This is a genomic window from Nonomuraea sp. NPDC049625, from assembly GCF_040675285.1.
GTDB lineage: Bacteria > Actinomycetota > Actinomycetes > Streptosporangiales > Streptosporangiaceae > Nonomuraea > Nonomuraea angiospora_A.
Genome location: NZ_JBFAOQ010000022.1, coordinates 56,872 through 112,628, shown reverse-complemented (window position 1 = coordinate 112,628; position 55,757 = coordinate 56,872). Strand labels below are relative to the sequence as shown.

Here is a 55,757-nt window from a genome sequence, read left to right as displayed (position 1 = left end):
CTGCAGGGCTGGGCCTACTGGCAGGCGCTGCGCGGGCGCGCCGCCGGAGCGCCGACCGGCAGGGGCAGGCGGGTCGCGCTGCTCCGAGCGGCCCTGTACGCCGGCCTCGCCGTGACGCTGGTCGTCCGGCTCCCGATCCCGTACGCATGGTGGACGGGCGTGCTCGGCGGCCTGCTCCAGCTGCTTGTCGTCTGGCTGTTTCCGCTGGTCATCGCCCCGGTGCTGTCCCGGGCGTGGCGGCTCCTCGCGCTCGTGGCGGGCACGCTCAGCGCCGTCTCGCTGATCGCCACCAGCATCGCCTACTGGTTCGACCTGGCTGCCCTCGTGAGCATCGGCTCGTTCGGCGGGCTGGACGAATTCATCTGGGTCCTGTGGATGGTGCCGATCCTGGTGGGCCAGGCCAGGGATCCGCGCTGGAGCCGGACCACGGTGTGGACGGGCGCGATCTCGGGGGTTATGTCGTTCGTGTCGCCGTCGTCGTACTCGTACATGCTGCTGTACGACGAGATCAACTATTCCCTGCTCTACCACAGCCTCCTGGGCGCGGCGAGCGTCTTCGGCATGGTGTGGGACGCCCGCTCCGCCCACGAGCTGGCCAACCCGATCCCGCAGTCGCCCCTGGTCCGGCCCGCGCCCGAGCGGGTGGCGGCGCGGCCCTGGCCGTTCGCGGCCGTGGCCGTCGTGCTCCCGCTCGTCCCCGCGGCCGTCAATCTCGCGCAGGGCTCGGTGCTGTGGATCGGCCCCAGGGGCGTGATCGAGAGGTTCCTGCGCGAGGAGACGGGCGCCGGCGCGATCATGACGTGGTTCGCCTTCGACGTGCTCGTCGGCGTGGGCGCGCCCGCCGCGCTGATCCTGATCGCGGTCGTCCGCAGGACCCGGCCGCTGCTGCGCGCCACGGTCAACACCCTGGCGCTCGCCGCTGTGATCGGCGCCGTCTCCTTCCTCACGTACGAACCCGACCCGAGCGAGGAGTCCCTCTCCCACGGGATGCTGATCTACCCGGAAGCGCTGCTGGGCAGGGGCGAGGACGGCGGGTTCCGGTTCGGGGTCTCGCCGCTGTGGTACGGCGCCGCGCTCGCCGCGTCCGCCCTCATCCTGACCGTTTTGTACGGCGCCGCCCCGAAGCGCCGCCCCCTGCACCACCTGCTGGCCGTGGCCGTGGCGTTGTGCGTCGTCCCGGCCGCCGACCTGGCGCGCGGTCCCGTCACCACGGCCGAGGACTGCTCGCCGCGCGACTCCTGGGAGTACGACGAGGAGCCCCCGCCGCCGACGGGCGAGCGGGCGTTCGTGTGCGCGGTACGCGCCGGCCGTACGTTCGCCGCCACCACCCCCGACCAGGTGCTGCTCGCCCACGGCCGCCGCCTGTGCGACGCCTACACCCGCGACGACCGGCGGGAGCTGGCCCGCCTAAGGGTGAACGCCGAGAGCCTGGCCTCGACGCTCGCCGGGATCTGCCCGCGCGCCGACGCGACGATCAAGGCCGAACGCGCCGCCGCAGACCGGGAGTTCGAGGAATGGGAAGCGGAGGAACAGCGCAAATGCGACGCGGCCCCGCGCCACCGCCCCCTCGTCCCGCCCGCCCGATCCTCCGTCCTCAAGAAGCCCGAGTGGCCGGAGGGAGGTCTGGAGATGTACGACGAGACGGACCACGGCGAGGACCCGGCCGAGGTCTACGCCAAAGCCGTGGACAACGGACTGGTCGGGAGCGGCCCCGGCCACCTGGTGGTGACGACCCACTCCGACTCCCACGTCTGCGTCACCCTGGAGACCTACACCCGCCGCCCGCCCGTGGAGACCAAGGGCTGGGACCAGGTGGTGGAGGTCGGCTACCTGAGCTCGTCCGGACAGATGGTGCTCTCGGACGGCCTCAGCGGCACCGAACTGCCCGACCTGTCCCTCTACGGCCGCAAGGGCCACTACCGCATCCGGGTGCACTTCGCCTGGGTCCCCTGGAAGGGCGACAAGTACGGCACCCAGCGGCTGCTGATCATGGCCTACCCGGCGAACGGCGACAAGGTCGTCTCCTATCGCAAGCCAGGCGGAAGCTGAACGGACACCCGACATCCGCGTGGCCGGCCTCCAGGCACAGCGTCCGAAGAGGGAGGAACTGGAGCAGCACGGGCTGGTGGCGGTAGACCCCGCCACCAGCCCGGCATCGAGGGTCACATCGTCGTGGTGAACGTGTGGGTCCCGGCGCCCACCTCCTGCGGGATGGCCCCTGGCAGGTCCACCTCGGCGACCGTCCCCGGGGGCACGGTCGCCGTGACCGTGAGCGTCTCGCCGTCCCGCTCCCACGAGACGGCCGCCAGGCCGTACGGGGTGTCGAGGCGGGCCGAGGCGTGCGTGAGGTCGCCGCCCGGCCGGGGTGCGACGCGCAGGCGGCGGTAGCCGGGGGCGGCCGGGGCGAGCCCGGCCACGGTGCGGTGCATCCAGTCGGCCACCGCGCCGAGCGCGTAGTGGTTGAACGACGTCATCTCACCGGGGTTGACCGAGCCGTCGGGCAGCAGGCTGTCCCAGCGCTCCCAGATCGTCGTGGCGCCCATCGTCACCGGGTACAGCCAGGACGGGCAGTTGCGCTGGAGCAGCAGCCGGTACGCCGTGTCGTACGCCCCGACCGAGCAGAGCGCGTCGCAGATGAGCGGCGTGCCGACGAACCCGGTGCCGATGCGGTGGTCGTCCTGGCCGACCAGCTCGACCAGGCGCCGCCCGGCCCGCTCCCGCTGCTCGGCCCCGTCCAGCAGGTCGAAGGTCAGGGCCAGCGCGTAGGCGGTCTGGGTGTCGCACGCCAGCCGCCCCGACGGGGTGACGAACTCCCGGCGGAACGCCTCGCACACCTCCCGCGCCAGGGCCGCGTAGTGCCCGGCGTCGGAGTCGTGACCCAGCAGGGCCGCCGTCTCGGCCAGGACCGCGGCGGTGTGGGCGTGGTAGGCGGTGGCGACGAGCGCGTGGTCGGTACGGGCCCTGCCGGGGTCGTCCGGCGGCGCGGCCGGGTCCAGCCAGTCGCCGAACTGGAAGCCCTCGTTCCACAGGTGGTCGCCGCCGGCCAGCCCGTCCACCTGGTCCACCCACGCCTTCATGCTGGCGTACTGCCGGCGCAGCAGCCCGAGATCGCCGAAGCGCTGGTAGAGCGTCCACGGCACGAGCACCGCGGCATCGCCCCACGCGGCGGTCGGCGAGTTGCCGAACAGCAGCGGCACCCACGGCACGTAATGCGGCACGGTGCCCTCCTGGACCTGCTCGACGGCCAGGTCGGCGAGCCAGGACGCCAGCGGGCCCGAGCAGTCGTAGAGGAACGCGGCGGCCGGTGCGAAGACCTGGATGTCGCCGGTCCAGCCGAGCCGCTCGTCGCGCTGGGGGCAGTCGGTGGGCAGGTCGACGTAGTTGCCGCGCATGCTCCACACGACGTTGTCGTGCAGCCGGGACAGCAGCGGGTCCGAGCAGGTGAAGTCGCCGGTCCTGCGCATGTCGGTGTGGCAGACCACGGCCACGACGTCGGAGGCCGGGTCCAGCTCGCCGGGCCAGCCGTCGATCCGCGCGTAGCGGAAGCCGTGCGTGGTGAAGCGCGGCTCCCACTCCTCCGGTCCGTCGTCGCCGCGCAGCGTGTACTGGTCGAGCGCGGCGGCGTCGCGCAGCGGGCGGATGGCCAGCCCGCCGTTCTCCAGGACCTCGGCGTGCCGGAGCGTCACCGTGTGCCCGGCCGGGCCCTGGACGCGGATGCGCAGGCGGCCGGCGATGTTCTGGCCGAAGTCGAGGATCGTCTCCCCGTCCGGCCCGGTCAGCGTCTCCACCGGCGCCAGCGTCTCGATGCGCCGGACCGGCGGGCCCGTCGGCGCGACGAGCAGGGCCGGGTCGTGCGGGAGGGAGTCGGCGGGCAGCCAGGCCGCGTCGTCGAAGCCGGGGCCCGACCAGCCGGACGGCAGCAGGCGGGCGTCGTACTTCTCGCCGTCGTACAGGCTGGCGGCGGTGACGGGCCCGGTCGCGCAGCGCCAGCTCCCGTCGGTGGCCAGCACGTCGGTGGTGCCGTCGGCGTAGGCGATCTCGAGCTGGGCGATGAGCGCGGTACGGTCGCCGTACAGGTCGCTCTTGCCGCCCCGGAAGCCGATCCGGCCTCGATACCAGCCGTCGGCGAGGGTGGCGCCGATGGCGTTGGCACCCTCGGTCAGCAGGCCGGTGACGTCGTGCGTGCGGTAGCGCAGGCGGTGGCCGTAGCTGGTCCAGCCGGGCGCCAGGACGTCGTCGCCCACGACGTGGCCGTTGATCTCGGTCTCGTGGACGCCGTGGGCGGTGACGTACAGGCGGGCCCGCTCGATCGGGCCGCGGACGGTGAAGTCGCGGCGCAGCAGCAGCGCGGGGCCGTCGGGGAGGCCCAGCAGCTCCAGCGGAGGCGCCGCCGCGCCTGCCGTCCAGTCGGCCGGCTCCAGCAGCCCGGCCTCCGCCCATGACCAGGGGCTCCAGTCGCTGACCGAGCCGTCGCGGCCGTGTACGCGCACCCGGGCGCCGCGCCGTTCGCGCGAGCCGAGTTCGCCGCCCGGCCAGGGCACGAGCACCGACTCCGCCGACTCGACCCGGCCGGGGGCCGTGCCGTCGCTGAGCTCGATCTCGTACGCCTGCTGCCGCCAGCCGGGGAGTTCGGTGGCGACGGTCCACGACAGACGCGGAGCGCTTTCGCCGATGCCGATGGGGTCGTGGTGGTGTTCGAAGACGGGCGCTTCGACATGCACGAGGGTCACGGGTCTCCTAGCCCTTGATGGCGCCGGCGGTCATGCCGGCGACGATCTTGCGGTTGAAGAAGATGAAGAGCAGCAGCGGTGGGATCGTGATCAGGACGATGTCCATGAACAGCAGGTTCCACTGGGTGTTGTACTGGCTCTGGAAGTTGTAGAGGGTCACCTGCACGGTGGCGTTGTCGTCGCCGGGGGTGAAGTAGAGCGGGTTGACGAAGTCGTTGAAGATGGCCACCGAGGTGGTCAGGACCACGGTGATGGTGACCGGCTTGAGCAGGGGGAAGATCACCCGGAAGAAGAGCGCGAGCCCGGTGCAGCCGTCGATCTGGGCGGCCTCGTCCAGCTCGCGCGGGATGGCCGCGATGAACGCCCGGAACAGCAGCACCGAGTACGCCATGTGGAAGGCCACCTCGATGAGGATCAGCCCCGGCAGGGTCTTGAACAGGCCGAGCGCCTGCAGCAGCCAGATGGTGGGCACGATCGCGGGCGGGATGATCAGCCCGGTCAGCACCAGGAAGTTGGCCACCGAGCCGAGCTTGCCCGTGCGGCGCTGCAGCACGAACGCGGCCATGGAGGCGAACACGACGATCAGCACGACCGACGCGACGGTCAGGACGGTGCTGTTGACGTAGGCGCGCAGCAGCACGTAGTCGCGGGCCTCGATCACGTCCACGAAGTTCTGCACGATCGGCCAGTTGGCCGGCCAGGCGAAGTCCAGGTCGGTGGCCTGCGTCTGGTCCTTGACCGCGGTCAGCAGCATGAGCGCGAACGGGATCAGGAAGATCACCCCGGCCAGCACCAGCGCGATCGCCTCGGCACCGAGCCTTCTCAGCGCGGTCATGCGGGCACCTGCCTTTTGCCGAGGAAGTAGTTGAGCGGGACGACGATGGCGGTGACCACGACGAACAGCAGCACGTTGCCGGCGGTGGACAGGCCGAAGAAGCCGGCCTGGTACTGCTTGTAGATGATCGAGGCGATGGTGTCGCTGGTGAAGCCGGGCCCGCCACGGGTCATCGTCCAGATCAGGTCGAACGAGCGCAGGCCGCCGATGAACGACAGGATGATCACCGAGTAGGTGGCCGGCCAGGACAGCGGGAGGGTGACGTGGCGGAAGCGGTGCCAGGCCCCGCCGCCGTCCACGGCCACGGCCTGGTAGTAGTCGCGGGGGATGGACAGGATGCCGGCGATGTAGATGACGGTGGCGATGCCGACGCCCTTCCACACATCCACCAGAGCGACCGACAGCAGGGCCGTGCCGGCGTCGCCGAGCCAGTCGGGGCCGTCGATGCCGACCACGGCCAGGGCCTTGTTGACCAGGCCGGTGTCGGGTCTGAGCAGGGCGCTGAAGGTGATGCCGACCGCGACCGTGGAGACCAGGACGGGGAAGAACACCACCGAGCGCAGGAATCCGCGCAGCCGCAACTTGCTGGTGAGCAGCACGCCGAGCAGCAGGCCGAGGACCACCTTGAGGCCGCTGGTGACGACGGCGTAGAACAGTGTGTTGGTGAAGCCGATGCGCAGGTTCTGCTCGGACAGGAAGTCGCGGAAGTTGTCCAGGCCCACGAAGGTGCTGTCGAACAGGGTCCAGCGGGTCAGCGCGAAGTAGAAGGCCATCACCGTCGGCACCAGGAAGATCACCAGGTAGACGACGGCCGCCGGCAGGTAGAGCGCGTACGGGTAGGCCGACTTGCGCCTGGCCGGGCCGGCGGGCGGCCGCGCGAGTGCCGGGCCGGGCCCCGAGCGGGGCCCGGCGTCCTGCCTGGTCACCACCCCGCGAGCCCCAACTGCTTGGCCTGCTTCTCGACATCCTTGTCGTACTGGGCCGCCCCCTCGGCGGCCGGCGTCAGCCCCGAGCCGACCGCGACGGTGATCTGCTCCAGAGACGGGCCCTTCACCGGGGACAGGAACTCCAGCGCGGGCGCGGTGGCGCTCTTGTCGATGTACGCCTGAAGGTCCTTGGCCACCTGCACGGCGTCGTCCGGCAGCTTGGCGCCCGTGATCCGGTACGGCCCCGAGGGCTGCACGACCTTGCTGACCGCTTCGGTCGCGGCCGGCGAGGCGACGAAGGCCAGGAACTTCTTGGCCGCGTCCAGGTTCTTGGTGGTCTTGGGGATGTAGACGCCGCCCGGCTCCCAGAGGGTGGCGCCGTTCTTGGCGGCGTCGGTGCCGGGGACGCCGAAGAAGCCGATGTCGGTGGCCGCCTGCGGCATCGTGTCCACCAGCGGCGGCACCTGGGCGCTGAGCATCGGGTAGTGCGCGCCCTTGCCCTCGACCAGCATCTTCATGCCCTGGTCGGCGGTCGCCGAGCCGAAGCCCTCGTTGAGGTAGCCCTTGGCCTTGACGTCGGCCAGGTGCTGGAACCCGGCCAGCGCCGCCGGCGTGGTGGCGAACTTGGCCTTGCCCGCGGTGTAGTCGGCGGCGAAGCTCGGGACCGCGGCCTGCACGTTGTAGAAGTCGCCGAGCACGAACAGCTGCGAGGTCCAGGTGTCCTTGAACGTCGAGATCACCGGCGCGATCCCGGCCGCCTTGATCTTCTCGTTGTTGGCCATGAACTCGTCCCAGGTCTTCGGGACCTGCAGGCCGAGCTTCTCGTAGACCTTGCGGTTGTAGAGGATGCCGCCGCCCAGGGCGGTGCCGGAGGGCACGCCGAACACGTGGTCGCCCTGGCTCACCACCGGCAGGAAGTCCTTCTGGACGTTCTGGATCGCCGGGTCGCCGGCCAGGTCGACCAGGGTCTGCGACGGGTTGAGCGCTTGCAGCAGCGACCCGGAGTTGTACGCGAACACATCCGTCATGTCGCCCGTCGAGAGCCTGGTCTTGACGATGTTGTCACCCTCGCTGCCGGGCGGTCGCGTCTCCATCTCGATCTTGATCTTGGGATTGGCCTTCATGAAGGCTTCCGTCATGGCCTTGGCCGTGTCGACCGAGCCCTGGCCGTTGTCCACGAGGTATTTCAGGGTGACTGTGCCGTCGGCTGCCGGCTCGGCGCCCGAGCTTGAGCCGCAGGAGGTCAGGGCCGTCATCGTGAGAACGGCCAGAGCCGCTCCCAGCGCGCGGTGAGAGGTCTTCACAACGCCCCTCCGGGTCCGTTGAATCGTTTTAACGCCCCCCGATGCGAGTTAACGTAAGCGTTACAGGGCCTGGCGGTCAAGGCTCGATTTGAGGAACGGTCCCCAATCGTGATCCACGTGGAGCGGGTGGACTCTTGGATATCCGATCTCTTGAATGGGTAACGTTATTCATCGCGGCACCGGTCTGGAGCTCGTACAATCGGGTCGCGTCGAGTCGAACGGGGTGCGTCACATGGTCACGCGCGACGGGCGGCGACGGGTGACGATCACCGATGTGGCGAGCCACGCCCGGGTCTCCACCACCGCCGTGTCGAAGGTGCTGCGCAATGCGTACGGGGTCAGCGAGGCGATGCGCGTCAAAGTGCAGGCCGCCATCGACGAGCTCGGCTACCGGCCGCAGGCCGCGGCCCGGGCGATGCGGGGGCGCACGTTCACGTTCGGCGTGGTGCTGCCGCACATCAGGAACCCGTTCTTCGCCGACATCCTCGACGGCTTCGACGAGCAGATAGCGGGCGCCGGCTACCAGGCCATCATCGTCCAGGGCAGCGGCAGGGACGCCGAGGCCGAGGTCCGCGCCATCGACGCCCTGGTGGACCGGCAGGTGGACGGGATCCTCGTCGTCGCCGCCGTCATCGCCAGGGCCCGCCTCGAAGAGATGGCCAGGAACACGCCCACCGTCGTGCTCGGCCGCCACGACCGTTCGGCGGTCTACGACTCCGTGCTCGACGACGACGAGGCGGGGGCCGAGCTCGCCGTCGAGCATCTCATCGCGCTCGGCCACCGCCGCATCGCGCACATCACGCAGAAGGACGTCGGGGCCGTCCGCTCCGTGACGCTGCTGCACACCATCAGGGCCAGGACGTACGAGCGGGTGATGGCCGAGCACGGCCTGGCCGAGCACATCGCTCTCGCCGCCACCGCCTACACCGAGGAGGGCGGCCACCAGGGGACGTGCGAGCTGCTGGCCCGCACGCCCCGGCCCACGGCCATCTTCGCCGGCGCCGACCAGGCGGCCTTCGGCGCGCTCGCGGCCATCCACGAGGCCGGGCTGGCCGTCCCCGGCGACGTCTCCGTGGTCGGCTACGACAACGCCCGCGCGGCGGCCCTTTCGCACATCTCGCTGACCAGCGTGGACCAGGACGGGGTCATCATGGGCAAGACGGCGGGGCGGCTGCTGCTGGAGCGGATCGAGGGCCGCACGACGGCGGTGCGCTTCTCCGTCACGCCCACCTTGGTGACCCGCCGCTCCACCGCCCCGCCCGCCTGACGCGCGGGCGTCAGGTCAGAAGGAGTACGGGCCGAAGCGGCCCCAGGCCACGACGGCGGCCAGCAGGAGGAGCACCGCGTTGATGACGATCCCCTGGTATTCCTTTCGGCGGACGTGTACGACCGCGGCCCCGATCATGACGATGACCAGGCCGGCGGCGGCCAGCGGCGTCAGCACCGGGACGATGCCCAGCGCCGCGGGCAGGATGAGCCCGATGCCGGCCAGCACCTCCAGGGCGCCGATGCCCTTGACGGCTCCGGCGGAGAAGTCCTCCGTCCAGGCCAGGCCGGAGGTGGCCAGCTTCTCCTTCGGCTGGGACAGCTTCATCAGCCCGGCCCCGAGGAAGGCCAGGGCGAGGAGGCCGGCGATGATCCACAAAACGACGTTCATCGGAAGTCCGATCGATGGCGAGATGACTTAAAGCTTCAACCGGAAGATACGCACGTCGTACTTGAAGCGTCAAGCGTGAGTCGACGCGTGATCACTTGATTCATCAAGTTAGAGTGGAGAACATGGAGCACCCTCAGGAGCCGCGCTGGCTGACCGCCGAGGAGATGGAGAGCTGGCTGGCTCTGGTCACCGTGCTGATCAAGCTGCCGGCCGCGCTGGACGGGCAGCTGCTGCGCGACGCCGGGATCAGCCACTTCGAGTATCAGGTGCTGGCCGGGCTGTCGATGACCCCCGAACGCACCATGCGCATGAGCGACCTGGCGGTGATCTCGGAGGGGTCGCTGTCCCGTCTGTCCCACGTCGTCAACCGGCTGGAGAAGCGCGGCTGGGTGCGCCGCACCCCGGACCCGGACGACGGCCGCTACACCCTGGCCATCCTCACCGGGGAGGGCTGGGAGAAGGTCGTCGAGACCGCCCCCGGGCACGTCGAGGCCGTACGCGGCTTCGTCTTCGACCCCCTCACCAAGGCGCAGATCCGGCAGCTGCGCGAGATCGGCCGCCGCATCACCCACGCCATCGACCCCGGCGACGGCTGCCTCGACCGGCACCCGGCCACCGCGCGCCCGGAGCCCGACCCCGACACCATCCCCAACCGGGAGCCCTCATGACGTCCATCCTCAACCCGGACATCCCCGCCGGGGCCTACGACGCTTTCCTGCCCGGCGCGCTGCCCCGGGCGCGGGCCCAGCGCTCCTGGACGCCCGCCGACGGCCCGCTCCCCGCTCTCTACCTCAGCCACGGAGCGCCCCCGCTCTTCGACGACGGGCCCTGGATCGGCGAGCTGTTCGCCTGGGCGCAGTCGCTGCCCAAGCCCAGGAGCATCCTCATCGTCTCCGCCCACTGGGAGGCCGCGCCGCTGGCCCTGTCCGCGCCCGCCGCCGGCACCCCGCTGGTCTACGACTTCGGCGGCTTCCACCCGCGCTACTACGCCATGACGTACGACACCCCCGACGCCGGCGCGCTCGCCCGGCGGGTGGCCGCGATGATGCCCGACAGCGAGCCGGTCCACCAGCACCCCAGCCGCGGCCTCGACCACGGGGCGTGGGTGCCGCTGATGGCCATGTACCCGCTCGGCGACATCCCGGTGCTGCAGCTCAGCATGCCGACCCACGACCCCGACCGGCTGCTGGAGCTCGGGGCGCGGCTGGCCCCGCTGCGGGAGGAGGGCGTGCTGGTGATCGGCTCGGGGTTCATGACGCACGGGCTCCCCTTCGTCACCCCGGAGATGCTCCACCGGGGCGTCGTCCCCGCCTGGTCCTCCGACTTCGACGCCTGGGCGGCCGATGCCCTGGCCAGGGGCGACGTGGGGGAGCTGGCGGCGTTCCGGACCCGCGCGCCCGGCATGCCGTACGCGCATCCGACCGTCGACCACTACATCCCGCTGTTCGTCACGCTGGGGGCGAGCGGCCGGGTGGACCGGCCGGTGACGACGATCATCGACGGCTACATGATCGGATTCTCCAAGCGGTCCTTCCAGACGGTCGCGTAGCGCCGATACGTACGGCAAGAATCCAGAAAGTTTCGGTCAGCGTGACGGCGGCGCGGTGCTGGCCCGGACGATCAGCTCGGTGCCCAGCTCGACCCGGGTCTGCGCCAGCGGCTCGCCCTGCGCGAGCTTCATGAGCATGGTGGTGGCCGTGGCGGCCATCTCGGTGAGCGGCTGGCGGACCGTGGTCAGTGGCGGGACCGCCCACTGCACCGAGGGCAGGTCGTCGAAGCCGACGACGCTCAGGTCACCGGGGATGCGCAGGCCCAGCTCGTAGGCGGCGCGATAGACGCCGACGGCCTCCCCGTCGTTGCAGGCGAAGATCGCGGTCGGCGGGTCGGGCAGGCGCAGCAGCCGGTGGGCCTGGGCCAGGCCGCCCTCGATGATGAAGTCGCCCGAGCCGATCAGCTCGGGGTCGACGGGCACTCCGGCCAGGTCGAGCGCGGTGCGGTAGCCGTCGAGCCGGGCCCGGCTGGACAGGGCCCAGTCGGGCCCGGTGATGACGGCGATGCGGCGATGGCCGAGGTCGAGCAGGTGGCGGGTGGCCGACAGGCCGCCGCTCCAGTTGCCCGCGCCGACCGAGGGGACGCCGGGCCCGGGATCGCCCGACGGGTCGAGCAGGACGATGGGGATGTCGCGGGTGACGAGCTGGTCGCGCTGCTCCTTGGTCAGTCCGGAGAACACCGCGATCACGCCCGCCGGGCGGCGGCTCAGCACGCCTTCGATCCAGCCGTGCCCGGGGCCGGAGCGCTGCTGCATGTCGGAGATCACCACGGCCAGGTGGTGCTCGCGGGCGACCTGGTCGACCCCCTTGATCATCTCGATCGGATAGTCGCCGCCCAGAGCGTGGAACACCACCTCCACCAGGGCGGACGCGTTGACGCGCCGGCGCTGCCGGCGGTAGCCGTGGCGGCGGATGAGGCCCTCGACGAGGGCGCGGGTCTCGGGGGCGACCTCGGAGCGGCCGTTGACCACCTTGGAGACGGTCGCGGTGGACACGCCGGCCAGCTCGGCGAGCTGCGTGATGGTCAGCGGCTGTGGCGTGGCGGACGGCTCCTCGGTGGCGGTCATGGCCGCAGTCTAACGGGAGGGTTTCGGATTGTGGGACCGATTGTTTCGGCGGTCTTACGAGGAGGTTCTTGACGGGTTTCGGGAATTCGACCTAGAGTCCGGGCTTAACGATCGGACCTTGGACCGAAACTTTCCGACGCGCTGGCGAACCCCCCATTCGAAGGAGCGCGGCATGCATCGACCTGTCTCCAAACGCGGCGTGACGGCCGCGCCCGCCTACTACGACATCGCCCCAGCGCTCCGCTCCTGAGCGCCGGCCCCCCACCGAAAGAGACCGACGTGAAGCTCCGCAACGTAACCCCGGTCGTGCTCGCCGCGGCCCTCGCCCTGTCCACGGCCGCCTGCGGTGGCGGCACTGGCGGCACCCCGTCCCAGCCGTCGGGCGGCGACAGCAAGTCGTTCGAGTTCTGGTCGTTCTCCGGGATCGACCAGAAGGCCTCCGTCGACGACTACCAGAAGCAGAACCCCGGCTGGCAGATCAAGCTCACCGAGGTGGGCAGCTCGGTCGAGACGGCGCAGGCGCTCACCACGGCGCTGGCCGGCGGCAAGGTGCCCGACCTCGTCCTCATCCAGGGCGACGACCTGCCCAAGTTCGTCCAGCAGCCCCAGAACTTCTACGACCTGCGCCAGCTCGGCGCCGACAAGATCAAGGGCGACTACCTCGACTGGGTGATGAGCGCGAGCACCGCCAAGGGCGGTGAGATCATCGGCATCCCGACGGACGTGGGCGGCATGGCCGTCGCCTACCGGGCCGACCTGTTCAAGGAGGCGGGCCTGCCGACCGACCGCGAGGAGGTGGGCAAGCTCTGGTCCACCTGGGACGCCTTTATCGAGACCGGCAAGAAGTACACCGCCAAGACCGGCAAGGCGTTCATGGACAACGCGGCCACCAGCGTGTTCTACCAGGCGGTCAACCAGGGACCGCAGAAGTACTACGACCCCTCGGGCAACGTCGTCTACAGCACCAGCCCGCAGGTCAAGACGGCCTTCGACCTGTCGCTCAAGGCCGTGCAGGCCGGGATCACGGCCAAGCAGGGCTCGTTCACCGAGGGCTGGACCGCGGGCATGGGCAAGGGCCAGTTCGCGGTGATCTCCGCGCCGTCGTGGATGCTGGGTGCGATCCGCAGGAACGCCCCCGACACCAAGGGCAAGTGGGACGTCGCCACCATCCCCGGCGGGGCGGGCAACTGGGGCGGCAGCTACCTGGCGATCCCCAAGGGCGCCAAGAACGCCAAGGCGGCCTGGGAGTACATCACCAAGACCCAGTCGCCGCAGGGCCAGCTGACGCACTTTTTGGACTCCGGCTCGCTGCCCACGACCCCGTCGGTCTACAAGGACGCCAAGCTCACCGGGCTGAAGGACGAGTTCTTCTCCGGCGCGCCGATCGGCGCGATCTACACGAACTCGCTGCTCGGGCTCAAGCCGTTCTACATCGGCCCGGACAGCTCCGCCATCGGCCAGGAGCTGCAGAACGCGATCACGAACGTCGAGCAGGGCAAGGGCGATCCGGCCAAGGCGTGGGACACGGCGCTGGCCAACGTCAAGACGGCCATCGGCAAGTAGGACCAGCGTGACGACGAGCCTCAGCACGCCGCGGGCGGTGGAGACGCCGCCCGCGCTCACGACTCGGGTGCGGCAGAGCATCGGCGAGCGCATCGCCCCTTACTTCTACATCGCCCCGTTCTTCCTGATCTTCGCGGTCTTCGGCCTGGTTCCGCTGCTGTTCACGTTCTACGTGGCGCTGTTCGACTGGAACCCCATCGGCGAGCACGTCTTCATCGGCTTCGACAACTTCAGCCGCCTGCTCGCCGACGCCCGGTTCTGGAACGCGCTCAAGAACACGATCAGCATCTGGGTGCTGTCCACCGTCCCGCAGCTGGTCCTGGCGCTGCTCCTGGCCCACCTGCTCAACCACGCGCGGCTGCGGCTGGCGGTCTTCTTCCGGATGTCGATGCTGGTGCCGTACATCACCTCGGTGGCGGCCACCACGATCGTCTTCGCCCAGATGTTCGACCGCGACTACGGCCTGCTCAACTGGCTGCTGGGGTTCGTCGGCGTGGAGCCCATCGACTTCAAGCAGTCGGTGTGGGGCAGCCACCTGCTGATCGCCGTGATGGTGACCTGGCGCTGGTTCGGCTACACGACCCTGCTCTACCTGGCCTCGCTGCAGGCGATCCCGCGCGCGATCTACGAGGCGGCGGCGGTGGACGGCGCGGGCGGGTGGAAGCAGTTCCGCCACATCTCCATCCCGTCGCTGCGTCCCGTCATCGTCTTCACGGTCGTGACCTCGACGATCGGCGGGCTGCAGATCTTCACCGAGCCGCTGCTGATCTCCCGGTCGCAGACCTGCGGGGCGATCCGGCAGTGCCAGACGCTCACGTTGTTCCTGTACGAGCAGGGCTTCGGCCAGTTCCAGTTCGGTTACGGCGCGGCCATCGGCGTGGCCCTGTTCGTCCTCGTCATCGTCGCCGCGACGGTCAACTACCTCCTGTCCACCCGCATCCGCCCGGAGCGCTGATGACCTCCAAGAGCAATCGGGTCCCCTGGTGGACCTACCTCCTGCTGGGGCTGGCGGCGTTCGCCTGCATCTTCCCGCTGTACTGGATGTTCGTGGTGGCCACGACCGACTCGGCGACCGCCACCCAGCTGCCGCCGAAGATCACGCCGGGCGGCAACTTCTTCCACCTGGCCGAGCTGGTGTTCACGACCGTGCCGTTCGTGCGCTCGATCGTCAACAGCCTGATCGTGGCCGGGACGATCGCCGTCGGGCACGCGGTGCTCTGCTCCCTGGCCGGGTTCGCCTTCGCCAAGCTGCGCTTCCCCGGCCGCAACGTGCTCTTCCTGATCGTCGTGCTCACCATGACCGTGCCCACGCAGCTCGCGGTCATCCCGCAGTACATGATCATCTCTTCCCTGGACTGGGTGGACACGTTGCAGGCCCTCATCGTGCCCGGCCTGGCCAGCGCGTTCGGCATCTTCTGGATGCGCCAGCACCTGTCCACGACGATCAGCGACGAGATCCTGCAGGCGGCCCGCATCGACGGGGCGAACACCTGGCAGATCTTCTGGCGCATCGCGTTCCCGCTGGTGCGGCCGGCCGCGTTCGTGCTCGGGCTGCTCGGCTTCGTCACCTCGTGGAACGACTTCCTGTGGCCGTTCATCGTGCTGAAGTCGCCCGAGATGTACACCGCGCAGATCGCCATCAAGGCGCTGCAGAACAGCCTCGACGTCGACCTCGGCCTGGCCATGTCGGGCTCTTTCCTGGCCACCCTGCCGCTGCTGGTGCTGTTCGTGTTCGTCGGCAGGCGGATGGTGGCGGGGATCATGGACGGCGCCTTCAAGGGCTGAGAACTCACATTAAGGAAGTCATGACATTCGTGAATGAGCCGTGGCGTGACCGCGGCCGCCCGTCCGCCGAACGCGTCGAGGCCCTGCTGGCCGAGATGACGCTGGAGGAGAAGGTCGCGCAGCTCGGCTCCGTGTGGATCCAGACCGACGACCCCGGCAACGTCGCGCCCCTGCAGGACCGCTTCGCCGCGGTGGAGGGGCTGGAGGAGCGGCTGCGCGACGGGGTCGGGCATCTCACCCGCGTGTACGGCACCGAGCCGCTGTCCGCGGCCGAGGGCGCGGCCCGGCTACGGGAGCTGCAGGAGCGCGTGGTGACCTCGAACCGGCTCGGCGTGCCCGCGATCGCCCATGAGGAGTGCCTGACCGGGTTCGCGACGTTCGGGGCGACCGCGTACCCGACGCCGCTGGCCTGGGCGGCGACGTTCGACCCCGGTCTGGTCGAGCGCATGGCGGCGGCGATCGGCGCCGATCTGCGGGACGCCGGCGTGCACCAGGGCCTGTCGCCGGTGCTGGACGTCGTACGCGACTATCGCTGGGGGCGGGTCGAGGAGACGCTGGGCGAGGACCCGTACCTGGTGGGCAAGATCGGCGCGGCCTACGTGCGCGGGCTGGAAAACGCCGGGATCATCGCCACCCTGAAGCACTTCGCCGGCTACGCGGCCTCGCGCGCGGCCCGCAACCACGCACCCGTCAGCATCGGCCCGCGCGAGCTCGCCGACGTGATCCTCCCGCCGTTCGAGACGGCGCTGCGCGAGGGCGGCGCGCGTTCGGTGATGAACTCCTACACCGACCTCGACGGCGTCCCGGCCGCCGCCAGCGCGGACCTGATGCGGCGGCTGCTGCGGGACGAGTGGGGGTTCGAGGGGACGGTGGTGTCGGACTACTGGTCCGTCCCGTTCCTCGCGTCCATGCACCGGGTGGCCGAGGACGTCGCGGCGGCGGGCGCGATCGCGCTGTCGGCCGGGATCGACGTGGAGCTCCCCGACACCCGCGGGTACGGCCGCAACCTGGTCGAGCAGGTGAAGGCGGGCCACGTCGACGAGGCGCTCGTGGACGAGTCGGTACGCCGCGTGCTCCGGCAGAAGGTCGACCTCGGCCTGCTGGACGGCGGCCCGCTCGTCCCGGACGGCGCCGAGGACGTGGACCTGGACAGCGCGCGCAACCGCGAGCTGGCCGCCGAGGTCGCGGAACGTTCCATCGTGCTGCTGTCCAACCCCGGCCGGGCCCTGCCCGTCGACCCGCTCGTGACCCGGCGGCTGGCGGTCATCGGGCCGTGCGCCGACGACCCGCGTACCCTCATGGGCTGCTACTCCTTCCCCAACCACGTGCTCGACCGCTTCCCCGAGAGCGGCATGGGCCTGCCGGTCGCCTCGATCCTGGAGGGCCTGACGGCCGAGTTCCCCCACGCCGACGTGCGCCACTGCCTCGGAGCCGAGGTGTCGGGCGACGACGCGTCGGGGATCCCCGAGGCCGCCGAGGTCGCCGCCCAGGCCGACCTGGTGCTGCTGTTCGTCGGCGACCGGGCCGGGATGTTCGGCGGCGGCACGTCGGGCGAGGGCTGCGACGCGGCCGACCTGCGGCTGCCCGGCCGCCAGGCCGACCTGGTCGAGGCGGTCCTGGCCACAGGCACGCCGACCGTGCTGGTCGTGGTGTCGGGGCGGCCTTACGCGCTCGGCGCCTACCAGGACCGGGTGGCCGCCGCGGTCCAGGCGTTCTTCCCCGGGGTCGAGGGTGCGACCGCGGTCGCCGGCGTGCTCAGCGGCCGGGTGAACCCGTCCGGGCGGCTGCCCGTGCAGATCCCGTACTCGCCGTTCGTGAACCCGTCCACCTACCTCCAGCCACCCCTGGGGCAGAAGGCGGAGGGCATCACGGTGCTCGACCCGACCCCGGCCTTTCCCTTCGGGCACGGGCTGTCGTACGCGGCGATCACGTACGAGGCCATGCGGACGTCGAGGGCGGAATACGGCACGGACGGCGTGGTCGACGTGCGGGTGACCGTGCGCAACGACGGTGACCGGCGCGCCGAGGAGGTCGTGCAGGTCTACGCCACCGACCCGGTGGCCCAGGTCGCCCGGCCCGTCCAGTGGCTGGTCGGCTTCGCCCGCGTGCCCCTGGACGCAGGGGAGAGCCGCGAGGTGGTCTTGGAGGTGCCCGCCGAGGCGTTCTCGTTCACCGGGCTCGGCGGGCGGCGGCTCGTCGAACCGGGGGAGATCGTGCTGTCCTCCGGGCCGTCCGCCGCCGACCTGCCGCTGAGCGCGTCCATCCGGCTGGTCGTCGATCCCGGGAAGGAGGGGTGAACGTGCGTACGTACGGCAACCCCGTCGTCGCCGGGTTCCACCCGGACCCCAGCGTGTGCCGGGTCGGCGAGGACTACTACCTGGTGTGCTCCAGCTTCGAGTATTTCCCGGGCGTGCCGATCTTCCACAGTCGCGACCTCGTGCACTGGCGCCAGATCGGCAACGTCCTCGACCGGCCCTCGCAACTGAACCTGCCGCCGGACGTGCCCGCCTCCGGCGGCATCTACGCGCCCACCATCCGCCACCACGACGGGCGCTTCTATGTGATCACCACCAACGTGAGGGCCGGCGGCAACTTCATCGTCACCGCCGAACGCCCCGAAGGCCCCTGGTCCGAGCCGGTCTGGATCGACCTGCCCGGCATCGACCCCGACCTGACCTGGGACGAGGACGGCGCCTGCTGGTGCGCCTTCTCCGGCACGCAGGTGGCGCGCGTCGATCCGGCCGAGGGCAGGATGCTGGAGGGGCCGTACCAGGTCTGGTCCGGCACCGGTGGGAAATATCCGGAAGCGCCGCACCTCTACCAGGTGGACGGCTGGTGGTACCTGCTCATGTCCGAGGGCGGCACCGAGCGCGGCCACGCCGTCTCGATCGCCCGAGCCCGCTCGCCGCGCGGCCCGTTCGAGCCCGGCCCGGTCAACCCGATCCTGACGCACCGCGGCACCGACCGGCCCATCCAGAGCACCGGCCACGCCGATCTCGTTCAGGCCGCCGACGGGACCTGGTGGATGGTCCTGCTCGGCACCCGCCCGCGCGGCTACACCCCCGAGTACCAGGTGCTCGGGCGGGAGACGTTCCTCACGCCCGTACGGTGGGAGGACGGCTGGCCGGTCGTGGGCCCCGTCGAGGAACGCCACCCGGCGCCCGCCGCCTGGCACCCGCTCCCGCCCGAGCCCTCCCGCGACGACTTCGACGAGCCCTCGCTACGGCCCTGCTGGATCTCGCCGCGCGGCCGACCGGACGGCTCCTGGTCGCTGACCGAGCGGCCCGGCCGGCTGACCCTGCACGCCACCGGCCCGACCCTCGACCGCCCCGGCCACACCTTCGTCGGCCGCCGCCAGCAGCACCACGACTGCCGCGTCACCGCCCTGCTGGAGCCGGGCGCGGGCACGGCCGGGGTGTCGGTCCGGATGGACGAGGCCCACCACTACGACCTGGAGGTCGAAGGGGGGCTGGTGCGGGTGGTCGCGCGCATCGGCCCGCTCCGGCAGTGCCTGGCCGAGCGTCCGGTGCCGCCTGGGCCGCTCACGCTCGCTCTCGACATCCGTACCCGCGACATCCTGCCGCCGTCCGTCATCTCACCGGCCGACGAGCCGGTGGGGGTGGACGGCCGGGGGCCGGACACCATCGCCTTCTCGGCGGACGGCACGCTCCTGGCCGAGCTGGACGGGCGCTACCTGTCCACCGAGGTGGCCACCGGGTTCACGGGGCGGGTGATCGGGATGTACGCGACGGAGGGGAGCGCGAGCTTCGACTGGTTCGACTACCAGCCCGCCGACCACTGACCGGACCGCCCACCCTTCGGGAGGAGCGGATCAGGGCGTGATGGGCGGCGGAGGCGGGCTGCCTCCGCCCCCCGGAGGACGGCAACGCCGTACGGGGTCCTCTCCTTTCGAGGGGCGCCAACCTCGTGCGGCGAGCCCCCGAGGGACGCCAACCCGGTGTGGCGGCCCCCGCCTCCCGAGGGACGGCAACTCCGTGCGGTGGCCCCTCATCTCCCCCCGGAAGGACGGCAACCCCGTGCGGTGGGACGGGCGTTTAAGGTGCTTCCCTTATTAAGGCAGTCGCCTTAGGGTTGAGGGCGACTCGTCAACGACAATGGGGGCGTCATGACCGAAACCATGCCCGATTACCCCTTCCCGCGCACGACGGCACTGGAGCCGCCGAAGGAGTGGGCCGAGCTGCAGGACCGCTGCCCCGTGGCCCACGTGCGGCTGCCCAGCGGCGACGCCGCCACGCTGCTGACCCGCTACGACGACGTCCGCGCGCTGCTCACCGACACCAGCTTCCAGCGCGGAGGCGAGGGCGCGGCGCGGGTGTCCACGACGGACGACGGCGGGATCTTCTCCCGCAGCAGCACCACCCGCATGCGGGAGGGCGAGGACCACCTGCGGTGGCGGCGGCTGCTCAGCAAGTCCTTCACCATCCGCAAGATGGAGTCCTGGCGCCCCCGGGTGCAGCAGATGACCGACGAGCTCATCGACGACCTGCTCAAGTCCGGCTCGCCCGCCAACCTGTCGGTCCAGCTGGGCCTGCCGCTGCCGGTGCGGGTCATCTGCGCCCTCGTCGGCGCCCCCAGCGAGGACCAGGACAAGTTCGCGCACTGGTCCCAGGTCATGCTGACGCTGACGCGCTACACGCAGGAGGAGGTGCTGAAGACGTACGAGGAGTTCGGCGCGTACACCTCCGCCCTCGTCGAGGAGAAGCGGGCGGACCCCGGCGACGACCTGCTCAGCGAGCTGACCCAGATCTCCGACAGCGAGGACGGCCGGCTCAGCCACGAAGAGCTGATCACCACCGTGATGGCGCTGCTGCTGGCCGGGCACGAGACCACGTCCAACATGATCGCCATCATGGCCGCGATGCTGCTCGCTGAGCCGGAGCGCTACCAGGCGGTCGTCGACGACCCGGAGCTGATCCCCGGCACCGTCGAGGAGGTGCTGCGGCTGGACAGCACGCTGAGCGTGGTCGGCTTCCCCAGGGTCGCCACCCAGGACTCCGAGTTCGCCGGCACCGCGGTGCGCGTGGGCAGCACCGTCATCCCGTGCCGGCCCGCGGCGAACCGGGACCCGCGCAAGTTCGCCGATCCGGACGCGTTCGACCCGCGCAGGGACAACGCCAACCAGCACCTGACGTTCGGCGCGGGCCCGCACTACTGCCTCGGGCAGCCGCTGGCCAGGCTGGAGCTGCAGGTCGTGCTCGGCACGCTCGCCCGCAGGCTGCCCACCCTGCGCCTGCGCGACAGCGCCGACGAGCTGAAGCTGCGCACCGGGCTGCTGTCGGGCGGGCTCCAGGACGTGTGGGTCACATGGTGAGCTCGCGATGACCGTTCAGGCGTCCGCGCGCGCGGTGACCGCCAGGAGCGCGATCATGCGTGCGGCGGAACGCCTGTACGCCACCGAAGGCTTCGCCGGGGTGTCGATCCGGCAGATCGGCGAAGCCGCCGGGCAGCGCAACAAGTCCGCGGTGCAGTATCACTTCACCTCCCGTGACGAACTCGTCAAGGCCATCCTGGCCGAGCACGCCGAGGCCATGGAGGTGCACCGGCTGGCGATGATGAGCCGGCTCGGCGATCCCGGTGAGATGTCGCCGCGCGACCGGATCCGCTGCGTGGTCCTGCCCCACATCGAACGCCACGTCGACCTGGGCGTCCCCTCCTGGTACGGCCGCTTCCTCGCCCAGGTCGTCGTCGAGCCCGCGCTGCGCGAGTACGCCGTCAGCGTCCACCTGGAGCGGCCGTCCCTGCGCCGCCTGTACGACGCCACGCGGGAGCCGGGCGAGCCCGATCCCGGCCGGGCCGCACGGCGGGAGGCCATGACCCGCGTGCTCATCGTGCACATGTGCGCCGAACTGGAACGCGACCTGGCCGCAGGCGACACCACCGCATCGGGACGAGATCTGGCCACCGGTCACGCCACCGCCGCGTCCGCCGCGACGGCCTGGCGGCGGCTGGGCGACGACCTCGTCACGGCGGTCTGCGGCCTCCTCGGCGCTCTGCGATCCGACCCACGCTGACCGCCGACCTGCGCTGACGGCCGACCTGCGCTGACGGCCGACCTGCGCTGGCCGCCGTCCAGCGCTGACCCCGTCCAAGGCCGACCTCCGTCCGGCGCTGACCAGCCGGTAAGAGCTGACCGCCGTCCGGGGGTGACCGCCGTCCAGGGCCGGCCACCGGGCAAGGCTGGGCGGCGCGCTTGTCCGTGACTTGGCCGCGGGTTGGGCGCGGCTCGGCGCGCGTCCAAGAAGTCGCGAAGTCCGCGACAAGTGCGTCTGCCTAACGTTGCCCCGTGGACGCCCAGCAGGGCATCCGGACCCTCGCCGGGCGGCGGGGTGCTCATCCGACTTCTCCCGGGAGGGGCCGCAGATGCCAGGCGAGACTTTCATCCTCACCACGGACGGGAACGCGCGCGCCGAGCGGATGAGCGTGCTGCTCGAACCCCGCTGGGCCGAGATCGCCGACGGCCGGACGGCGCCGCGCGGCAACCCGTACCTCAGGGGCCTGATGTCCGCGCTGCTGTGGGCGGCGCTGGCCGTGCTCGGGTCGGTCATGTACGTGTTCGGCTGGGTGCTGTTCGGCGGCGGCGGCGCGTGAGAGGGCAGGTCACGGGGCTGAGCTCGTAATGAGCTAGTGTGCTATGGAATCAATAGCACGCCCGGTTCCGGGTGGTACCGGAAGGTAGGCTGGTCACCATGGCTGAACACCTCTCCGAGACCGTCGTGACGGACGGGAGCCCGCATGGCATCTCGTGCGACGTGCAGTTCGTCGACGTGTTCAAGGTGCTCGGCAAGCGCTGGAACGGCATGATCCTCGTCGCGCTGATGCAGCGGCCCGCGCGCTTCGGCGAGCTGGCCAAGTCGATCTCCGGGATCACTGACGGCATCCTGTCGGATCGCCTGCGGGAGCTGATGGCGGCGAGCCTCGTCGAGCGCCAGCTGGCCGACGGCCCCGCCACGGCGGTCCTCTACCGGCTCACCCCCATCGGCGAGGACCTGCGCGGCGCCTTCCAGGAGCTGCACGCCTGGGCCGCCCGCAACAACATCCACGAGCAGTGCGCCCCCTGACCGGCGGGCTTCACCGCCGGGCGAGGTCGATGAGCTCGGCGTAGAGGGAGAGCGTCTCGTCGATGCCCGGCTCGCTCTCGGGGCTGCGGCCGGACGTGGCGAACAGGACGTGGTCCACGCCGGTGCCTTCGAGCCCGGCCAGGTCGTCGGCGATCTGGCGCGGCGAGCCGCCCAGGAACGGCCGGTCGTCACCCATCGGCTCGGTGCTGATCGGCACGTTGGCCCTGGCGACCACGGTGACCGACTCCGGGTCGCGGCCGGACTCCTCGACCGCCGCCCGGAAGGCCTTGCCGAGGCCGAGCAGCGCGTCACGCGAGACGGCCACCGGATTGAGCCCGTCGGCGATGCGGGCCGCCCGCCGCACCCCGCCCGGCGTCATCGCGCCCAGCAGGATCGGCACCCGCGCCTGCACCGGCTTGGGGTTGATCTCCGACTCGGCGATCCGGGTGAACTTCCCGTCGTACGAGACGGGGTCCGGCCCCCAGCAGGCCCGCATGGCGGCGACGACCTCGTCCATGCCGGGCCCGATCCGGCTCATCGGCACCCCGGCCGCCTCGAACTCCTGCGGCATCCACCCCTGGCCCAGCCCCGCGACGACCCGCCCGCCGCTGAACTGGTCGAGGGTGGCGAAGCGCTTGGCCAGGACGGCGGCCGGGTGGAGCAGGGCGTCGATGATGCTGGTGCCGAGCTTGACGCGTGAGGTGAGTGCGGCCACGTAGCTCAGCGTCTCCAGCGGCTCGTAGGTCTGCCGGTAGACCTCGGGCACGGGCTGCGGCTCCCCGCCGCCCATCGAGACGGGCGCGACGGGCCGCAGCAGCCTCTCGTAGGTCCACACCGAGTCGTACCCGAGCCGTTCGGCCTCGCGTGCGACGCGGCCGATGTTCTCCGGGCCGGCCAGCGGGCCCGACGTGGGCAGGGCGATACCTAGTTCCATGCCCGAAGCGTACTCTATTTTTTGTAGTTTGCTAGGTAGTGGTGAGTGAGCTGCGGGAGTTGTAGCGCTTTCATGCGCGAGGGCGGCGTGTCATACTTTCCCTCCGAAATGTTCGAAGCTTGACCGAAACTTTCTGGAGGCCGGATCTATGCCCGATGGGCACTGGGTCACCACGTGGACGGCGATGCCGCAGCTCACCGAGCCGGGCAACCTGCCGCCCGCGCCGTACACGCAGGAGAACCTGGTCCTGGCCGACAGCACCGTACGGCAGACCCTGCGGGTGTCGGTCGGCGGGCAGCGGTTCCGGCTGCGCCTGTCCAACGCGTTCGGCGGCGCGCCGCTGCCCGTCACCCGCGTCACCGTGGCGCTCCCGGGCGGCGGGAAGGCCGGGATGAGCGCGATCCGGCCGGAGAGCGTCCGCCCGGTGACGTTCTTCGGCCGGCCCTCGGCGGTCGTTCCGGTCGGGGCGCAGGTCGTGTCCGACCCGCTCGATCTCACGCTGGCCGCGGGCACCGTACTGACCGTGACCCTCTACCTGGCCGATGGCCAGGCCTCCACCGCCGTCACCTCGCACCCCGGCTCCCGGACCACCTCCTACCTCGCCAGGGGCAACCAGGCCGACGCGGCGGACCTCACCGGCGCCACCCCCGTCGACCACTGGTACTTCCTGAGCGGCCTCGAGGTCTGGGCCAAGCCCGCCACGGCGACGCTGGCCCTGGTCGGCGACTCGCTGACCGACGGCAGGGGCTCCACCACCAACCAGAACGACCGCTGGCCCGACCAGCTCTTCGACCGCCTGCAGGCCGACCGCCGCACCGCGGGCGCCGCCTTCGCCAACCAGGCGGCGGGCGGCAACCGCGTGCTCAACGACGGGCTGGGCCCCAACGTCCTGGCCCGCCTCGACCGCGACGTGCTCGCGCAGAGCGGCGTGAAGTGGCTGATCCTCTTCGAGGGCGTCAACGACATCGGCACCGCGGACGCCACCCAGGAGGCCCAGAAGAGGATCGCCGACGAGCTGATCGCCGCCTACGACCAGATCGTCGCGCGCGCTCACGCGCAGGACATCCGGGTGTACGGGGCCACGATCACGCCCTTCGGCGGCAGTTTCTACGACGACGCCCAGGGCTACCGCGAGGCGGCCCGGCAGACGGTCAACGACTGGATCCGCACGAGTGGCGCGTTCGACGCGGTGATCGACTTCGACCGGGCGCTGCGGGACCCGGCCGATCCCCGGCGGATGCTCGCGATCTTCGACGTGGGCGACCATCTGCACCTGAACCCGACGGGCTACAAGGCGCTCGCGGACGCGGTGCCCGCGCGGTTGCTGCACCGGTAGCGCGGGCGTCAGTCCCAGGGTTGCCGGTAGGACGGCTGGTAGGCGTGCAGGCGCAGGCGCAGGGTGAGGGTGACGGTGGTGCCGGCGGGCAGCTCCACCGTCAGGTGCGGGCCGTTCACCGGGGTCTCGGTGACCGACCGCACCGGCTCGTGGTGGACGTACTCGGTGTCGTGGCCGGTCCAGCCCGGCTCGGCGGCCGTGGCCGTGACGCCGGCGATCTCGTGCTCCCCGAACGCCCCCGCCTGCACGACCAGCACCCGGTCGGCGGTGGCGGAGAGGTTGACGAGCGTGACCACCGTGGCCTCGGGCTCGATCGAGCTGACCAGCGCCGCCACCTGCTCGGGCACGCCGGGACGGCGGCGTACGGCGTCGAAGTAGCGCACCCTGGCCTGCTGCAGGCCCCCGTTGTAGATGACCTGCGGCCCGCCCCACATGAGCTGCGTGAGGGCCTCGGTCACCACGGGGTTGACGTTCTGCCAGAGGTGGATGTCCGACTCGGGCAGGTCGCGGTCGGCGTTGTCGAGCAGCAGGGCGATGCGGCGGCGGGCCTGGGCGTGCGCGGCGGCGAGGATCCGCTCGGGATAGCCGGGGTTGTCGCCGCACAGGTACGCGTACCAGGGCTCTTCGTGCCCGGCCTCCTCCTTGTCGCGGAACGGCCGCACCGTGGCCCAGTCGTAGCCGGTCGCGGCGCGCAGCGCGTCCAGGCGGGCGCGGTCCTCCGGGGCGCCGGTGTGGTGCCAGAGCGCGAGCGGCACCGAGGTCTGGACCGGGTTGTAGTCGAACCAGCCCTTGTCGCTGTGCCGGTAGGGGACCAGCAGCGTCGGCACGTCCACGTCGGAGCCGAGGTGGGCGCGCCAGCGGCCCTGGTTGGCCGAGTCGCTCTGGCTGAACGGCAGCTTCACGCCCCTGGCGATGACCGCGTCCAGCAGCGACCTGATGAGGTCCAGGTAGCCGTCGTCGCGGGTGGCCAGGGCGGCGCTGAGGGCGCCGACGGCCGTCGCCTGGCCGATGCTGTACATGCCGTGCGGCCAGGTCCAGCCGTAGTGGCCGCCGTACCAGCGCCCGTCGAGCAGGCTGCCGACCACGCCGTCGAGGCCGACGTTGTCGGGGACGACGCCGCCGTTCTCCTCGGCCCGGCGCCGCCAGGCTCCGACGTACTCGCGCAGCCAGGCGGCGTACCGCTCGTCTCCCGAGACGAGGTAGGCGTTGCAGACCAGGCCGGCCACGCTGAGGTTGCCGACCGCGTCGCCCCGGCCGAGGCGGCGCTGCATCTCGGCGCCCAGGCGGGGGTCGTCGGCGAGCGGCGGCACGGGCTCGCCGTCGGGGACGAGCCAGTCCAGCGGGTAGCCGTACTGCGCGGCTTCCGCCGGAGTCCACGGGTACGAGGGCGATTCGGACACCCCGTCCCGCGCGCCCCGGCTGCCGTTGTGCGGGGCCTTGATGATGCGGTGCGCCGGGTCGTAGTTGCCCTTGGCCGGGTCGAGGTAGAGGTCGGCGAACCTGGTCGCCCGCCCGGCCCAGGCCGCCGGGTCGGCGGCGGTCAGGAAGTACGTGAACAGCAGGCTCTCGCCCTGGTGGAACCAGTCGTAGCCGATCTCGAACTCGTCGGCGAACATGCCCAGCTCGGTCATCTGCCCGACGACGCCGTGCCAGTGCCGGGCGCTGCCGTCGAGCAGGTCGTCCGCGCCGCCCAGCAGGTAGAGCTGCGGCCAGTTGAAGAACGGCTCGAAGAAGTCGTCCGCGCCGTCGCGGGAGGACAGCCGGCCGGAGTACCGCAGCGAGCCGTCCGGCCTGGTGTAGCGGTCGGAGAACAGCCGCCACCCGCTGTCCAGCAGGTCGAGCAGGGCACGCTGGGCCAGCGCCCACGCCGGGGGGTCGAGGACGGGGACGCTGGCTTTCACGACGGTCATGTAACTCCTAGGAGAGGCGGTCATCCCTTGGTCGCGCCGGCGGTCAGCCCGGCGACCAGGAAGCGCTGGGAGAAGAGGAACACCAGCAGCACGGGAGCGATGGACAGCAGGGTCGCCAGGACGAGCTCGGGCGGCTGCACCTCGGCGTTGGCGCCGACGACGGGGTTGAACGTGGGGGTCGCGGCCAGCATCTGCGTGAGCCCGACCTGCATGGGGTAGTTGTCGCTGTCCGGCAGCATCACGTACGGCAGGAAGAAGTTGTTCCAGTTCGTCACGAAGCTGAAGAACGCGACCAGCGCGACCACCGGCTTGGCCAGCGGCAGCGCCACCCGCAGGAACGTCGCGCTCTCCCCGCACCCGTCCAGCCGCGCCGCGTCGAGCAGCTCGCCGGGGACGCTGGTGGAGAAGTAGATGTACGTCAGGTAGACGCCGAACGGGAAGAACGACATCGGCAGCACGACCGAGGCCGCCTGGTTGACCAGGCCGACGTAGCTGAGCTCCAGGAAGATCGGCAGCACCAGCGCGGTCCCCGGCATCAGCATCACGACCAGCGTGACGATCAGCAGCAGCCGCCGGCCGGTGAAGCTCATGAGCGCCATCGCGTAGCCGGCGGGGATGCTGACCAGCAGGGTCAGCGCCACGGAGAACGCCGCGTACGTGACGGAGTTGCCCATCCAGGTCAGCACGGCGCCGTCCTGGAAGGACATGAGGTGCTGCCAGTTGGTGACGAGCGAGCCGAGCGAGCCCGGCGACAGCGGGTTCCCGTGGATCAGGTCGGCCGGGCTCTTGGTCGAGGCGAGCACCAGCCACAGCATGGGGAGGACGAAGAACACCGCGAATACCAGCAGGAACGCGGTGACGAGCACTTTCGCGACAGCCCGCGCGGGGTCAGTCCGTGTCAAAGAGACCTCCCCGCGCGACGAACAGCCCGGCGCAGCACAGCGCCACGATGAGCAGGTCGACGGCGATCGCCGCGGAGCCGTTGAAGTCGTTCTGGTTGAAGGCGTACAGGTACGCGAGCTGGTTGATCGAGTAGTCGTTGCCCACCACGCCGAAGCTGGCCTGGGAGATGAGCTGCGGCTCGACGAAGAGCTGCGTGCCCGCCGCCAGGGACAGGATCAGCATGTAGACGATCCACTTGCGCAGCATCGGCAGCTGCACCCGCAGCGCGATCTTCACCGGCCCGGCGCCGTCCACCCGGGCGGCCTCCATGAGCTGGTGGGGGATCGTGTTCAGCGCGCCGTACATGACCACGATCCAGCCGCCCGCGCCGGTCCAGAACGCGATCAGGGTGAAGATCCACGGCAGGTGACCCGGCGAGATCACCTGCACGAAGGTCTCGCCCCAGAGCGCGCGGACGAGGTCGTCCACCGGGCTCACGGACGGGTCCAGCATGAACAGCCAGAGCAGCACGCTCGACGCGCCCGCCAGCGCGCCGGGGACGTAGTAGACGAACCGCAGCGCGGCCCGCGACCAGCCCGCGGTGAGCCGGTGGACCAGCAGCGCGAGCAGCAGGACCAGCACGGTCAGGGTGACCAGCCAGAGCACGAGGTAGGTCGCCACGTGCTCGACGGCGGCCAGGAACCGGAAGTCCTGCGCGGTCCTGACGAAGTTGGTGAAACCGGTGAAGACGCCGCGGGCATCGGTGAAGGCCAGATTGAGCGCGTACACCGTGGGCACGATGCCGAACGCGACCAGCAGCACCACGTACCCGGAGACGAAGACGTGCCCGGCGGAGAGCCGCAGTCTCGATCCGGTCACTTGGTGACCTGGTAGCCGAAGACCTGGGCCTGCTGCTCGATGGCCGTCTGCCACTCCGGCAGCAGCGACTCGACCGTCTTGCCCGCGGTCTGCCCGGGGATGACGGTCTTGGCCCAGACCGCCTCCTGGCTGAACTCGGGGGAGCCCCAGCCGGGCCACACCTGCCCGGCCGCGGCCGAGATCGGGCCGGCGAGGTCGCCGGCGTAGTAGCCGCTGTCCTGCTGCTTCTTGATCCACTTGGTCGCGGCGGGCGCGTACGCGGGATAGCCGGGGGAGAGCTCGACCTGGTACGCGTCGGCCGTCGCGACCCAGCCGATGAAGTCCTTGGCCGCGTCGAGGCGCGCGCTGTGCCGCGACAGCCACCAGGTGCCGCCGCCGACGTTGCCGGTCACCGGAGTGCTCTGGTCGGACCAGCGCAGGGCGTCACCCACGGCCAGCTCGCCCTTCGGGGTCTTGAGCGTGCCCTGGAAGACCGCGCCGCCGTACCACGCCGGGCCGGGCAGCATGAGCACCTTGTCGCCCTGGCTCTTGGCGAACTCGGGGCCGAACAGGGACAGCATCGACATGGTCTTGTTCGCGACGAGCTTGTCCATCATCTTCGCGGTGCGCACGCACTTGGGGTCGGTCGCCTTGACGGTGATGGCCTTGGGCCCGGTGACCTGGTTGGCCGGGCACTCGCCGCCCCACATGTAGATCTCCGGTGCCCACGCGTCACCGGCCGTGCCGATGATGTAGCCGGGGTGCTCGGCGGCCACCTTCTCGCCCAGCGCCTGGTACTCCTCCCAGGTGGTGGGCAAGGTGTAGCCGAACTTGTCGAGCAGCTTCTTGTTGTACCAGAGCACCACCTGGGCCAGGTCGTTGCGCAGGCAGTAGACCGTGCCGTCCACGGTGCACACGTCGAGCGCGCCCTTGGCGAAGCCGCTCAGCGTGGCGTCGTCGAGCAGGCCCTTGTTGAGCGGGGCGACGAACGCGTTGTCGCCCTGCGATGCCCAGGACGCGGTGTTGTTGTCCGTGGTGAACACGACGTCCGGCCAGCCCTCGCCGGCCCGGTCGAACAGCTGCACCTTGGTCTTGAGCGTGTTGGAGCCGTTGGCGTTGCCGTCGTAGGTGACGATGTCCAGCTGCACGTCGGGGTGTGCCTTCTGGTACGCCTTCGCGGCGTCGAGCCGGGTGGAGTCCACCCACACCAGGAGCTTGCCGGCCTTCTGCTCGGCGGGGGCGAAGCCGTACTGCGATCCGGCGGAGCCGGTCGGCTTCGCCTGGGTCGGGGCGTTGGGGGGAGCGCAGGCCGCGACGGCGAGCAGGGCCGCTGCCGCGGTGACCGCCAGGTGGGTGCGTCGTCTCATGGGGCTTCCTTCGGACAAGGCGGCTTGAGGTACGTAAACGCCGTGTTTCGGGATATGACATCATACGTGTGACGTATTCACAATGCCCTACACTGAAGGGCGTTCAGGCGGACGGGAGGATGCGTTGACTCAGCACGCGACTACGGGGCCGTGGGATTCGACGCGGGATCCGCAGCCGCCCGAGCGGGCCGGCAAGCGGCCACCGCGCCGGGTCCGCGGGGCCAAGCTGGGCACCACCGTGGTCGAGCAGCTGGTCGACGACATCGTGCGCGGGGCGCTGCCGCCCGGCACGGCGCTCCCGCCGGAGGCCGACCTCTGCGAGGAGTTCGGGGTCAGCCGGACCGTGATCCGCGAGTCGGTCAAGGTGATCCAGGAGAAGGGCCTGGTCAGGATCGAGCACGGCCGCGGCACCCAGGTCACCGACCCCCGGCAGTGGAACCTGCTCGACGACGTCGTGCTCACCGCCGTCATCGCGCACGACGAGAACGTGACGTTCCTGGACGAGCTGGTGTCCGTGCGCACCGCGCTGGAGGCCGAGATGGCCGCGGCCGCCGCCCTGGCGCGCACCCCCGACGACGAGGAGCGCATCGGGGCCGAGCTGGCCGTCATGCGCGCCAACCTCGCCTCCACGCCCAACTTCGCCGCCGCCGACGTGCGCTTCCACGACATGATCATGGCCGCGTCACGCAACCGGCTGGGGCGGGCCATCGTCAACAGCATCCACGACAAGGCCCGTACGAGCATGCTCTACCACGGCGAGTACAACGAGGCCGTGATGCGCCAGACGCTGGCCGAGCACCAGGCCATCAAGGACGCGATCGCGGCCGGCGACCAGGAGGGGGCGGCGGCCGCGATGCGCAAGCACATCACCGATTCCTGGAACCGCCGCCGCCCGTAATAAGCCCTGACGCCATAGATCCGCGGGTCCGGCTCCATCTGGACGGGTGAGACCAGAGGAGAGCCCTTTTGCACCCCGACCAGCAGCGAGATTTCACCGAGTTCGTCGCCACGCGCTCGGACAGCCTGATCAGGCTCGCGTACGTGCTGACCAACGACCAGCACGCGGCCGAGGACCTGCTGCAGACGGCCCTGGCGAAGACCGCCGGACACTGGCGGCGGATCCGGGACAACCCGGAGGCATACGTGCGCCGCGTCATGTACCACGAACAGGTCGGGCGATGGCGAAGTCCGCGCTGGGGCCGCGAACGCGTGGTCGAGGCGCCGCCCGATCGGGCCACGGGCGACCGGACCGGCGAGGTCGACACCCGCCTCAGCCTGGATCAGGCGCTGGGCGCCCTGCCGCCGCGCAAGAGGGCCGTCCTGGTGCTGCGCTACTACGAGGACCTTCCGGAGTCCGAGGTCGCCAAGATCATGCGCTGCTCGGTGGGGACCGTGCGCAGCCAGACCCACCAAGCCGTCGCCCGGCTGCGCGAGCTGGTCGGCGAGAACGTCACCCTGGAGGCCTGAGATGACCATCGACGAACAGCGGATCGCCGCGGAGTTCCGGCGGATGGCCGCCGAGGCCAGGCCCGTCGACGCACTCGCGCACGCCCGGCGGGCGCGGACCGGCGCGCTGCGGCGCCGGCGCGCGACGTGGTCGCTCGCCGGGCTCGCGGCGGCCGCCTCCCTGGTCACGGCGGTGATCGTCGTGCTTCCCTCCGGCGACTCCGGCCCGGACACCGCGGCCGAGGTCGCCCGGCTGCCGGAGAACACTCCCGAGCAGTTGCAGGTCGTACGCGAGTGCATGCCCAACGGCGGTCCCGTCCACAACATGGACGGCAACCTGCGCCTCCCCGAGCAGGGCTCGGTGGAGGACTTCCGGGTGCTGGCCGAGTACCGGGACAAGAAGGGCATGACCGCCCTGGTCGGCAGCCTCGCCGGCTTCGTCCTGTGCACCCCGACCACGCAGAAGGACATGGCGGAGCGGGCGGTCTTCACGTACTGGGGGTTCAAGCCGCCCGGGGACCTGACCGGCTTCCAAGGGGATCTCCAGGTGGACGCGTACACCTCGCACACGCATTCGTACGCGACGGGGCCGCAGCGGATCCAGCACGACGACATGTACCGGGTCGTCGTCGGCCGGGTCACCTCGGGCGTGCGCCGGGTGGAGATCGACTGGGCGGACGGGCGGCGCACCGACGCGCGGCTGGCGGGCGGCTTCTTCATCGCCCGGGTGCCGGGGAAGCTGGTGCGGGATCCCGAGGACGGGTCGATGACGCTGCTGGACTCCCCGCCGGTCACGGTCACCGCGTACGGCTCGCAGGACCAGGTGCTGGGGCGGCAGACGGACGTGAAGTTCGGCCCCCTGGGCTAGGGGAGCGGCTACTGAGATCGCCGGCGGTCGTCGGCAAAAAGTTCGTGCGGACGTCCGCGACACGCCGTAGCGAACCGCTCTTTGCTGGCATTAGTGGGCACTTTTCGACGTAACTCGACATAAGAGGTCCGTGTCGGGTTCGGGGGACAAGAAGGGCCGGGCCGGAGGATCGCTCATGTACCGTCTGCTGGGTGCCGTCGTCATCACCGCACTGGCCGTCATGGCGAGGCCCGCCGCTGCCGCGCCGTGGGAGGTCGACAACATCGCGCATCGGGGCGGATCCGGGTACGCGCCCGAGAACACCATCGTGGCCTGCGAAGTGGCCCGGGCCAAGCGGGCCACCATGTGCGAGTACGACGTCCAGCAGACGAAGGACCAGCGGCTCATCCTGATGCACGACGAGACGCTGGCCCGCACCACCAACGTCGAGCAGGTCTTCCCCGGCCGCTCCCCGTGGCGGGTCGCCGACTTCACGCTCGCGGAGATCCAGCGCCTGGACGCCGGCTCGTGGTTCTCCTCCCAGTTCCAGGGCGAGAAGGTGCCCACCCTGGAACAGGGACTGCGGGAGATGAGCAGGAGCGGGGTCGGGATGCTGCTGGAGATCAAGCACGATCCGGCCAGCACGGACATCGACGAACGGGTGGCCGCCGAGCTGAGGAAGTACCGATCCCTGTGGAAGGGCAGGCGGCTGGCCGTGCAGGCGTACAACTGGGAGTCGATGCGGAACCTGCACGAGATGATGCCCGACCTCCCCGTCTCGTTGATGGGCAAGCCGGACGCCTCCCGGCTGGAGGACCTGGCCGGGTTCGCCGCCGCGGTCACGGTGCCGCACAGCGGCCTCACCGCGACCTACGTCAGGCAGGTCCACGAGCACGGCATGCGGGTCTACACGTGGACGACGGACCGGCGGGCCGTCATCCGCCGCCTCATGTCGTACGGCGTGGACGGCATCATGACCGGGCGGCCCGACCAGATCGACGCCGTCAAGCGCCGGGCCATGCGCGTGGTCATGAGGGCTGGCGGAGGTCGGCTATGAGGTCGTCGCCGGACGTCGCGAGCCGGTGCTCGATGACGTCGGCGAGGTCGGTGTCCATGTCGGGCCCGTAGAAGTCCTCGGCGAGGTCGAGGTGGCGGCGCATCGCCTCGCGGGCCCCGTCGGGGTCGCGGTCGAGGATGGCCTCTAGGATCACGGTGTGCAGGGGCTCGCCGGCCTCCCGGACCTCGCGGTCGCTGAGGCTGCGCAGCATCAGCCCGTAGGTGAGGTCCTGGATCGCGGTGAACATCATGTGGATGACCGGATTGCCCGAGGCCCTGGCGATGGTCTCGTGGAAGGCGAGATCGACCCGCGCCCTGGCGTGCACGTCGCCCGGCCGGGCGAAGAGCTGGTGGACCCGCAGCAGGTCGGTACGGTCGCGCTTGCTCGCGTTGGCCGCGGCCAGGCTCGCCGCCTCGGTCTCCAGCATCACCCGCGCCCGCATGAGCTGGCGGGCGGTCACCCCGGCGGCGCGGGCCGCGAGGTTCATCGGCCGCATCAGGTTCTCGGCCGTGTAGTGGCGGACGAAGCTGCCCCGCTGCGGCGAGACCTCGATCAGCCCGCGCTCCTGCAGGGCCTTGAGGACCTCCCGGATGACCGGGCGGCTGACCGCGAACTCGGTCGCCAGGTCCCGCTCGGAGGGCAGGCGCACGCCGGGGGCCCAGTGTCCGGTCAGGATCCGGTCTTCGAGAACGGCGATCAGCGCACCCGGACTGGTCGGCGGCTTTCCCCCGATATTGGGTTCGGCGGGACTCTCGAGTGACGGTTTCCTCCCGCGCTCAGCGGTCATGCCGACCACGGTAGCGGCTCGCCGCCGGTGCCGAGCCGCGCTCCGTGCCAGCACGCCCGCCCATCCGGGCCGAACAGGTGAAGATCGGTCAACGGCACATAAAAGGTCGCGCGTTCCCCGTCGCGCGGCCCGGTGCGGGGCGGCACGCGGGCGACGATCGCCCGGCCCGTGTCGTCGCGCAGGTGCAGGATGCTCTCGTTGCCGAGGTTCTCCCGGTACGACAGCGTCGCCTCGATGGGCAGGGCGGCCCCGTCGTCGGCCCGTACGCGTACGGACTCGGGCCTGAACCCGACGCGCACCGACTCCGGCAGTCCGTCCGGCAACCGGGGCAGCCGCCAGCGCAGGTCGCCGCTGATCAGCTCCACCCCGTCCGCGCCCGCCCGCGCGGTGGCCTCGATCAGGTTCATCTGCGGGCTGCCGAGGAACGTGGCGACGAACACGGTGGCCGGCTGCTCGTAGATCTCGGTCGGGGTGCCGATCTGCGCGAACTCGCCCTCGTTGAGCACCGCGACCCTGTCGCCCATGGTCATGGCCTCGACCTGGTCGTGGGTCACGTACAGGACGGTCCCCTTGGTGCGGCGGTGGAACTCGATCAGCTCGGCCCGCATCTGCACGCGCAGCGCGGCGTCCAGGTTCGACAGCGGCTCGTCCATGAGGTACGCGGCCGGCTCCCGGATCATGGCGCGCCCCAGCGCGACCCGCTGCCGCTGGCCGCCGGAGAGCTGGCCCGGCTTCTTCCTGAGCTGGTCGGCGAGCCCGAGCACGCGGCTGGTGTCCTCGATCCGCTGCCGGATGACGTCCTTCGGCACGTGATGGGCACGCAGGCCGAACGCCAGGTTGCCCTCGACGCTCAGATGCGGGTAGAGAGCGTAGTCCTGGAAGACCATGCCGATCCCGCGGTCGCCTGGGTGGGCGTGGGTGACGTCCTTGCCGCCGACCGTGACCCGGCCGGCGCTGACCGGCTCGATCCCGGCGACGATGCGCATCAGCGTGGACTTCCCGCACCCCGACGGGCCGACGATCACCAGGAACTCCCCGTCGCGGACATGCAGGTCGACGTCGGCGAACAGCACCTGGCCGCCGTACCGCTTGGTGACCCGCTCGATGCGGATGCCGTCGGTCATCGCTTGACTCCTCCGAGGGTGAGGCCCGAGACGTAGTAGCGCTGCAGCAGGGCGAACAGGACGAGCGGCGGCAGGATGGACAGCAGCGCCGCCGCGGTCTGCAGGTGGTAGACGATCCCGTGCTCCCCCTCGAAGGACGACAGCGCGAGCGGCAACGTCCACAGCTCCTGCTCGCTGGCCGCGATCAGCGGCCAGATGAGGTTGTCCCACTGGGCCAGGAACTGCAGCAGCAGCACCGTGAGCAGGGCCGGGCGCAGCAGCGGGACGGCGATGAGGAAGAAGATGCGCAGCTCGCCGGCGCCGTCCACCCGCGCGGCGTGCAGCATCTGCGCGGGGATGCCCAGCGCGAACTGCCGGACCAGGAAGACGCCGAGCGCGCTGGCCACGAACGGCGCGATCAGGCCCTGGTAGCTGTTGAGCCAGCCGATCTCGCTGAGCGCCACGAACACCGGGATCATGACGACCGCCGGGGTCAGCGACAGCGCGATGATCACCAGGTTGAGCAGCGCGGCCCGGCCCGGGAAGCGCAGCCGGGCCAGCGCGTACCCGGCCGCCGCCGAGATCGCCACGTCCAGCACGGAGACCGCCGAGGCGATGACGAGGCTGTTCAGCAGGTAGCGCGGGAACCGGCCGTCGGTCATGATCTCGCCGAGGTTGTCGAACAGCGCGAACCCGTGGAAGCGCAGCCCGGACAGGTCGCTGTCGTCGGGCGCCGAGGCGAGCACGACCATGGAGTAGAGCGGCAGCAGCATCAGCGCCACGAAGCCGACGAGGGCCACGACGGTGAGCGAGCGGCGGATTCTCATTCCTCGTCACTCCTGATCAGCTTGAACTGGGTGAAGGCGAAGACCAGCAGCACCACGAGCAGCACGATCGCGATCGCCGACGCGTAGCCGAACCGGGAGAAGGAGAACGCGTTGTTGTACAGGTAGAGCGGCAGCACCTGGGTGGCGTTGACGGGCCCGCCCTTGGTGAGCAGGTAGGCCGGCACGAACGACTGCATGGCCCCGGTGACGGCCACCACGATCACGAAGGTGAAGGTGCGGCGCAGCAGCGGCACGGTGATCAGGAAGAACGTCCGCAGCGTGCGGGCGCCGTCGATGGCCGCGGCCTCGAAGACGTTGGCCGGCAGGGCCTGCAGCCCGGCCACGAAGATGATCACATAGAGGCCGACGTACTTCCAGATGACCATCACGAGCAGCGCCCAGATGGCGTAGCCGGAGTCGGTGAGCCACGGGCGGGCGCCGACGAGGGTGTCGGCGAGCCCGCCGGTGGAGTAGATGACCTGCCACAGCACGGTGGCGCCGACCAGCGGCATCACCGCGGGGACGAAGACCATCCCGCGCAGCCAGGCCCGCAGCCGGCCGGGCTTGGCCAGCGGCACGGCCACGACCAGCGCGATCACGATGGTCGGGCCCACCGCGAAGACCGTGTAGAGCACGGTCACCCACACGCTGCTCCAGAACTCCGCGCTGGTCGCCATCTCGCGGTAGTTGTCCAGGCCCACCCACTGCGGGGTGCCCGACAGGTCGTACGAGGTGAAGCTCAGGTAGAGGGCCGCGAGCGCGGGCAGCGCCCAGAACAGGACGAAGTACACGATCGCCGGGGCGGCGAGGCCCGCGCCCGCGCGGGCCTCGACCCCGGCCATGGTGGCCCGCCGTGCGGCGGTCATTTGAGAATCCGCCCCACCGCGGCGTCGAAGGCGGCCGCGGCCTCCTGGGCGGACCGCTGCTTGTGGATCACCGACTCCAGCGCGTCGAGCAGCGCCTTCATCGTCTCGGTCCACTGGGGCAGGACCGGGCCGAAGTCGGTGTACGGGAGTTGCTCCTCCAACTGCTGGCTGGCCTTGTCGCGGGCGCTCGGCAGCTTCTGCCAGCCGGCCGCCGGGGTGACCAGGCCGGTGGCGGCCAGCTGCTGGTCGACATGCTCGGACGTGGACAGCCAGTTAACGAAATGCCAAGCCGTATACGGATTTTTCGCCTTTTTGGCGACCATCCACCCCCATGAGTAGCCGGAGGCCACCTTCTCCTTGCCCGCCCAGTTCGGCACGACGGTGCTGTCGAAGGTCTTGCCCAGCTCGGCCTTGGCATTGAGCGCCGGGATGAGGCTGGAGGTGAACCGGCCGGACACCAGCATGGCCGCCGTGCCCTTGGCGAACAGACCGAACGCGCCGACCGGGTCGTTCAGCTTGGGGTTGCCCTGGCGGCCGTAGTATTCGAGCGCCTGCAGGCCCGCTGGGGTGTTCAGCCCGCCGCGTCCCGTGCTCTCGTCCACGATCTTCCCGCCGAGGCCGTTGATCAGCGGGATGAAGTTCAGCATCGCCCAGATGTTGTCGGCGAGCTGCCACTGGAGCCCGACCTGGGAGCCCGTGGTGAGCTTGGCGTTGAACTCCTCGACCTCCTCCCAGGTCGTCGGAGGCTTGTCGGGGTCGAGCCCGGCCTGCTCGAAGCGGTCGCGGCGGTACCAGAGGTGGACCGAGTTGAAGTCGATCGGGACGCCGTAGACCTGGTCCTTGTAGGTGAGGGCGGCGAAGGCGTTCGTGTCGAACCTGGTCTTGAGCTCGTCGATGGAGCCGGCTCCGAACTCCGCCGGCGGCAGCGGCGCGACCTGCCCCTTGGACGCCCGCTCGGCGAGGGTCCAGGCGCCGACCTTGATCAGGTCCGGTGGCGAGCCCGTGGTGAACGCGGTGGAGAGCTTGGTGTCGAGGTTGGCGATGGGGATGTACAGCGGCTTGACGGTGACCTTGGGGAACTGGCGCTGATACTCGGCGATCTTGGCGTTGAAGTACTTGGTGTTCGCCTGCTCCTCGTGCATCCAGACGTTGACCGTGCCCTGGGGCCCGGACTCCTTGGAGCCGACCGGGGCGCCGCTCGACCCGCAGGCGGCCAGCGGGGTCGCCAGGCTCAGCAGGGCGGCGCCGCGTAGGAGGTCTCGACGGGGGATATCACTCATGTGTCCGGTTCCTCTCAGGGGACGGTCGTGAATTCGGTGACCCCCGCGTGGATGGCGTCGGTCATGCGCCGGTGCCAGGCGATGTCGCGCCACATGCCGTCGAACTGGGGGCCGCAGAAGTTGCTGGTCGCCAGCGCCTCCCAGCGCCCGGTGGCCAGCGCGGCCCGTACCCCGATCTCGCACAGCTCCTTGACCCAGCCCCAGTCGCGGCCGGGGCCGTCCTTGTAGTTCACGATCCCCCAGCATTCGGTGGTCACCAGCGGCTTGCCGGTCGCCCGCGACCACGCCGCGACCTCCCCGATGTGCTCGGTCAGGTGGCCGGCCCACCGCTGCGGGTCGGACCGGTACAGGCGCTCGGCCGGGCCGGACAGCGGTTCGTAGGCCCGCGGGTCGAACTGGGAGTGGTGCAGGTCGTAGCCGATCTCCGCGTAGAAGTCGGTGGTGGCCTGCGGTGTCATCCACACGTGCGGTTCGAGCAGGTCCAGCTCGGACAGGTCCTCGCCCGGGGCGCCGGTGGTCTCGGTGCAGCCGGACAGCGTGTAGCGGTAGCGGGGGTGGGCCGAGCGCAGGGTGGAGATCGCCTCGTTGGCCCAGGTCTGTACGGCCGTGTCGCCCCGGGACAGGGTCTCGGCGCTCGCGTCGTTGCCGTACAGGAAGGGCGCCCACATCGCGAGCGGCCACTCGTTCACCAGGTCGACGAAGTAGACGGCGTCGGCGAGGCCGGCGTCCTCGATCGCCGAGAGGGTGACATCCCAGATCCGGGCCAGGTCGGCCGGGGTCCTGATCCGCGAGCGGACGTCGTGCTCGTCCTTCCTGAACCACGAGGACAGCGCGACCCGCAGCCCGCGGTCCGCGCATGCCCGGATGAAGTCGAGCAGGCCGGGCAGCACGCGTACGGAGACCGGCTCGGTGGCGCCCCAGGACTCGAAGTGCCACACGGGGAGCAGGCGCCAGGTCCGCTCCGGATCGGCCGCCACCAGGTGGGGGAAGGCGTCGATGCGTACCGCGTCGTAGCCCCGTTCGGCCAGTTCGTCGAGTGCGCGGTCCCAGTCCTGGTAGCCGGCGCCGTCCCAGCGCCGTTCGAGCCAGGAGAAGTCCCACATGGTGATCGCTAGGGGACTGGTGGTCAACGTCATAGTCTCAACATCCGTTCGATGTTGGTCTTACCAGATTGGTAGATCGTGGCTGGCAGAAGCGTGACTGTCAAGGCTCCTCTTGGTCCTTGCGGGTTACTGGTCTAACCAGCTAGCGTTCTTGGACCATGAGCACCCGAGCCGTCGCCGGCCTGGAGACCATCCGATGCCCGATTCAGCCCAACGTGCTCCTGATGCGGCTATACGCCGACGACGGCCTCACCGGCCTCGGCGAGTCGTTCTTCGGGGCGGAGGCGGTCGAGGCCTACCTGCACGAGACCGTCGCACCACTCCTCGTGGGAGCGCCGCTGCCCAGCCCCGAGCGGCTGCGCCGGCTGCTCACCGGCCATGTGGGCTTCCAGGGCAGCGGGGTCGAGACCCGGGGCAACGGGGCCGTCGACATCGCCGTGTGGGACCTGCTCGGCAAGGCCACCGGGCAGCCCGTCGCCACCCTGCTCGGCGGCCCCTACCAGGACAGCCTCCCCGTCTACAACACCTGCGCGGGCCCCTCCTACGTCAAGAACGAGCCGCGCCAGGCCGTCTCCAACTGGGGCCTGGCCGACACGTCGCGGTACGAGGACCTGCGCGGCTTTCTCGAACGGCCCGGCGAGCTGGCCAAGGAGCTGTGGGACGAGGGACTGCGTGCCATGAAGGTGTGGCCGTTCGACCAGGCGGCCGAGCGCACCGGCGGCATGCGGCTGGAGCGGGCCGACCTGCTGGCCGGCCTGAAGGTGCTCGACGACATCAAGAACGCCGTCCCCGAGATGGACGTCATGGTCGAGCTGCACGGCCTGTGGAGCCTGCATGCCGCGCTCGGGCTGGTCAAGGAGCTCGAACGCTTCAGCCCGTACTGGGTCGAGGACCCGCTGCGGTCCGACAGCCAGGCCTCCTACGCCACGCTGCAGGCCGCGACGCCGGTGCCGCTGGCCACCGGCGAGACGCTGACCGGGCAGCGCGCGTTCCGCGGGCTGCTGGAACGCGCGGGGATCCGGGTGGCCATCGTGGACATCGGCTGGACGGGCGGGCTGACCGAGGCCCGCAAGATCGCCGCGCTCGCGGACTCGTACGACCTGCCGTTCGCGCCGCACGACTGCACCGGGCCGATCTCGTTCGCGGCGTGCGTACACCTGGCCCTGAGCCAGCCCAACGCGCTGGTGCAGGAGAGCGTGCGCGCCTTCCGCCACACCTGGTACGGGGAGCTGGCCACCGGCCTGCCGCTCGTGGAGGACGGCCGGGTGCGCCTGGAGGACCGGCCCGGCCTGGGCGTGGAGCTCACCGACGGCCTCACCAGCCGCCCGGGCGTCACCACCCGCCTGACCGGCACCCGCCCATGAGCCGCGCCCGGCGGAGCGGGGTGCGGAGATGACGCGGATGGCGGCGTTGCGCTGGTACGGGCGCGGCGATGTGCGGCTGGTCGAGACCGAGATCCCCAGCCCCGGTCCCGGCGAGGTCCTGATCGCGGTGACGCTCTGCGGCATCTGCGGCAGCGACGTCGAGGAGTACCGGGCGGGACCGATCGTCGTGCCGGTCACGCCGCACCCGCTGACCGGCCGGACGGCCCCGCTCACCCTGGGGCACGAGGTCGTCGGCGTGGTCGCCCGCCCCGGCCCCGGCGTCGACCTGGCCCCGGGCACCCCGGTCGTCCCGGACGTCGTGCTGGGCTGCGGCCGGTGCTGGTGGTGCGCCCGCGGGGACTACCCGCTGTGCGAACGCGGGGCGGCGCTCGGACTGCAGGACGACGGAGGGCTGGCCGAGTACCTGGTGGCGCCGGCCGACCGTTGCGTCCCGCTGCCCGAGGGCATGCCCGCCGAGGTCGCCGTCTTCGCCGAGCCCGCGGCGGTCGCCGTACGGGCGCTCGACAAGGCCGGTGACGTGTCCGGGGTCGTGGTCGCGGTCGTCGGGTCCGGCGCCATCGGGCTGCTGGTCGCCCAGGTGGCCGCCTGTCGCGGGGCGGCGGCCGTCATCGCGGTCGACCCGGACCCGGGCCGCCGCGCGCTGGCCGATTCGTGCGGCTTCACCGGCGCGGCGCCCGGCGAGGCGGCGGACGCCGTCCGCGAGCTGACCGGCGGCCGTGGGGCCGACGTGGTCGTGGAGAGCGCGGGAACGCCCGCCGCGGTGACGGACGCGCTCTCGCTGTGCCGCCGCGGCGGCACCACGGTCCTGCTCGGCGTCACCCCGGAGCCCGCCGTCCTGTCCACGCTGGACGTGGTGCTGGGGGAGAAGCGCATCGTGGGGTCGGCCTCGCACCGATGGGACACCGACGTACGCGCCGCCGTCGCCCTGCTGCACGCCGGTCACATTCGGGTCGATCGGCTCCCCGTCCAGACCGTCTCGCTCCAGGACGCCGTACGGCGCGGCCTGGCCGACCCGCCCCGCGACGTCCTGAAGACCATCGTCACCGTCACAAGCGCCTGAGCGGACGGCACGCCGCCCCGCGTGCCGCCGTCAGCGTTCGATGCTCAGTGTTCGATGCTGGCGTTGAAGTGGGCCAGGCCCCGGGCGAACGCGGCCAGCTCCTCCGGGGTCCAGTCCTTCAGGACCGTGGCGAGCCCATGGATCCGGTACTCGCGCTCCCCGGCGACCCGCCGCAGCCCTTCCTCGGTGATGCGGAGCTTGCGGGCCATCCCGCCCTCGGGGTCGGGGATGCGCTCGGCGAGCCCGTCGCGGAGCAGGACGGCGGTCTGCCGGTTGACGGTGGAGGTGTCCAGGCTGAACGCCTGCGCGAGCTGGCCGATCGACATCGGCCCCTCGGCCTCCAGCCGGCTGAGCAGGATGTAGCTGCTGCCACGCTCCAGGCGGCGTTCCGAAGCAGGCGCGGCCGACGACGCCAGCTCCTTATATCGGCCGATGAGCATGAGCTCACGCTCGATGTCAACGATCTCCTCGCGCATGATTACCTCCCCACGGCGGTCAGAATATCCCTCTATATGGTGATGTGTAGGATACATACCATATGCATCGTGCATATAATTCTGCGAGATACGGGAGAACTCATGAGTTCAACGCGTGCCGCACCGTCCAGTGGAGCGATCATCAGCGTGCTGGCGGCGGCGGGCATCACGGTCTCGCTGATGCAGACCCTGATGGTGCCGCTGATCGCGACCCTGCCGACCCTCCTGCACACCACGGCCGCCAACGCCTTCTGGGCCATCACCGCGACCCTCCTGGCCGGCGCGGTCGCCATGCCCGTCTCGGGGCGGCTCGGCGACCTGTACGGCAAGCGCCGCGTAATGATCGTCAGCGCGGTCCTGCTGGCAGTCGGCTCCCTGGTGTGCGCCCCCGCCAACTCGCTGGCCCCCATGGTGATCGGCCGCGCGCTGCAGGGACTCGGGATGGGTGTGATCCCGCTGGGCATCGCCATCATGCGGGACGTGCTGCCGCCGCAGCGGCTCGGCTCGGCCATCGGCCTGATGAGCTCCTCGCTCGGCGTGGGCGGAGCGCTCGGCCTGCCCGCCGCCGCCTTCGTCGCCCAGTACGTGAGCTGGCACGCGCTGTTCTGGGGGGCCGCCGCGCTCGGCGTGGTGATGAGCGTGCTGATCTTCATGATCGTGCCGGAGTCGCCGGTCAAGTCGCCGGGGCGCTTCGACTTCGTGGGGGCGGTGGGGCTGGCGGTCGGTCTGGCCCTGTTCCTGCTGCCGGTCTCCAAGGGCAGCGACTGGGGCTGGACGAGCGGCACCACGCTCGGCATGTTCGCCGCCTCGGCGGTGATCCTGCTGCTGTGGGGCTGGTGGGAGCTGCGCGTGTCCGCGCCCCTGATCGACCTGCGCACCAGCGCGCGCCGCCAGGTGCTGCTGACCAACCTGGCCTCCATCGTCATCGGCTTCGGCATGTACGCGATGTCGCTGATCACACCGCAGCTCCTGCAACTGCCCGAGGCCACCGGGTACGGCCTGGGCCGGTCGATGGTCGAGGCCGGGCTGTGGATGGCCCCGGCCGGGCTAGTCATGATGGCGATCTCGCCGGTGGCCGCCCGCCTGTCGGGGGCTCGCGGGCCCAAGACGTCCCTGCTGCTCGGGACGCTCATCATCGCCTCCGGCTACCTCCTGGCCCTCGTCCTGATGGGGCACGCGTGGGGCGTCCTCGTCTTCTCGTCCGTGGTCAGCGCCGGGATCGGCTTCGCGTACGCGGCCATGCCGTCCATCATCATGAGCGCCGTGCCGCGTACCGAGACGGCCGCCGCCAACGGGCTCAACAGCCTGATGCGCTCGATCGGCACGTCCTGTGCCAGTGCCGTGCTCGGGGCGGTGCTGGCCAACCTGACGGTCACGTTCGGGTCCGTGACGCTGCCGTCCGAGGCCGGGTTCCGCGCCGGCTTCCTCATCGGCGGCGGGGTCGCCGTGGTGGCGGCGCTCATCGTGCTGACCATCCCCGGCCGCCGCGCCGCGCAGCCGCAGCCGGCCGGCCTGCCCACCGACACCGACCAGCAGGTCCGCACCCGCTGACCCGCGTGGGGTGGCAGGCCGCCACCCCACGCGGGTTACGTCGTGCCCAGCTGGCCGCGGCGCAGGCGGGCGGCCTTGGCCATGTTCCAGCCCAGCACCGCCGTGACCACGCCGTCGAGCCGGTAGAGGGCGACGAAGCGGTTCTGCTCGGGGTCGCCCTCTACCACGCTCACCTCCGCCTCGGGCGACGGCAGCCCGTGGACCTGGAGCTTGACGTCGTACTGGTCGGTCCAGAAGTACGGGACGGGCGCGTAGGCCAGGTTCTCGCCGAGGATGTTGGCGGCCACGACCTGGGCCTGCTCGACGGCGTTGGTCCGGTTCTCCAGCCGCAGCCGCCGGCCGAGCCCCTCGTGCTGCCAGGAGGCCACGTCGCCCACCGCGTAGACGCCGTCGCCGGCGCGGCAGCGGGAGTCGCACTCCACGCCGTCGCGCAGAGCCAGCCCGCTGTCGCCGAGCCACCCGGTCGCGGGGCGGGAGCCGATCGCCACCACCACCGCGTCGGCGGGCAGCAGCTCGCCGGACGCCAGGCGTACCCCGGTCACCCGGCCGCCCTCGGAGGCCAGGCCCTGGACCCCGATGCCGAGCCGCAGCCGGACGCCGTGCTCGGCGTGCTTCCTGGTGAGCAGCGCGGCGGCCGGGTCGCCGAGCTGGTCGGCCAGGACCGCGCGGCCGAGGCCGACGAGGGTGACGTCCAGGCCGAGACCGCGCGCGGTGGCGGCCACCTCCGCCCCCAGCACGCCTTCGCCCACGACGACGAGGCGCGGTCCTTCGAGCAGGTGGGCGCGGAGCGCGAGCGCGTCGTCCAGGGTGCGCAGCACGTGCACGCCCGCCAGCCCGTCCTGGCCGGGCAGCCGGGACGGGGTCAGCCCGGTGGCCAGCACGACGGCCTGCGCGCGCAGGGTCCGCCCGGAGGCGGCGGACACCTCCCGCGCCTCGGGGTCCAGCCGCACCGCGGGGTCGCCGAGGATGAACGTCGCGCCCAGCTTGTCCAGCTCGGTCTCGGCCCGCAGGTGCGCCCGCTCGCTCTCCCACATGCCGGCCAGCACCTGCTTGGACAGCGGCGGGCGATCGTAGGGCGGGTGCGGCTCGGCGCCCAGGACGGTCAGGCCGCCCTGGTGGCCCTTGCGGCGCAGCGCCTCCGCGACGGCCAGGCCGCCGGCGGAGGCGCCCACGATCAGGACGTCCGTCAAGACTGCCCGTCCAGGGTGATCGCGGCGGCCGGGCAGACGGCGGCCGCCTCGCGTACGGCGGCGTGCAGGGGCTCGGCCGGCGACGGGTCCAGCAGGATCACGATGCCGTCGTCCTCACCCTGGTCGAACACCTCGGGGGCGATCAGCACGCAGCTGCCTGCCCCGCAACATTTGTCCGTGTCGACGGTGACGTTCATCAGAGGGTTCCTTTCGGTTCTACCAGCGCCGCAGGCCGCCGACGACGAGCCCTTCGAGGCGCTTCAGCTCCTCGGCGGTCAGGCCGCCGACCAGCCGCCGTCAACCGGGACGATCGCGCCGTTGACGAACGAGGCGGCGTCCGAGGCGAGGAAGAGCGCGGCGTCGGCCATCTGCTCCGGCTGGGCCAGCCGCTCGCCGAGGGCGAGCACAGGGCTGAGCCGGGCGGCGCCGGTGGGGTCGAAGGAGGCGTTCGTGGCGATGTTGGTCATGGTGGGGCCGGGCAGGATGGCGTTGCAGCGGATGCCGTCCTTGGCGTGCGCCCAGGCCACGCTGCGGGTCAGGCCGACCACGCCGTGCTTGGACGCGGTGTAGGCGGCGCCGGCCGCCCCGCCTCGGATGCCGGCCTCCGAGGCGGTGTTGACGATCGCGCCGGATCCCTGGCGCAGCATGTGCGGCAGCACCGCGTGGGTGACCAGGAACGTGCCGGTCAGGTTCACTCGCAGGACCCGCTCCCACAGCTCGACCGGGATGTCGGCGGGCAGCGCCATCGTGTCCATGATCCCGGCGTTGTTGCACAGCACGTCGATGCGGCCGTACGCGCCGATCGCCGCCTCGGTCAGCGCGGCCACCGACGCCTCGTCGGAGATGTCGGCGGAGACCGCGACGGCCGCCTCGCCGATCTCCTCGGCGGTCCGCCCGGCCGACTCCTTGTCGATGTCGCAGGCCACGACGCGGGCGCCCGCCTTGGCGAACGCCACGGCCATCGCCCGGCCGATTCCGGACCCCGCACCTGTGATCAGGGCGACGCGATCGTCGAATGTGCTCAAGAGCCCGTCCTTTCGCCAGCCGTCCTCCGGCCCGCCATGCTTGCGGCACGGTAACCGGACGATGTTGTCCGGTTGCTACGATACCCGCTGTGCCGGAGTCACGTCGACCGAACAGAGGACCGAGCGCCGCAGCCGAGAACCGGGCGGCGCTGGTCGCGGCCGCCCGTGAGGTGTTCGCCAGCGCCGGATTCAACGCGCCGCTGAGCACGGTCGCGCGCGCCGCCGGGGTCGGGCAGGGCAGCCTCTACCGGCACTTCCCCGACCGGATCAGCCTCGCGATGGCCGTCTTCGAGGACGGCGTCACGGAGCTGGAGGCGCTGGCGGCCCGGCCCGGCACCACGCTCGACGACCTGCTGGCGCTGCTGACCGAGCAGGCCATCGCCTCGACCGCGTTCATCGAGCTGGTCAGCGCGCGGCCGAGCGAGCCCGATCCCCGCATCATCGACGTACGCGATCGCGTGGCGGGAGTCCTGGCGGGCGTGCTCGGCGACGCCCGGCGCGCGGGAGACGTCCGTGACGGCGTCTCGGCCGACGACCTGGTGCTGGCCATCGGCATGCTCGCCGGGGTCCTGGCCAAGACCCCGGCACCCGACCGGCGCGCCACCGCCGACCGGGTGTGGGCGCTGCTGCGCGAGGGCATCGCGCCCTGAGCGAGCCCGCGCCCGTCGCCGGGAGGGGTCACCGGCTGACCGCCCGCTTGTACAGGCGCGTGGCCAGCGGCACGAACACCACCAGGATCAGCACCGACCAGGACAGCGACACCGCCACCGCGTGCTGGAGCGGCCAGGCCTGCGGGCGGGTCGCGGCCGCGTTGCCGAACAGCTCGCGGGCGGCCTGGATCACGGTCGAGACAGGGTTCCACTCGGCGACGGCCCTGAGCGGCCCCGGCAGGCGGCCGGTGTCGACGAAGGCGTTGGACAGGAAGACCAGCGGCATCGACACGATGGTGGCGATGTTGTTGAACACCTCGGGCGTGCGCAGGGCCAGCGCCACCGCCGCCGTCACCCAGGAGAAGGCGTACGCGAAGAACAGCAGCAGTAGGAAGCCCAGCGCGGCCTCCAGCGGCGAGGTGTGGATCCGCCAGCCGACGGCCAGGCCCACCAGCGCCATCACGACGATGCTGGTCACGTTCATGAGCGCGTCGCAGACGGTCTGGCCGACCAGCACCGCCGAGGGAGCCATCGGCAGCGTGCGGAACCGGTCGAAGATGCCCTTCTGCAGGTCCTGGGTGAGGGTGTAGCCGGTGATCTGCGCGCTGGTGACGATGGTCTGGACGAAGATGCCCGGGATCATGTACTCGCGGTAGGACATGCCCGGCAGCTCGATCATGCTGCCGAAGACGTACGCGAACAGCAGCACGAACACGATCGGCAGGATGACCGCGCCGCCGAGCAGGTCCGGGGCTCGTCTGATCTTGAGCGCGTTGCGCTTGGTGATCGTCACGCCGTCGGCGAGCGCGATCTGCAGGGCGTTCATCGGGCGGACTCCTTCTCGGCGGTGACCTCGTGGCCGGTGAGGGTGAGGAAGACGTCGTCCAGGGTTGGGCGGCGCAGCCCGGCGTCGCGGACCGTGACGCGTTCGGCGGCCAGCAGGCCGAGCGCGGTGGTGAGCGCGGCGGTGCCGCCGGTGACCGGGACCGTCACGTGCAGCGCGGTGGGGTCGATCCGCACCTCGCCGAAGGAGGCCAGGGCGTGCCGCGCGGCCGCCAGATCGCCGGCGCCGGCCACGGTCAGCTCGATCCGGTCGCCGCCGACCTGGTCCTTCAGCTCGTCGGCGGTGCCGAGCGCGATCACGTGACCGTGGTCCACCACCGCGATCCGATCGGCGAGGCGGTCGGCCTCCTCCAGGTACTGGGTGGTGAGCAGCACGGTCGTGCCGCCCGCGACGAGCTCGGAGATGACGTCCCACAGGCCCGCGCGGGCCCGGGGGTCCAGGCCGGTGGTGGGCTCGTCGAGGAAGAGCACGGGCGGGTCGGCCACCAGCGCGCCGGCCAGGTCGAGCCGGCGCCGCATGCCGCCGGAGTAGCCCCGCACCGGGCGGTCGGCCGCACCGGTCAGGTCGAAGCGCTCCAGCAGCTCCCGGGCGCGCTGCCTGCTGCGCCCGGCGCCCAGGTGGTAGAGGCGGCCGACCATCTCCAGGTTCTCGGCGCCGGTCATGTGGTCGTCGACCGCCGCGTACTGGCCGGACGCGCCGATGCGCGAGCGCAGCCGGTCGGCCTGCGTGACGACGTCCAGGCCGGCGACGGTGGCGTGTCCGGCGTCCGGTCTCACCAGGGTGGTCAGGATCCGTACCGTCGTGGTCTTTCCTGCGCCGTTGGGGCCGAGCAGGCCGAGCACCGTGCCCTCGGGGACGGACAGGTCCATCCCGTTGAGGGCGACGACGTCGCCGTACTTCTTGGCCAGGCCCTCGGCGTGAATGGCGGGGGGCATCGCGGGATTTCTCCTTTTATTGGGAGGTTAACCATGATTTATGGGCATGACGGGATGGCGGACGGTCGCCCGCCCGCTTCGATCAGCGGGTGCTAGATGTCCAGGTCCTCGACGGCGGGCCGCTCGGCCAGGTCGGCGATCAGGTCGTAGAACTCGTCAGGGATCTTGCCGCGCAGCTCCTCGACCGTGTCGAAGACGTCCAGCGTGGCCGCGCCCTGCACGAAGCCCCATCTCGTCTCGCCCAGGCCGAGGTAGCCCCGCCAGGTGCTCACCCAGTCGTCGGACTCCGAACCGCTCACCCAGTCGGGCGAGCGGTCGACGTGCAGGACGAACTTGCCCTTGCGCGAGCGGTACACCCGGAACATCTCCACCCGCCCGCTGCGGCTGGTGCGGCCCCACTCGCCGAGCAGCACGCCGGAGAAGCGCTGCTTGCGCCCGGCGCCCTGGCCGACCTGCACGATGATCTCTTCGTAGCCCTCCTGGCGGCCCTCCTCCATCTCGACGTAGCGCCGCAGCGCCACGCTGATGGCGGTCGACAGCTTGCCGCCGGCGAGCTCCTGCGCCCGCTGGAAGATCGGCAGATCCTCGTCCGACACGTAGATCGTTTTGTTCGGCATCGTCTCACCCTCATCCCGTATACGTATGAGTCTACGTATACGGGAAACGGATGGCAACGGGGCTCTCAGTCGCGGTCGTCGACGGTCCCGTAGGAGGAGGCCCTGAAGAGGAAGGAGGCCCAGGATCGGTAGGGCCGCCACGCCTCGGCCAGCGTCCGGTACGCGCTCGGCGGCGCGTCCTCCGGCAGGCCGTACGCCTCGCGCAGGATCGCGAACAGGCGCGGCTCGTCGCCGGGGAACGCGTCCGGCGCGCCCGCGCCGCGGATCAGGATCAGCCCCGCGGAGAACGGCCCCACGCCGGGCAGCGCGCGCAGTTCGGCCAGGGCATCCTGCGGGTCGAGCGCGCGCAGGTGCTCGGTGGTGAGCACGCCGTCGAGCGCCGCCCGCGCCAGGCCGCGCAGCCACTCCTCCTTCTGCGCCGGCAGCCCGAGACCCCCGGCCTCCAGCAGCGACACGGGCGGGGGGAAGGCCGATTGCTCCTGCCCGTCGACGGTGACCTTCGCGCCGTACCGGTCCGCGATGCGCTGCTTGATCCGCGAGGCGATGAGCATCGACGAACGCTGCACGATCACCGCCCAGCACGCGGCCTCCCACGGGCTCCAGAAGCACACCGGCCGCAGGCCGGGGCTGCGCCGCTGCAGGTCGCCGAGCACCGGGTCGGCCTCGCCGAGCTTGGCGAAGCCGGTGCCGTCGACGTCGAGGGACAGGATCCGCGCCACCTCGCCCCGGATCCCCGGCCCGGCGGGCCGCGTCGTGGCCACGGCGACCCCGCCCGGCGCGCCCGTCACGGTGACGCCGATCGGCAGCCAGTCGGATTCCGCGCTGTAGGCGAAGCGCATCGCCCGCCCGTCGGAGGGCAGCGCGCTGGTGGCCGGCCAGTCCTCGATGAAGCGCAGCGAGGCGTCGAAGTCGAACGGGCCCTCGGCGGCGAGCGTGAATCCGTGCGTGGTCATGCGCGAATAGTAGGCGGCGGCAAGGACGGTCACGCACCGGAGCGGCCGCATGACAGGCGTCCGCGCCGGGCGGCCGGCCGTCGGGCCGAGCGGGACGGCCGGCCGCGGTGCTCAGCCGATCGGGCGGGGGAGGCGGATCGTCAGGATGCGGCTGGGGATGCCGGTGTCCACCAGGCGGCCGTTCGCGTCGAAGGTGCCGACGCCGAAGTCGTTGTCGTTGGCGATGGTCCTCGGGTCGAGCACCGCGACACCCTCGATCTTGCCGGGCAGCCCGTCGATCGCCGCGAGGTCCACGGTCAGCGACTTGGCCGCCACGGTGACGTCCGCGGGAAGGGACGCCTCCAGCGACGGCGTGGTCGCCGGGTCGTCGTGGCGGCCGCCGAGGAGGCCGGTCGCCTTGCGGAGGTCGACGGTGTAGAGGCGGGCCACGGCGTCGGTGCGCTCCTGGAGCAGCAGGCGGCCGGGCTTCAGCACGCTGAGCGCGGAGATCTTCATGTCGCCCTGCTCGAAAGGGTGGAACCTACAGAGGTTCGATGTCCAGCCGCCGAAGCGCACATGAACGCGCGTTGACGTCACCGCACGGCAACCTGAGGCGCCGCCGCGTGACGGCGCCTGGGCGCGAGGTGGGTCAGACCCGGAGCAGGGAGGCGCAGGCGGCCGCCGCCGCGTCGGCGTCACCGATCACGACGGCCCGGGCGAGAGCCGTCAGGCGCTCGGCCGAGACCCGGGCGTCGTCCAGCGGAGCGGCCTCCGAGAGCAGGTCGTCGAGATCGGCCAGCAGGCTCGCCCCCGCGAGCCTGCGCACGCAGGGCCAGGTGTCGGAGAAGCGCACCGGCCGGCCGTCGGCGTCGAGCAGGGCGAGCCGGAGGCTGCGGTCGGGATGCGCCGCCGCGCTGCGCGCCAGCCCCGCCATGATCGCCTCGCGGGCCCGCGCGAGCTCCATCGGGTCGCGCTCGGCCAGCGATAACGCCGGATCCAGCGGTGACTCCTGCCGCGTCTCCTGCAGCGCCGGCGCGAGCACCACGGCGCCGTTGCCGTGCTGGACCTCGACCATGCCCTGGACCTCGAGCGCCACCAGGGCGCGGCTCAGGGTCGCCCGGCTGACGCCGAGCTCGGCCGCCAGGCGACGCTCGGGCGGCAGCCGGTCGCCGGGGGAGAGCCCCTGAGCCTCGATGAAGCGCGCGATGTGGTCGGCCAGCTGCACGTAGAGGCGGGGACGCTCCATCCGCTCGGGAACCGCGGCGGTCTGCGGGCGCTTCTTGGTCACGGGGGACAGTCTATTGACATCCGGCGCAGTGGCGCAGAGGCTAGGCCAATCCGGAAACACGCACGTAACCGGAGAGTCACCTGACCCGAGGAGTCGCCGATGTCAGCGGAAGTCGTTGCGTTGGTTGTATTGGTGTTGGTGTTCCTGATAGCCACCGTCAGGTCCATCAACATGGGGGCGCTGGCGCTCGTGGCGGCTTTCGTCGTGGGCACCGCGGTGTTCGGCGTGGAGGTGTCGGACGTCCTCGGCGGCTTCCCGGCCAACCTGTTCGTCATCCTGGTCGGCGTCACGTACCTGTTCGCGCTGGCCAGGAACAACGGCACCGTGGACTGGATCGTGCACCGGGCCGTGGTGGCGGTACGCGGGCGCGTCGCTCTGATGCCGTGGGTGATGTTCGTGGTGTGCGCCGCGATCACGGCGATCGGCGCCGCCAGCCCGGCCGCGGTGGCCATCGTGGCCCCGGTGGCCATGGGCTTCGCCGCCCGCTACCGGATCAACCCGGTCATGATGGGCCTGATGGTGGTGCAGGGCGCCACCGGCGGAAGCTTCTCGCCGATCGGCATCTTCGGCGCGATCACCAACGGCGTCGTGGACAAGAGCCACCTTCCGGGCAACCCGGCCGTGCTGTTCTTCAGCGCGATGGGCGCCTGCGCGCTGATCAGCCTGGTCGGCTTCCTCACCCTGGGCGGCACGAAGCTGCTGCAGCGCGACCGCGAGACGCCGAAGCAGCAGGTCGCGACCCTCGCGCGCGCCGGCGCCTCCACCGGATCCGCGGGTGACCCCGACCCCGCCGACGACGCCCTTCCCCGCCTCGACGCGCAGCGCTCCCTCACGCTGGTCGGCCTGCTCGTGCTCGCCGTGGGCGCGCTCGTCTTCGACCTCGACATCGGCTTCCTCGCCCTGGCGGTGGCGGTCGCGCTCACGCTGATCTTCCCCTCCGCGGCCCGCGGCACCGTCGACAAGATCAGCTGGGGTACGGTGCTCCTCGTCGGAGGCATCGTCACCTACGTCTCCCTGCTGGAGGACCAGGGCACGGTGAAGTGGCTCGGCGACGGGGTCGCCCACGTCGGCGCCCCGCTCGTGGCCGCGTTCCTGATCTGCCTCATCGGCGCCGTGGTCTCCGCCTTCGCCTCGACGACCGGCATCCTCGGGGCGCTCATCCCGCTCGCCGTGCCGTTCCTGCAGACCGGTCAGGTCGGCGCCGTCGGGCTGGTCACGGCACTGGCGATCTCCTCCTCGGTGGTCGACTGCAGCCCGTTCTCGACCAACGGAGCCCTGGTCGTCGCGAACGCGGACGTGTCCGAACGCGACAACGTCTTCAAGCGCCTGATGACCTGGGGCATGACCATCATGGTGGTCGCGCCGGTGCTGTGCTGGGTGATCCTCGTCGTGCCGGGGAGCCTGTCATGAGCGGCCCGCTCGCGGGTTACGTCGTCGTCGACCTGACCAGGGCGCTGGCCGGGCCGCACGCCGCGATGATGCTCGGCGACCTGGGCGCGCGGGTGATCAAGGTGGAGCAGCCCGGGAGCGGCGACGACACCCGGGGCTGGGGCCCGCCGTTCGCCGGCTCCGAGTCCACGTACTTCCTGTCGTGCAACCGCAACAAGCAGTCGATCGCCCTGGACCTGAAGGACGAGGACGGCCGGGCCACCCTCGAGGCCCTGATCCGCAAGGCGGACGTGCTGCTGGAGAACTTCCGCGCCGGCGTGCTCGACCGGCTCGGCTTCACCACCGCCCGCCTGCTCGAACTCAACCCGCGGCTGGTCGTGCTGTCCATTACCGGGTTCGGCCACGACGGGCCGGAGGCCGGGCGGGCCGGCTACGACCAGATCGCGCAGGGCGAGGCCGGGCTGATGTCGCTCACCGGGTCCGGACCCGGCGACCCGCAGCGGGTCGGCGTGCCGATCGGCGACCTGCTGGCCGGCATGTACGGCGCGTACGGCGTGGTGTCCGCGCTGCTCGAACGCGAGCGGACCGGCCGCGGCCAGGTCGTGCGCACCTCGCTGCTGGCCGGCATCGTCGGGGTGCACGCCTTCCAGGGCACCCGCTGGACCGTGGCCGGCGAGGTCGGGCGCGCCCAGGGCAACCACCACCCCTCCATCGCCCCGTACGGGCTGTTCCGGTGCGGGGACGGCCACGTGCAGATCGCGGTGGGCAGCGAGGGACTGTGGCAGCGCTTCTGCGCCGAGTTCGGCCTGGACCCGCGGGAGCCCGGCCTGGCGACGAACGCGGAGCGGGTGGCCGCGGGCCGGCGGCTGGTCGAGCTGATCGAGGCCGCCTTCGCCTCCTTCGGCGCGGACGAGCTGCTGCGCCGGCTGGCCGCCGCGGGCGTGCCCGCCGGCCGGGTGCGCAGCCTGGACGAGGTGTACGACTGGCCGCAGACCAGGTCGCAGGGCCTGCTCATCGACGTCGAGCACGCGGGCATCGGCGGGATCACGCTGCCCGGCCCGCCGCTGCGGTTCTTCGACCCGGCCGGGCCGGAAGGCGAGGTCGAGATCACCCGGACCGACCACGCCGCGCCTCCCGTGCTGAATGCCGACGAGGAGGAGATCCGCTCGTGGCTGGCCGGATGACCGCGCTCGAACTCGTCGAACTCGCGCTCGACGACGGCTCCTTCCGCAGCTGGGACCGGCCGCTCGGGCCGGTGGAGGACGCCGACGTGACCGCCGCCAGGCAGCGCACGGGCCTGGACGAGGCGGTGATCACGGGGGAGGGGCTGCTGCACGGCCGCCGGGTGGCCGTCGTCGCCTGCGAGTTCGGGTTCCTCGCCGGGTCCATTGGGGTCGCCGCCGCCGAACGCCTGGTGTCGGCCGTGGAGCGGGCGACCGCCGAGCGGCTGCCGCTGCTCGCCGCGCCCGCCTCGGGCGGCACGAGGATGCAGGAGGGCACGGTGGCGTTCCTGCAGATGGTGAAGATCTCGGCCGCGGTCACGCAGCACAAGGCCGCGGGCCTGCCGTACCTGGTCTACCTGCGCGACCCCACCCTCGGCGGCGTGCTCGCCTCGTGGGGCTCGCTCGGCCACGTCACGGCCGCCGAACCTGGCGCGATGATCGGCTTCCTCGGCCCGCGCGTCTACCGGTCCCTGTACGGCGAGCCGTTCCCGGAGGGTGTCCAGGTCGCCGAGAACCTGTACCGGCACGGCCTGGTCGACGCCGTGCTGCCGCCGCAGGCGCTGGCCGGGATCGCCGACCGCGCGCTGCGCATCCTGCTCGCGCCACCGGTGGAGCCGGCTCTGGGTGAGCCGCCGTCCGAGCCGCTGCCGGACGTGCCCGCGTGGGAGTCGATCATCCGCTCCAGGCGGGCCGACCGGCCCGGCGTCCGGCAGTTGCTCCGCTACGCCGCCTCGGACGTCCTGCCGCTGAACGGGACCGGCGAGGGAGAGCAGGACCCGGGGCTGTACCTGGCGCTGGCCCGCTTCGGCGGCGTCTCGTGCGTGCTGCTCGGCCAGGACCGCCGCACCCAGACCGACGTGGGGCCGATGGGCCCGGCGGCCCTGCGCGCGGCCCGGCGCGGCTTCCGCCTGGCGCACGAGCTGAACCTGCCCCTCGTCACCGTCATCGACACCCCCGGCGCGGCGCTCAGCCCCGAGGCGGAGGAGGGCGGGCTGGCCGGCGAGATCGCCCGATGCCTGTCCGAGCTCGTCACCCTTGAGGCGCCGACGCTGTCGATCCTGCTCGGCCAGGGCTGCGGCGGCGGCGCGCTCGCGCTGATCCCGTGCGACCGGGTGCTCGTCGCCCAGCACGGCTGGCTGTCACCGCTGCCGCCCGAGGGCGCCAGCGCCATCGTGCACCGCGACGTCGAGCACGCCCCGGAGCTGGCGGCCGCGCAGGGTGTGCGCTCCGCCGACCTGGTCGCCGACGGCATCGCGGACCGGATCGTCCCCGAGCGCCCGGACGCGGCCGACGAACCGGAGGCGTTCTGCCGCCGCGTCGGGCGCGAGCTGGAGCGGGAGCTCGCCGTGATGCTGCCGCGCCGCCGCCCCGACCTGCTCACCGAACGGCTCCGGCGCTACCGCGCCCTCGGCACCACCCGCGACCGGGCCCGGGCGGCCGGCTAGAAGCGCCCCAACCGCTCATTCAGGCGTCTCTGCGCAGTGCCCATTCGACGCCCGGGCAGCGGTCCATGACGACGTCGAGGCCGGCGCTCAGGGCGCGTTCGGCGGCCGCCTCGTCGATGACGCCGAGCGGGAGCCAGATCGCCTTGGCCCCTGCCGCGATCGCCTCGTCCACCGACTCCCCCGCCAGCTCGGCCCGCCGGTAAACGGCGACCACGTCCAGCGGGTCCGGCACCTCGGCCAGCGACGCGTACCCGGGCTCGCCCAGCACGGTCTCGGCGGCCGGATGGACGGGAATGACCCGTCTGCCCCGGGCCTGGAGCAGCCGGGCCTGGTCATAGGCCGTGCGCTCCGGGTTGTCGCTCAGGCCCACGAAGGCCCAGTGCCGCGCCCCGTGAAGCAGGCGCTTGATGACGTCGCCGTCGGCGAAGCGGTCTCCCATGCTCGGCACCAACACGGCGCGCCCGCCGGAACTTCCCGCATTCATCTTCCGCTCAGCGGTTGCCGCGCTTTCGACGCCGTCGACCGCCGCATATGGTCCAGAGCGTTGAAGAGCGCTCTCGCGACCGGCCTTTCTGTCCGCGTGCTGGCGAAAGCCACGCCCGTTCCACAGAGGTAGAGCATGAGATCTTCTCTCGTTTTCGTCGCGCT

Annotated in this window: 54 protein-coding genes (2 of these 54 only partly in view); 26 read left to right on the top strand and 28 right to left on the bottom strand. The window is 71.4% G+C overall.

Annotation, left to right across the window (positions count from 1 at the left end):
• Window positions 1–2,049, top strand: partial view of a hypothetical protein gene (locus AB0J87_RS55485; RefSeq protein WP_363982302.1) — the 3' portion only. It extends 195 nt beyond the left edge of the window; only the last 2,049 of its 2,244 coding nucleotides appear in the window; the start codon falls outside the window, past its left edge; it ends in the stop codon at window positions 2,047–2,049.
• 113 nt (window positions 2,050–2,162) lie between these two features.
• Here the strand turns inward: AB0J87_RS55485 and AB0J87_RS55480 are convergent, their stop codons facing one another.
• Genes AB0J87_RS55480 through AB0J87_RS55465 form a run of 4 tightly spaced genes read right to left on the bottom strand, consistent with a single transcriptional unit; the run spans window position 2,163 to window position 7,795 of the window.
• Complete coding sequence (locus AB0J87_RS55480; RefSeq protein WP_363982299.1) at window positions 2,163–4,730, bottom strand: family 78 glycoside hydrolase catalytic domain; 2,568 nt, start codon at window positions 4,728–4,730, stop codon at window positions 2,163–2,165.
• Window positions 4,731–4,737: 7 nt separating this feature from the next.
• Window positions 4,738–5,565 (bottom strand): carbohydrate ABC transporter permease, encoded by an 828-nt coding sequence (locus AB0J87_RS55475; RefSeq protein ID WP_363982296.1) that lies wholly within the window; start codon window positions 5,563–5,565, stop codon window positions 4,738–4,740.
• Window positions 5,562–6,491, bottom strand: coding sequence for a sugar ABC transporter permease (locus AB0J87_RS55470; protein WP_363971929.1), 930 nt, complete (start codon window positions 6,489–6,491; stop codon window positions 5,562–5,564). The genes AB0J87_RS55475 and AB0J87_RS55470 overlap by 4 nt, the downstream gene beginning before the upstream one ends.
• Complete coding sequence (locus AB0J87_RS55465) at window positions 6,488–7,795, bottom strand: extracellular solute-binding protein (protein ID WP_363982294.1); 1,308 nt, start codon at window positions 7,793–7,795, stop codon at window positions 6,488–6,490. The genes AB0J87_RS55470 and AB0J87_RS55465 overlap by 4 nt, the downstream gene beginning before the upstream one ends.
• Before the next feature lie 232 nt (window positions 7,796–8,027).
• On the opposite strand from AB0J87_RS55465, the gene AB0J87_RS55460 reads away from it, so the two are divergent.
• Complete coding sequence (locus tag AB0J87_RS55460; RefSeq protein ID WP_350740890.1) at window positions 8,028–9,062, top strand: LacI family DNA-binding transcriptional regulator; 1,035 nt, start codon at window positions 8,028–8,030, stop codon at window positions 9,060–9,062.
• A 15-nt stretch (window positions 9,063–9,077) separates the two neighbouring features.
• Here AB0J87_RS55460 and AB0J87_RS55455 read toward each other — a convergent pair whose 3' ends face one another.
• The gene (locus tag AB0J87_RS55455) at window positions 9,078–9,452 is read right to left on the bottom strand and encodes a DoxX family protein (protein WP_363982290.1); all 375 of its coding nucleotides are present in this window, start codon (window positions 9,450–9,452) and stop codon (window positions 9,078–9,080) included.
• Window positions 9,453–9,574: 122 nt separating this feature from the next.
• Here AB0J87_RS55455 and AB0J87_RS55450 point away from each other — a divergent pair, with 122 nt between their 5' ends.
• Together AB0J87_RS55450 and AB0J87_RS55445 are read left to right on the top strand one after the other, a co-directional pair.
• Entirely contained in the window at window positions 9,575–10,120 is a 546-nt protein-coding gene (locus AB0J87_RS55450) for a MarR family winged helix-turn-helix transcriptional regulator (RefSeq protein ID WP_363982287.1), read from the top strand.
• Complete coding sequence (locus AB0J87_RS55445; protein WP_363982283.1) at window positions 10,117–11,001, top strand: class III extradiol ring-cleavage dioxygenase; 885 nt, start codon at window positions 10,117–10,119, stop codon at window positions 10,999–11,001. The genes AB0J87_RS55450 and AB0J87_RS55445 overlap by 4 nt, the downstream gene beginning before the upstream one ends.
• A 36-nt stretch (window positions 11,002–11,037) precedes the next feature.
• On the opposite strand, the gene AB0J87_RS55440 is transcribed toward AB0J87_RS55445, so the two are convergent.
• A complete protein-coding gene (locus AB0J87_RS55440; protein WP_363982280.1) occupies window positions 11,038–12,069 on the bottom strand; it encodes a LacI family DNA-binding transcriptional regulator in 1,032 nt (343 codons plus the stop codon).
• 279 nt (window positions 12,070–12,348) lie between these two features.
• On the opposite strand from AB0J87_RS55440, the gene AB0J87_RS55435 reads away from it, so the two are divergent.
• The 9 genes from AB0J87_RS55435 to AB0J87_RS55395 all read left to right on the top strand — a co-directional run bounded on the left by AB0J87_RS55435 (window position 12,349) and on the right by AB0J87_RS55395 (window position 22,496).
• Window positions 12,349–13,632 carry an extracellular solute-binding protein gene (locus AB0J87_RS55435; protein ID WP_363982277.1) on the top strand — a complete coding sequence of 428 codons (1,284 nt, stop codon included), beginning with the start codon at window positions 12,349–12,351 and terminating at the stop codon, window positions 13,630–13,632.
• Between the two features lie 7 nt (window positions 13,633–13,639).
• The gene (locus AB0J87_RS55430) at window positions 13,640–14,587 is read left to right on the top strand and encodes a sugar ABC transporter permease (protein ID WP_363982275.1); all 948 of its coding nucleotides are present in this window, start codon (window positions 13,640–13,642) and stop codon (window positions 14,585–14,587) included.
• Window positions 14,587–15,417, top strand: coding sequence for a carbohydrate ABC transporter permease (locus AB0J87_RS55425; RefSeq protein WP_363982272.1), 831 nt, complete (start codon window positions 14,587–14,589; stop codon window positions 15,415–15,417). The genes AB0J87_RS55430 and AB0J87_RS55425 overlap by 1 nt, the downstream gene beginning before the upstream one ends.
• Before the next feature lie 20 nt (window positions 15,418–15,437).
• Window positions 15,438–17,714, top strand: a complete 2,277-nt coding sequence (locus AB0J87_RS55420) for a glycoside hydrolase family 3 N-terminal domain-containing protein (protein ID WP_363982269.1) — start codon at window positions 15,438–15,440, stop codon at window positions 17,712–17,714.
• Entirely contained in the window at window positions 17,711–19,219 is a 1,509-nt protein-coding gene (locus AB0J87_RS55415) for a glycoside hydrolase family 43 protein (protein WP_363982266.1), read from the top strand. Before AB0J87_RS55420 ends, AB0J87_RS55415 begins: the two co-directional genes overlap by 4 nt.
• A 324-nt stretch (window positions 19,220–19,543) precedes the next feature.
• Window positions 19,544–20,749 carry a cytochrome P450 gene (locus AB0J87_RS55410; protein WP_363982263.1) on the top strand — a complete coding sequence of 402 codons (1,206 nt, stop codon included), beginning with the start codon at window positions 19,544–19,546 and terminating at the stop codon, window positions 20,747–20,749.
• A 7-nt stretch (window positions 20,750–20,756) separates the two neighbouring features.
• Window positions 20,757–21,449, top strand: coding sequence for a helix-turn-helix domain-containing protein (locus AB0J87_RS55405; protein ID WP_363982260.1), 693 nt, complete (start codon window positions 20,757–20,759; stop codon window positions 21,447–21,449).
• Between the two features lie 349 nt (window positions 21,450–21,798).
• Complete coding sequence (locus tag AB0J87_RS55400) at window positions 21,799–22,026, top strand: hypothetical protein (protein ID WP_363982256.1); 228 nt, start codon at window positions 21,799–21,801, stop codon at window positions 22,024–22,026.
• 98 nt (window positions 22,027–22,124) lie between these two features.
• Window positions 22,125–22,496, top strand: coding sequence for a helix-turn-helix domain-containing protein (locus AB0J87_RS55395; RefSeq protein ID WP_363982253.1), 372 nt, complete (start codon window positions 22,125–22,127; stop codon window positions 22,494–22,496).
• A gap of 10 nt (window positions 22,497–22,506) precedes the next feature.
• Here AB0J87_RS55395 and AB0J87_RS55390 read toward each other — a convergent pair whose 3' ends face one another.
• A complete protein-coding gene (locus AB0J87_RS55390; RefSeq protein WP_363982250.1) occupies window positions 22,507–23,430 on the bottom strand; it encodes a TIGR03619 family F420-dependent LLM class oxidoreductase in 924 nt (307 codons plus the stop codon).
• A gap of 148 nt (window positions 23,431–23,578) precedes the next feature.
• On the opposite strand from AB0J87_RS55390, the gene AB0J87_RS55385 reads away from it, so the two are divergent.
• Window positions 23,579–24,766 (top strand): SGNH/GDSL hydrolase family protein, encoded by a 1,188-nt coding sequence (locus tag AB0J87_RS55385; RefSeq protein WP_363982247.1) that lies wholly within the window; start codon window positions 23,579–23,581, stop codon window positions 24,764–24,766.
• An 8-nt stretch (window positions 24,767–24,774) separates the two neighbouring features.
• Here AB0J87_RS55385 and AB0J87_RS55380 read toward each other — a convergent pair whose 3' ends face one another.
• Genes AB0J87_RS55380 through AB0J87_RS55365 form a run of 4 tightly spaced genes read right to left on the bottom strand, consistent with a single transcriptional unit; the run spans window position 24,775 to window position 29,783 of the window.
• Window positions 24,775–26,676 carry a hypothetical protein gene (locus AB0J87_RS55380; RefSeq protein WP_363982244.1) on the bottom strand — a complete coding sequence of 634 codons (1,902 nt, stop codon included), beginning with the start codon at window positions 26,674–26,676 and terminating at the stop codon, window positions 24,775–24,777.
• Window positions 26,677–26,696: 20 nt separating this feature from the next.
• A complete protein-coding gene (locus AB0J87_RS55375; RefSeq protein ID WP_363982240.1) occupies window positions 26,697–27,578 on the bottom strand; it encodes a carbohydrate ABC transporter permease in 882 nt (293 codons plus the stop codon).
• Window positions 27,565–28,437 carry a sugar ABC transporter permease gene (locus AB0J87_RS55370; RefSeq protein WP_363982237.1) on the bottom strand — a complete coding sequence of 291 codons (873 nt, stop codon included), beginning with the start codon at window positions 28,435–28,437 and terminating at the stop codon, window positions 27,565–27,567. The genes AB0J87_RS55375 and AB0J87_RS55370 overlap by 14 nt, the downstream gene beginning before the upstream one ends.
• Window positions 28,434–29,783, bottom strand: a complete 1,350-nt coding sequence (locus AB0J87_RS55365) for an extracellular solute-binding protein (RefSeq protein ID WP_363982234.1) — start codon at window positions 29,781–29,783, stop codon at window positions 28,434–28,436. Before AB0J87_RS55365 ends, AB0J87_RS55370 begins: the two co-directional genes overlap by 4 nt.
• Window positions 29,784–29,907: 124 nt before the next feature.
• On the opposite strand from AB0J87_RS55365, the gene AB0J87_RS55360 reads away from it, so the two are divergent.
• The 4 genes from AB0J87_RS55360 to AB0J87_RS55345 all read left to right on the top strand — a co-directional run bounded on the left by AB0J87_RS55360 (window position 29,908) and on the right by AB0J87_RS55345 (window position 33,133).
• Complete coding sequence (locus AB0J87_RS55360; RefSeq protein ID WP_363982231.1) at window positions 29,908–30,681, top strand: FadR/GntR family transcriptional regulator; 774 nt, start codon at window positions 29,908–29,910, stop codon at window positions 30,679–30,681.
• A 68-nt stretch (window positions 30,682–30,749) separates the two neighbouring features.
• Window positions 30,750–31,250 carry a SigE family RNA polymerase sigma factor gene (locus tag AB0J87_RS55355; RefSeq protein ID WP_363982228.1) on the top strand — a complete coding sequence of 167 codons (501 nt, stop codon included), beginning with the start codon at window positions 30,750–30,752 and terminating at the stop codon, window positions 31,248–31,250.
• Between the two features lies 1 nt (window position 31,251).
• The gene (locus AB0J87_RS55350) at window positions 31,252–32,097 is read left to right on the top strand and encodes a hypothetical protein (RefSeq protein WP_363982225.1); all 846 of its coding nucleotides are present in this window, start codon (window positions 31,252–31,254) and stop codon (window positions 32,095–32,097) included.
• Between the two features lie 175 nt (window positions 32,098–32,272).
• Complete coding sequence (locus AB0J87_RS55345) at window positions 32,273–33,133, top strand: glycerophosphodiester phosphodiesterase family protein (RefSeq protein ID WP_363982222.1); 861 nt, start codon at window positions 32,273–32,275, stop codon at window positions 33,131–33,133.
• Here the strand turns inward: AB0J87_RS55345 and AB0J87_RS55340 are convergent.
• The 6 genes from AB0J87_RS55340 to AB0J87_RS55315 are packed head-to-tail and all read right to left on the bottom strand — an operon-like array spanning window position 33,105 to window position 39,126.
• On the bottom strand, window positions 33,105–33,920 hold the full coding sequence (locus AB0J87_RS55340) for a FadR/GntR family transcriptional regulator (RefSeq protein ID WP_363982219.1): 816 nt from the start codon (window positions 33,918–33,920) through the stop codon (window positions 33,105–33,107). The two genes, AB0J87_RS55345 and AB0J87_RS55340, sit on opposite strands and share 29 nt — an antisense overlap.
• Complete coding sequence (locus AB0J87_RS55335; protein ID WP_363982216.1) at window positions 33,917–35,044, bottom strand: ABC transporter ATP-binding protein; 1,128 nt, start codon at window positions 35,042–35,044, stop codon at window positions 33,917–33,919. Before AB0J87_RS55335 ends, AB0J87_RS55340 begins: the two co-directional genes overlap by 4 nt.
• Window positions 35,041–35,850, bottom strand: coding sequence for a carbohydrate ABC transporter permease (locus AB0J87_RS55330; RefSeq protein WP_350740941.1), 810 nt, complete (start codon window positions 35,848–35,850; stop codon window positions 35,041–35,043). The genes AB0J87_RS55335 and AB0J87_RS55330 overlap by 4 nt, the downstream gene beginning before the upstream one ends.
• A complete protein-coding gene (locus AB0J87_RS55325) occupies window positions 35,847–36,716 on the bottom strand; it encodes a sugar ABC transporter permease (RefSeq protein WP_363982212.1) in 870 nt (289 codons plus the stop codon). Before AB0J87_RS55325 ends, AB0J87_RS55330 begins: the two co-directional genes overlap by 4 nt.
• Window positions 36,713–37,996, bottom strand: a complete 1,284-nt coding sequence (locus AB0J87_RS55320) for an extracellular solute-binding protein (protein WP_363982209.1) — start codon at window positions 37,994–37,996, stop codon at window positions 36,713–36,715. The genes AB0J87_RS55325 and AB0J87_RS55320 overlap by 4 nt, the downstream gene beginning before the upstream one ends.
• 14 nt (window positions 37,997–38,010) lie before the next feature.
• Complete coding sequence (locus AB0J87_RS55315) at window positions 38,011–39,126, bottom strand: cellulase-like family protein (RefSeq protein ID WP_363982206.1); 1,116 nt, start codon at window positions 39,124–39,126, stop codon at window positions 38,011–38,013.
• Window positions 39,127–39,257: 131 nt separating this feature from the next.
• Between AB0J87_RS55315 and AB0J87_RS55310 the strand changes: the two genes are divergently transcribed.
• Window positions 39,258–40,463 carry a mandelate racemase/muconate lactonizing enzyme family protein gene (locus AB0J87_RS55310; RefSeq protein ID WP_363982204.1) on the top strand — a complete coding sequence of 402 codons (1,206 nt, stop codon included), beginning with the start codon at window positions 39,258–39,260 and terminating at the stop codon, window positions 40,461–40,463.
• Window positions 40,464–40,491: 28 nt separating this feature from the next.
• The gene (locus tag AB0J87_RS55305; protein WP_363982201.1) at window positions 40,492–41,544 is read left to right on the top strand and encodes an alcohol dehydrogenase catalytic domain-containing protein; all 1,053 of its coding nucleotides are present in this window, start codon (window positions 40,492–40,494) and stop codon (window positions 41,542–41,544) included.
• A gap of 44 nt (window positions 41,545–41,588) precedes the next feature.
• Here AB0J87_RS55305 and AB0J87_RS55300 read toward each other — a convergent pair whose 3' ends face one another.
• On the bottom strand, window positions 41,589–42,020 hold the full coding sequence (locus tag AB0J87_RS55300) for a MarR family transcriptional regulator (RefSeq protein WP_350740953.1): 432 nt from the start codon (window positions 42,018–42,020) through the stop codon (window positions 41,589–41,591).
• A 102-nt stretch (window positions 42,021–42,122) separates the two neighbouring features.
• Here AB0J87_RS55300 and AB0J87_RS55295 point away from each other — a divergent pair, with 102 nt between their 5' ends.
• Window positions 42,123–43,571 carry an MFS transporter gene (locus tag AB0J87_RS55295; RefSeq protein ID WP_363982198.1) on the top strand — a complete coding sequence of 483 codons (1,449 nt, stop codon included), beginning with the start codon at window positions 42,123–42,125 and terminating at the stop codon, window positions 43,569–43,571.
• A gap of 35 nt (window positions 43,572–43,606) precedes the next feature.
• Here the strand turns inward: AB0J87_RS55295 and AB0J87_RS55290 are convergent, their stop codons facing one another.
• The 3 genes from AB0J87_RS55290 to AB0J87_RS55280 form a co-directional block, all read right to left on the bottom strand.
• Entirely contained in the window at window positions 43,607–44,761 is a 1,155-nt protein-coding gene (locus AB0J87_RS55290) for an FAD-dependent oxidoreductase (RefSeq protein ID WP_363982195.1), read from the bottom strand.
• Complete coding sequence (locus AB0J87_RS55285) at window positions 44,758–44,958, bottom strand: ferredoxin (protein WP_350740959.1); 201 nt, start codon at window positions 44,956–44,958, stop codon at window positions 44,758–44,760. The genes AB0J87_RS55290 and AB0J87_RS55285 overlap by 4 nt, the downstream gene beginning before the upstream one ends.
• Window positions 44,959–45,036: 78 nt before the next feature.
• On the bottom strand, window positions 45,037–45,786 hold the full coding sequence (locus tag AB0J87_RS55280) for a glucose 1-dehydrogenase (protein WP_355211140.1): 750 nt from the start codon (window positions 45,784–45,786) through the stop codon (window positions 45,037–45,039).
• A gap of 89 nt (window positions 45,787–45,875) precedes the next feature.
• Between AB0J87_RS55280 and AB0J87_RS55275 the strand changes: the two genes are divergently transcribed.
• Entirely contained in the window at window positions 45,876–46,436 is a 561-nt protein-coding gene (locus tag AB0J87_RS55275) for a helix-turn-helix domain-containing protein (protein ID WP_363982190.1), read from the top strand.
• Between the two features lie 28 nt (window positions 46,437–46,464).
• On the opposite strand, the gene AB0J87_RS55270 is transcribed toward AB0J87_RS55275, so the two are convergent.
• The 6 genes from AB0J87_RS55270 to AB0J87_RS55245 form a co-directional block, all read right to left on the bottom strand.
• A complete protein-coding gene (locus tag AB0J87_RS55270) occupies window positions 46,465–47,262 on the bottom strand; it encodes an ABC transporter permease (RefSeq protein ID WP_363982187.1) in 798 nt (265 codons plus the stop codon).
• Window positions 47,259–48,215 carry an ATP-binding cassette domain-containing protein gene (locus AB0J87_RS55265; protein ID WP_363982184.1) on the bottom strand — a complete coding sequence of 319 codons (957 nt, stop codon included), beginning with the start codon at window positions 48,213–48,215 and terminating at the stop codon, window positions 47,259–47,261. Before AB0J87_RS55265 ends, AB0J87_RS55270 begins: the two co-directional genes overlap by 4 nt.
• Window positions 48,216–48,307: 92 nt before the next feature.
• Entirely contained in the window at window positions 48,308–48,832 is a 525-nt protein-coding gene (locus AB0J87_RS55260) for an EXLDI protein (protein ID WP_185072484.1), read from the bottom strand.
• Window positions 48,833–48,897: 65 nt separating this feature from the next.
• A complete protein-coding gene (locus AB0J87_RS55255) occupies window positions 48,898–49,785 on the bottom strand; it encodes a hypothetical protein (RefSeq protein WP_363982179.1) in 888 nt (295 codons plus the stop codon).
• A 111-nt stretch (window positions 49,786–49,896) separates the two neighbouring features.
• Window positions 49,897–50,340 carry an esterase-like activity of phytase family protein gene (locus tag AB0J87_RS55250; RefSeq protein ID WP_363982454.1) on the bottom strand — a complete coding sequence of 148 codons (444 nt, stop codon included), beginning with the start codon at window positions 50,338–50,340 and terminating at the stop codon, window positions 49,897–49,899.
• Window positions 50,341–50,413: 73 nt separating this feature from the next.
• On the bottom strand, window positions 50,414–51,052 hold the full coding sequence (locus tag AB0J87_RS55245; protein WP_350740974.1) for a GntR family transcriptional regulator: 639 nt from the start codon (window positions 51,050–51,052) through the stop codon (window positions 50,414–50,416).
• A 99-nt stretch (window positions 51,053–51,151) separates the two neighbouring features.
• On the opposite strand from AB0J87_RS55245, the gene AB0J87_RS55240 reads away from it, so the two are divergent.
• The 3 genes from AB0J87_RS55240 to AB0J87_RS55230 are packed head-to-tail and all read left to right on the top strand — an operon-like array spanning window position 51,152 to window position 55,109.
• The gene (locus AB0J87_RS55240; protein ID WP_363982175.1) at window positions 51,152–52,462 is read left to right on the top strand and encodes an SLC13 family permease; all 1,311 of its coding nucleotides are present in this window, start codon (window positions 51,152–51,154) and stop codon (window positions 52,460–52,462) included.
• Complete coding sequence (locus tag AB0J87_RS55235) at window positions 52,459–53,625, top strand: CoA transferase (RefSeq protein ID WP_363982172.1); 1,167 nt, start codon at window positions 52,459–52,461, stop codon at window positions 53,623–53,625. Before AB0J87_RS55240 ends, AB0J87_RS55235 begins: the two co-directional genes overlap by 4 nt.
• The gene (locus AB0J87_RS55230; protein ID WP_363982169.1) at window positions 53,610–55,109 is read left to right on the top strand and encodes a carboxyl transferase domain-containing protein; all 1,500 of its coding nucleotides are present in this window, start codon (window positions 53,610–53,612) and stop codon (window positions 55,107–55,109) included. The genes AB0J87_RS55235 and AB0J87_RS55230 overlap by 16 nt, the downstream gene beginning before the upstream one ends.
• A gap of 19 nt (window positions 55,110–55,128) precedes the next feature.
• Here the strand turns inward: AB0J87_RS55230 and AB0J87_RS55225 are convergent, their stop codons facing one another.
• Window positions 55,129–55,548: a CoA-binding protein gene (locus tag AB0J87_RS55225; RefSeq protein WP_350740982.1), complete on the bottom strand. Its 420-nt coding sequence runs from the start codon at window positions 55,546–55,548 to the stop codon at window positions 55,129–55,131.
• 180 nt (window positions 55,549–55,728) lie between these two features.
• On the opposite strand from AB0J87_RS55225, the gene AB0J87_RS55220 reads away from it, so the two are divergent.
• A protein-coding gene (locus tag AB0J87_RS55220; protein ID WP_363982166.1) for a discoidin domain-containing protein crosses the window boundary here: on the top strand, window positions 55,729–55,757 show its 5' portion. It continues 1,249 nt past the right edge of the window; 29 of the gene's 1,278 nt are visible here — the first part of the coding sequence; it begins with the start codon at window positions 55,729–55,731; its stop codon lies off the right edge, out of view.

Coding starts and splice junctions, on each gene's coding strand:
- AB0J87_RS55475 (WP_363982296.1), bottom strand. CDS start 5,565: ATGACCGCGCTGAGAAGGCTCGGTGCCGAGGCGATCGCGCTGGTGCTG.
- AB0J87_RS55460 (WP_350740890.1), top strand. CDS start 8,028: ATGGTCACGCGCGACGGGCGGCGACGGGTGACGATCACCGATGTGGCG.
- AB0J87_RS55455 (WP_363982290.1), bottom strand. CDS start 9,452: ATGAACGTCGTTTTGTGGATCATCGCCGGCCTCCTCGCCCTGGCCTTC.
- AB0J87_RS55450 (WP_363982287.1), top strand. CDS start 9,575: ATGGAGCACCCTCAGGAGCCGCGCTGGCTGACCGCCGAGGAGATGGAG.
- AB0J87_RS55445 (WP_363982283.1), top strand. CDS start 10,117: ATGACGTCCATCCTCAACCCGGACATCCCCGCCGGGGCCTACGACGCT.
- AB0J87_RS55440 (WP_363982280.1), bottom strand. CDS start 12,069: ATGACCGCCACCGAGGAGCCGTCCGCCACGCCACAGCCGCTGACCATC.
- AB0J87_RS55425 (WP_363982272.1), top strand. CDS start 14,587: ATGACCTCCAAGAGCAATCGGGTCCCCTGGTGGACCTACCTCCTGCTG.
- AB0J87_RS55420 (WP_363982269.1), top strand. CDS start 15,438: ATGACATTCGTGAATGAGCCGTGGCGTGACCGCGGCCGCCCGTCCGCC.
- AB0J87_RS55410 (WP_363982263.1), top strand. CDS start 19,544: ATGACCGAAACCATGCCCGATTACCCCTTCCCGCGCACGACGGCACTG.
- AB0J87_RS55405 (WP_363982260.1), top strand. CDS start 20,757: ATGACCGTTCAGGCGTCCGCGCGCGCGGTGACCGCCAGGAGCGCGATC.
- AB0J87_RS55400 (WP_363982256.1), top strand. CDS start 21,799: ATGCCAGGCGAGACTTTCATCCTCACCACGGACGGGAACGCGCGCGCC.
- AB0J87_RS55395 (WP_363982253.1), top strand. CDS start 22,125: ATGGCTGAACACCTCTCCGAGACCGTCGTGACGGACGGGAGCCCGCAT.
- AB0J87_RS55390 (WP_363982250.1), bottom strand. CDS start 23,430: ATGGAACTAGGTATCGCCCTGCCCACGTCGGGCCCGCTGGCCGGCCCG.
- AB0J87_RS55385 (WP_363982247.1), top strand. CDS start 23,579: ATGCCCGATGGGCACTGGGTCACCACGTGGACGGCGATGCCGCAGCTC.
- AB0J87_RS55380 (WP_363982244.1), bottom strand. CDS start 26,676: ATGACCGTCGTGAAAGCCAGCGTCCCCGTCCTCGACCCCCCGGCGTGG.
- AB0J87_RS55365 (WP_363982234.1), bottom strand. CDS start 29,783: ATGAGACGACGCACCCACCTGGCGGTCACCGCGGCAGCGGCCCTGCTC.
- AB0J87_RS55350 (WP_363982225.1), top strand. CDS start 31,252: ATGACCATCGACGAACAGCGGATCGCCGCGGAGTTCCGGCGGATGGCC.
- AB0J87_RS55345 (WP_363982222.1), top strand. CDS start 32,273: ATGTACCGTCTGCTGGGTGCCGTCGTCATCACCGCACTGGCCGTCATG.
- AB0J87_RS55340 (WP_363982219.1), bottom strand. CDS start 33,920: ATGACCGCTGAGCGCGGGAGGAAACCGTCACTCGAGAGTCCCGCCGAA.
- AB0J87_RS55335 (WP_363982216.1), bottom strand. CDS start 35,044: ATGACCGACGGCATCCGCATCGAGCGGGTCACCAAGCGGTACGGCGGC.
- AB0J87_RS55330 (WP_350740941.1), bottom strand. CDS start 35,850: ATGAGAATCCGCCGCTCGCTCACCGTCGTGGCCCTCGTCGGCTTCGTG.
- AB0J87_RS55325 (WP_363982212.1), bottom strand. CDS start 36,716: ATGACCGCCGCACGGCGGGCCACCATGGCCGGGGTCGAGGCCCGCGCG.
- AB0J87_RS55320 (WP_363982209.1), bottom strand. CDS start 37,996: ATGAGTGATATCCCCCGTCGAGACCTCCTACGCGGCGCCGCCCTGCTG.
- AB0J87_RS55310 (WP_363982204.1), top strand. CDS start 39,258: ATGAGCACCCGAGCCGTCGCCGGCCTGGAGACCATCCGATGCCCGATT.
- AB0J87_RS55305 (WP_363982201.1), top strand. CDS start 40,492: ATGACGCGGATGGCGGCGTTGCGCTGGTACGGGCGCGGCGATGTGCGG.
- AB0J87_RS55300 (WP_350740953.1), bottom strand. CDS start 42,020: ATGCGCGAGGAGATCGTTGACATCGAGCGTGAGCTCATGCTCATCGGC.
- AB0J87_RS55295 (WP_363982198.1), top strand. CDS start 42,123: ATGAGTTCAACGCGTGCCGCACCGTCCAGTGGAGCGATCATCAGCGTG.
- AB0J87_RS55285 (WP_350740959.1), bottom strand. CDS start 44,958: ATGAACGTCACCGTCGACACGGACAAATGTTGCGGGGCAGGCAGCTGC.
- AB0J87_RS55270 (WP_363982187.1), bottom strand. CDS start 47,262: ATGAACGCCCTGCAGATCGCGCTCGCCGACGGCGTGACGATCACCAAG.
- AB0J87_RS55265 (WP_363982184.1), bottom strand. CDS start 48,215: ATGCCCCCCGCCATTCACGCCGAGGGCCTGGCCAAGAAGTACGGCGAC.
- AB0J87_RS55260 (WP_185072484.1), bottom strand. CDS start 48,832: ATGCCGAACAAAACGATCTACGTGTCGGACGAGGATCTGCCGATCTTC.
- AB0J87_RS55255 (WP_363982179.1), bottom strand. CDS start 49,785: ATGACCACGCACGGATTCACGCTCGCCGCCGAGGGCCCGTTCGACTTC.
- AB0J87_RS55240 (WP_363982175.1), top strand. CDS start 51,152: ATGTCAGCGGAAGTCGTTGCGTTGGTTGTATTGGTGTTGGTGTTCCTG.
- AB0J87_RS55235 (WP_363982172.1), top strand. CDS start 52,459: ATGAGCGGCCCGCTCGCGGGTTACGTCGTCGTCGACCTGACCAGGGCG.
- AB0J87_RS55225 (WP_350740982.1), bottom strand. CDS start 55,548: ATGGGAGACCGCTTCGCCGACGGCGACGTCATCAAGCGCCTGCTTCAC.